58 protein-coding genes and 1 tRNA gene (2 of these 59 running past the window's edge) are annotated in these 57,671 nt (G+C 43.4%); 24 read left to right on the top strand and 35 right to left on the bottom strand.

Annotated features, from left to right (window positions below):
• From dxs to cysS, 4 genes are all read right to left on the bottom strand, one after another.
• Positions 1-1,658, bottom strand: partial view of a 1-deoxy-D-xylulose-5-phosphate synthase gene (gene dxs / locus SKC35_RS05660; RefSeq protein WP_377978451.1) — the 5' portion only. The gene continues 295 nt to the left of window position 1, outside the view; the window shows 1,658 of its 1,953 coding nt (coding positions 1-1,658); it begins with the start codon at positions 1,656-1,658; the stop codon falls past the left edge of the window.
• A 62-nt stretch (positions 1,659-1,720) separates the two neighbouring features.
• The gene (locus SKC35_RS05655) at positions 1,721-2,518 is read right to left on the bottom strand and encodes a rhomboid family intramembrane serine protease (protein WP_377978450.1); all 798 of its coding nucleotides are present in this window, start codon (positions 2,516-2,518) and stop codon (positions 1,721-1,723) included.
• Between the two features lie 58 nt (positions 2,519-2,576).
• Entirely contained in the window at positions 2,577-3,317 is a 741-nt protein-coding gene (locus SKC35_RS05650; RefSeq protein WP_377978449.1) for a rhomboid family intramembrane serine protease, read from the bottom strand.
• Positions 3,318-3,320: 3 nt separating this feature from the next.
• Complete coding sequence (gene cysS / locus SKC35_RS05645; protein ID WP_377978448.1) at positions 3,321-4,811, bottom strand: cysteine--tRNA ligase; 1,491 nt, start codon at positions 4,809-4,811, stop codon at positions 3,321-3,323.
• Between the two features lie 128 nt (positions 4,812-4,939).
• On the opposite strand from cysS, the gene SKC35_RS05640 reads away from it, so the two are divergent.
• Entirely contained in the window at positions 4,940-6,115 is a 1,176-nt protein-coding gene (locus SKC35_RS05640; RefSeq protein WP_377978447.1) for a hypothetical protein, read from the top strand.
• Between the two features lie 10 nt (positions 6,116-6,125).
• Positions 6,126-7,034: a PfkB family carbohydrate kinase gene (locus SKC35_RS05635; protein ID WP_377978446.1), complete on the top strand. Its 909-nt coding sequence runs from the start codon at positions 6,126-6,128 to the stop codon at positions 7,032-7,034.
• 3 nt (positions 7,035-7,037) lie between these two features.
• Here SKC35_RS05635 and SKC35_RS05630 read toward each other — a convergent pair whose 3' ends face one another.
• The 11 genes from SKC35_RS05630 to SKC35_RS05580 all read right to left on the bottom strand — a co-directional run bounded on the left by SKC35_RS05630 (position 7,038) and on the right by SKC35_RS05580 (position 20,157).
• On the bottom strand, positions 7,038-8,303 hold the full coding sequence (locus SKC35_RS05630; protein ID WP_377978445.1) for a M16 family metallopeptidase: 1,266 nt from the start codon (positions 8,301-8,303) through the stop codon (positions 7,038-7,040).
• 2 nt (positions 8,304-8,305) lie between these two features.
• Complete coding sequence (gene porV / locus SKC35_RS05625) at positions 8,306-9,457, bottom strand: type IX secretion system outer membrane channel protein PorV (RefSeq protein ID WP_377978444.1); 1,152 nt, start codon at positions 9,455-9,457, stop codon at positions 8,306-8,308.
• A 3-nt stretch (positions 9,458-9,460) separates the two neighbouring features.
• Positions 9,461-12,583 (bottom strand): type IX secretion system sortase PorU, encoded by a 3,123-nt coding sequence (gene porU / locus SKC35_RS05620; protein WP_377978443.1) that lies wholly within the window; start codon positions 12,581-12,583, stop codon positions 9,461-9,463.
• Positions 12,570-13,184, bottom strand: a complete 615-nt coding sequence (locus SKC35_RS05615) for a SprT-like domain-containing protein (protein WP_377978442.1) — start codon at positions 13,182-13,184, stop codon at positions 12,570-12,572. The genes porU and SKC35_RS05615 overlap by 14 nt, the downstream gene beginning before the upstream one ends.
• A 65-nt stretch (positions 13,185-13,249) precedes the next feature.
• Positions 13,250-13,390, bottom strand: coding sequence for a hypothetical protein (locus tag SKC35_RS05610; RefSeq protein WP_377978441.1), 141 nt, complete (start codon positions 13,388-13,390; stop codon positions 13,250-13,252).
• Positions 13,391-13,617: 227 nt separating this feature from the next.
• Positions 13,618-14,112 (bottom strand): GtrA family protein, encoded by a 495-nt coding sequence (locus SKC35_RS05605; protein WP_377978440.1) that lies wholly within the window; start codon positions 14,110-14,112, stop codon positions 13,618-13,620.
• Between the two features lie 9 nt (positions 14,113-14,121).
• Positions 14,122-15,519 (bottom strand): NADH-quinone oxidoreductase subunit N, encoded by a 1,398-nt coding sequence (locus SKC35_RS05600; RefSeq protein ID WP_377978439.1) that lies wholly within the window; start codon positions 15,517-15,519, stop codon positions 14,122-14,124.
• Positions 15,520-15,538: 19 nt separating this feature from the next.
• Positions 15,539-16,984 (bottom strand): complex I subunit 4 family protein, encoded by a 1,446-nt coding sequence (locus tag SKC35_RS05595; RefSeq protein ID WP_377978438.1) that lies wholly within the window; start codon positions 16,982-16,984, stop codon positions 15,539-15,541.
• A gap of 18 nt (positions 16,985-17,002) precedes the next feature.
• Positions 17,003-18,886 carry an NADH-quinone oxidoreductase subunit L gene (gene nuoL, locus SKC35_RS05590; RefSeq protein ID WP_377978437.1) on the bottom strand — a complete coding sequence of 628 codons (1,884 nt, stop codon included), beginning with the start codon at positions 18,884-18,886 and terminating at the stop codon, positions 17,003-17,005.
• Between the two features lie 26 nt (positions 18,887-18,912).
• Complete coding sequence (gene nuoK / locus SKC35_RS05585) at positions 18,913-19,242, bottom strand: NADH-quinone oxidoreductase subunit NuoK (RefSeq protein WP_130895356.1); 330 nt, start codon at positions 19,240-19,242, stop codon at positions 18,913-18,915.
• A gap of 105 nt (positions 19,243-19,347) precedes the next feature.
• Positions 19,348-20,157, bottom strand: a complete 810-nt coding sequence (locus SKC35_RS05580; RefSeq protein ID WP_377978436.1) for an exonuclease domain-containing protein — start codon at positions 20,155-20,157, stop codon at positions 19,348-19,350.
• A 53-nt stretch (positions 20,158-20,210) separates the two neighbouring features.
• Between SKC35_RS05580 and SKC35_RS05575 the strand changes: the two genes are divergently transcribed.
• Positions 20,211-20,894, top strand: a complete 684-nt coding sequence (locus tag SKC35_RS05575; protein ID WP_377978435.1) for a YjjG family noncanonical pyrimidine nucleotidase — start codon at positions 20,211-20,213, stop codon at positions 20,892-20,894.
• On the opposite strand, the gene SKC35_RS05570 is transcribed toward SKC35_RS05575, so the two are convergent.
• The 4 genes from SKC35_RS05570 to SKC35_RS05555 are packed head-to-tail and all read right to left on the bottom strand — an operon-like array spanning position 20,877 to position 22,932.
• On the bottom strand, positions 20,877-21,500 hold the full coding sequence (locus SKC35_RS05570) for a hypothetical protein (RefSeq protein ID WP_377978434.1): 624 nt from the start codon (positions 21,498-21,500) through the stop codon (positions 20,877-20,879). The two genes, SKC35_RS05575 and SKC35_RS05570, sit on opposite strands and share 18 nt — an antisense overlap.
• An 8-nt stretch (positions 21,501-21,508) precedes the next feature.
• On the bottom strand, positions 21,509-21,811 hold the full coding sequence (locus SKC35_RS05565) for a (2Fe-2S) ferredoxin domain-containing protein (protein WP_377978433.1): 303 nt from the start codon (positions 21,809-21,811) through the stop codon (positions 21,509-21,511).
• Positions 21,812-21,815: 4 nt separating this feature from the next.
• Positions 21,816-22,580, bottom strand: a complete 765-nt coding sequence (locus tag SKC35_RS05560; RefSeq protein WP_377978432.1) for an exodeoxyribonuclease III — start codon at positions 22,578-22,580, stop codon at positions 21,816-21,818.
• Positions 22,567-22,932: a hypothetical protein gene (locus SKC35_RS05555; RefSeq protein WP_223131526.1), complete on the bottom strand. Its 366-nt coding sequence runs from the start codon at positions 22,930-22,932 to the stop codon at positions 22,567-22,569. Before SKC35_RS05555 ends, SKC35_RS05560 begins: the two co-directional genes overlap by 14 nt.
• A 103-nt stretch (positions 22,933-23,035) precedes the next feature.
• Between SKC35_RS05555 and SKC35_RS05550 the strand changes: the two genes are divergently transcribed.
• Positions 23,036-24,337 (top strand): 4-hydroxy-3-methylbut-2-enyl diphosphate reductase, encoded by a 1,302-nt coding sequence (locus tag SKC35_RS05550; RefSeq protein ID WP_377978431.1) that lies wholly within the window; start codon positions 23,036-23,038, stop codon positions 24,335-24,337.
• Here SKC35_RS05550 and SKC35_RS05545 read toward each other — a convergent pair.
• The 8 genes from SKC35_RS05545 to SKC35_RS05510 form a co-directional block, all read right to left on the bottom strand.
• Positions 24,312-25,199: a fructosamine kinase family protein gene (locus SKC35_RS05545; protein ID WP_377978430.1), complete on the bottom strand. Its 888-nt coding sequence runs from the start codon at positions 25,197-25,199 to the stop codon at positions 24,312-24,314. The genes SKC35_RS05550 and SKC35_RS05545 overlap by 26 nt on opposite strands.
• 14 nt (positions 25,200-25,213) lie before the next feature.
• Positions 25,214-25,720 (bottom strand): DUF2480 family protein, encoded by a 507-nt coding sequence (locus SKC35_RS05540; RefSeq protein ID WP_377978429.1) that lies wholly within the window; start codon positions 25,718-25,720, stop codon positions 25,214-25,216.
• Position 25,721: 1 nt separating this feature from the next.
• Positions 25,722-26,396, bottom strand: a complete 675-nt coding sequence (gene tsaB, locus SKC35_RS05535; RefSeq protein ID WP_377978428.1) for a tRNA (adenosine(37)-N6)-threonylcarbamoyltransferase complex dimerization subunit type 1 TsaB — start codon at positions 26,394-26,396, stop codon at positions 25,722-25,724.
• The gene (locus SKC35_RS05530) at positions 26,393-27,970 is read right to left on the bottom strand and encodes a S41 family peptidase (protein ID WP_377978427.1); all 1,578 of its coding nucleotides are present in this window, start codon (positions 27,968-27,970) and stop codon (positions 26,393-26,395) included. The genes tsaB and SKC35_RS05530 overlap by 4 nt, the downstream gene beginning before the upstream one ends.
• On the bottom strand, positions 27,954-28,358 hold the full coding sequence (locus SKC35_RS05525; protein ID WP_377978426.1) for a ribonuclease P protein component: 405 nt from the start codon (positions 28,356-28,358) through the stop codon (positions 27,954-27,956). The genes SKC35_RS05530 and SKC35_RS05525 overlap by 17 nt, the downstream gene beginning before the upstream one ends.
• 62 nt (positions 28,359-28,420) lie before the next feature.
• Positions 28,421-28,576, bottom strand: a complete 156-nt coding sequence (rpmH, locus tag SKC35_RS05520; RefSeq protein ID WP_130895343.1) for a 50S ribosomal protein L34 — start codon at positions 28,574-28,576, stop codon at positions 28,421-28,423.
• A gap of 107 nt (positions 28,577-28,683) precedes the next feature.
• Positions 28,684-28,989, bottom strand: coding sequence for a 30S ribosomal protein S10 (gene rpsJ, locus SKC35_RS05515; RefSeq protein ID WP_130895342.1), 306 nt, complete (start codon positions 28,987-28,989; stop codon positions 28,684-28,686).
• Positions 28,990-29,094: 105 nt separating this feature from the next.
• Complete coding sequence (locus SKC35_RS05510; protein ID WP_377978425.1) at positions 29,095-31,197, bottom strand: tetratricopeptide repeat protein; 2,103 nt, start codon at positions 31,195-31,197, stop codon at positions 29,095-29,097.
• 207 nt (positions 31,198-31,404) lie between these two features.
• Between SKC35_RS05510 and atpD the strand changes: the two genes are divergently transcribed.
• From atpD to SKC35_RS05485, 5 genes are all read left to right on the top strand, one after another.
• A complete protein-coding gene (gene atpD / locus SKC35_RS05505) occupies positions 31,405-32,922 on the top strand; it encodes a F0F1 ATP synthase subunit beta (protein ID WP_130895340.1) in 1,518 nt (505 codons plus the stop codon).
• Between the two features lie 7 nt (positions 32,923-32,929).
• Entirely contained in the window at positions 32,930-33,160 is a 231-nt protein-coding gene (locus SKC35_RS05500; RefSeq protein ID WP_130895339.1) for a F0F1 ATP synthase subunit delta/epsilon, read from the top strand.
• Between the two features lie 7 nt (positions 33,161-33,167).
• Positions 33,168-33,740 carry a hypothetical protein gene (locus tag SKC35_RS05495; RefSeq protein ID WP_377978424.1) on the top strand — a complete coding sequence of 191 codons (573 nt, stop codon included), beginning with the start codon at positions 33,168-33,170 and terminating at the stop codon, positions 33,738-33,740.
• A 115-nt stretch (positions 33,741-33,855) separates the two neighbouring features.
• The gene (locus SKC35_RS05490; RefSeq protein WP_377978423.1) at positions 33,856-34,302 is read left to right on the top strand and encodes a MarR family winged helix-turn-helix transcriptional regulator; all 447 of its coding nucleotides are present in this window, start codon (positions 33,856-33,858) and stop codon (positions 34,300-34,302) included.
• Between the two features lie 75 nt (positions 34,303-34,377).
• On the top strand, positions 34,378-35,277 hold the full coding sequence (locus tag SKC35_RS05485; protein ID WP_223131514.1) for an OmpA family protein: 900 nt from the start codon (positions 34,378-34,380) through the stop codon (positions 35,275-35,277).
• Positions 35,278-35,339: 62 nt separating this feature from the next.
• Here SKC35_RS05485 and SKC35_RS05480 read toward each other — a convergent pair whose 3' ends face one another.
• Positions 35,340-35,654, bottom strand: a complete 315-nt coding sequence (locus SKC35_RS05480) for a LytR/AlgR family response regulator transcription factor (RefSeq protein WP_377978422.1) — start codon at positions 35,652-35,654, stop codon at positions 35,340-35,342.
• Positions 35,655-35,805: 151 nt separating this feature from the next.
• Positions 35,806-35,878: transfer RNA gene (locus tag SKC35_RS05475), tRNA-Met, on the bottom strand.
• Positions 35,879-35,985: 107 nt separating this feature from the next.
• Between SKC35_RS05475 and era the strand changes: the two genes are divergently transcribed.
• Entirely contained in the window at positions 35,986-36,888 is a 903-nt protein-coding gene (era, locus tag SKC35_RS05470; RefSeq protein WP_377978421.1) for a GTPase Era, read from the top strand.
• An 11-nt stretch (positions 36,889-36,899) separates the two neighbouring features.
• Positions 36,900-38,222: a ribosome biogenesis GTPase Der gene (gene der / locus SKC35_RS05465; protein ID WP_377978420.1), complete on the top strand. Its 1,323-nt coding sequence runs from the start codon at positions 36,900-36,902 to the stop codon at positions 38,220-38,222.
• On the opposite strand, the gene SKC35_RS05460 is transcribed toward der, so the two are convergent.
• Positions 38,202-39,239 carry a WD40/YVTN/BNR-like repeat-containing protein gene (locus tag SKC35_RS05460; RefSeq protein ID WP_377978419.1) on the bottom strand — a complete coding sequence of 346 codons (1,038 nt, stop codon included), beginning with the start codon at positions 39,237-39,239 and terminating at the stop codon, positions 38,202-38,204. The genes der and SKC35_RS05460 overlap by 21 nt on opposite strands.
• Before the next feature lie 94 nt (positions 39,240-39,333).
• Here SKC35_RS05460 and SKC35_RS05455 point away from each other — a divergent pair, with 94 nt between their 5' ends.
• Positions 39,334-41,004 (top strand): glutamine--tRNA ligase/YqeY domain fusion protein, encoded by a 1,671-nt coding sequence (locus SKC35_RS05455; RefSeq protein WP_377978418.1) that lies wholly within the window; start codon positions 39,334-39,336, stop codon positions 41,002-41,004.
• Here SKC35_RS05455 and ftsY read toward each other — a convergent pair whose 3' ends face one another.
• From ftsY to rpmG, 3 genes are all read right to left on the bottom strand, one after another.
• Positions 41,005-41,982, bottom strand: a complete 978-nt coding sequence (gene ftsY, locus SKC35_RS05450; protein ID WP_252622023.1) for a signal recognition particle-docking protein FtsY — start codon at positions 41,980-41,982, stop codon at positions 41,005-41,007. It lies immediately after the preceding gene.
• A gap of 99 nt (positions 41,983-42,081) precedes the next feature.
• The gene (locus SKC35_RS05445) at positions 42,082-42,234 is read right to left on the bottom strand and encodes a DUF4295 domain-containing protein (protein ID WP_109324168.1); all 153 of its coding nucleotides are present in this window, start codon (positions 42,232-42,234) and stop codon (positions 42,082-42,084) included.
• 8 nt (positions 42,235-42,242) lie between these two features.
• Positions 42,243-42,425, bottom strand: a complete 183-nt coding sequence (rpmG, locus tag SKC35_RS05440; protein WP_130895329.1) for a 50S ribosomal protein L33 — start codon at positions 42,423-42,425, stop codon at positions 42,243-42,245.
• 134 nt (positions 42,426-42,559) lie between these two features.
• On the opposite strand from rpmG, the gene SKC35_RS05435 reads away from it, so the two are divergent.
• From SKC35_RS05435 to lon, 7 genes are all read left to right on the top strand, one after another.
• Entirely contained in the window at positions 42,560-43,774 is a 1,215-nt protein-coding gene (locus SKC35_RS05435) for an NADH-quinone oxidoreductase subunit D (protein ID WP_377978417.1), read from the top strand.
• 1 nt (position 43,775) lies between these two features.
• On the top strand, positions 43,776-44,753 hold the full coding sequence (locus SKC35_RS05430; RefSeq protein ID WP_377978416.1) for a polyprenyl synthetase family protein: 978 nt from the start codon (positions 43,776-43,778) through the stop codon (positions 44,751-44,753).
• A 17-nt stretch (positions 44,754-44,770) separates the two neighbouring features.
• On the top strand, positions 44,771-45,385 hold the full coding sequence (locus SKC35_RS05425) for a rhomboid family intramembrane serine protease (RefSeq protein WP_130895326.1): 615 nt from the start codon (positions 44,771-44,773) through the stop codon (positions 45,383-45,385).
• Positions 45,382-46,542, top strand: coding sequence for a 1-deoxy-D-xylulose-5-phosphate reductoisomerase (locus SKC35_RS05420; protein WP_377978415.1), 1,161 nt, complete (start codon positions 45,382-45,384; stop codon positions 46,540-46,542). Before SKC35_RS05425 ends, SKC35_RS05420 begins: the two co-directional genes overlap by 4 nt.
• Before the next feature lie 6 nt (positions 46,543-46,548).
• A complete protein-coding gene (rseP, locus tag SKC35_RS05415; RefSeq protein ID WP_377978414.1) occupies positions 46,549-47,940 on the top strand; it encodes an RIP metalloprotease RseP in 1,392 nt (463 codons plus the stop codon).
• Positions 47,941-48,420 (top strand): DUF6702 family protein, encoded by a 480-nt coding sequence (locus tag SKC35_RS05410; protein ID WP_377978413.1) that lies wholly within the window; start codon positions 47,941-47,943, stop codon positions 48,418-48,420. It begins immediately after the preceding gene.
• Between the two features lie 79 nt (positions 48,421-48,499).
• A complete protein-coding gene (gene lon / locus SKC35_RS05405; protein WP_377978412.1) occupies positions 48,500-50,995 on the top strand; it encodes an endopeptidase La in 2,496 nt (831 codons plus the stop codon).
• Here lon and SKC35_RS05400 read toward each other — a convergent pair.
• Complete coding sequence (locus SKC35_RS05400; protein ID WP_377978411.1) at positions 50,956-52,878, bottom strand: RecQ family ATP-dependent DNA helicase; 1,923 nt, start codon at positions 52,876-52,878, stop codon at positions 50,956-50,958. The two genes, lon and SKC35_RS05400, sit on opposite strands and share 40 nt — an antisense overlap.
• 99 nt (positions 52,879-52,977) lie before the next feature.
• Here SKC35_RS05400 and SKC35_RS05395 point away from each other — a divergent pair, with 99 nt between their 5' ends.
• The 5 genes from SKC35_RS05395 to SKC35_RS05375 all read left to right on the top strand — a co-directional run bounded on the left by SKC35_RS05395 (position 52,978) and on the right by SKC35_RS05375 (position 57,451).
• Entirely contained in the window at positions 52,978-54,441 is a 1,464-nt protein-coding gene (locus SKC35_RS05395; RefSeq protein WP_377978410.1) for a DUF4301 family protein, read from the top strand.
• Between the two features lie 184 nt (positions 54,442-54,625).
• A complete protein-coding gene (uxuA, locus tag SKC35_RS05390) occupies positions 54,626-55,816 on the top strand; it encodes a mannonate dehydratase (RefSeq protein ID WP_377978409.1) in 1,191 nt (396 codons plus the stop codon).
• Between the two features lie 140 nt (positions 55,817-55,956).
• A complete protein-coding gene (gene rpsL / locus SKC35_RS05385; protein WP_127805424.1) occupies positions 55,957-56,361 on the top strand; it encodes a 30S ribosomal protein S12 in 405 nt (134 codons plus the stop codon).
• Positions 56,362-56,431: 70 nt separating this feature from the next.
• Positions 56,432-56,899 carry a 30S ribosomal protein S7 gene (gene rpsG / locus SKC35_RS05380; protein ID WP_130895318.1) on the top strand — a complete coding sequence of 156 codons (468 nt, stop codon included), beginning with the start codon at positions 56,432-56,434 and terminating at the stop codon, positions 56,897-56,899.
• A gap of 144 nt (positions 56,900-57,043) precedes the next feature.
• Positions 57,044-57,451, top strand: coding sequence for an RrF2 family transcriptional regulator (locus SKC35_RS05375; protein ID WP_130895317.1), 408 nt, complete (start codon positions 57,044-57,046; stop codon positions 57,449-57,451).
• A 10-nt stretch (positions 57,452-57,461) separates the two neighbouring features.
• Here SKC35_RS05375 and SKC35_RS05370 read toward each other — a convergent pair whose 3' ends face one another.
• Positions 57,462-57,671: the end of an RluA family pseudouridine synthase gene (locus tag SKC35_RS05370; RefSeq protein ID WP_377978408.1), read on the bottom strand. The gene runs 516 nt beyond the window's last position; 210 of the gene's 726 nt are visible here — the last part of the coding sequence; its start codon lies off the right edge, out of view; it ends in the stop codon at positions 57,462-57,464.

The following is a 57,671-nucleotide window of genomic DNA, read 5'->3' as shown; positions in this document are numbered from 1 at the left end:
TTTACAAAACGCATATCGAATAAGGCCGGTTTTAAGCCAAGTTCACGCGCCATTTCGCATGCAGCTATCGCTTCGTTTCCAATGTGACCTATCGATAAGATGGCAATTTCCTCGCCTTCTACCAATTGAACCCCTTTCCCAATTTCAATTTCTTCGAAGTTTGTTCTCCAGGCTGGCATTACACCTTCGCCACGTGGATAGCGAATGGTGATGGCTTTTTCGTGGTTTTTGAAGGTATCTAAAGAAGCCGTGAACATGATGTTTCGCAGTTCTTGTTCATTGCGAGGAGCAGCTACAATCATGTTTGGTACACAACGCATGAACGCTAAATCTAGTAATCCATGGTGTGTAGGGCCATCCGCTCCCGCTAAACCAGCGCGGTCTAAACAGAAAATGACGGGTAATTTTTGCAAGCAAACATCGTGCACGACTTGGTCATAACCGCGTTGCATGAACGAACTATAGATATTACAGAAAACGGTTAAACCTTGAGTCGCTAATCCCGCAGAGAACGTTACCGCATGTTGTTCCGCGATTCCAACGTCAAAAGCGCGATCTGGCATCGCCCGCATCATGATATTCAAGGAAGATCCTGACGGCATCGCTGGGGTAATACCCATGATTTTCGGATTCTTCTCGGCTAATTCTAATAAAGTATGGCCAAAGACCTCCTGGTATTTAGGAGGCTGAGGGTCATCGTAGGTCTTTTTGTGGATTTCTCCGGTCGTCTTATCGAATTTGCCGGGAGCGTGCCACAAGGTTTGATCTTTTTCAGCTAGCGAATATCCTTTGCCCTTTGTCGTAATGCAATGCAAAATTTTAGGGCCAGGAATATCTTTTAAGTCGTTTAGAACCGTTGTTAAGTTATCGATATCGTGACCATCGATAGGGCCAAAATACCGCAAATTTAAAGATTCAAACAGGTTACTTTGCTTTAATAAGGTCGCTTTCAGTCCATTCTCGATCTTAGAAACGATCTCTTGGGCCGTTTTGCCAAACTTGGACATCTTGCCTAACAGATTCCACACATCGTCTTTCACCTTGTTGTAGGTATGCGAAGTCGTGATATCTGTTAAGTATTCTTTTAAGGCACCCACATTCGGGTCGATCGCCATGCAGTTATCGTTCAGGATAATCAACATGTTATTCGGGATATCGCCTGCGTGGTTCATGGCTTCGAAAGCCATTCCCGCCGTCATCGATCCATCGCCGATCACCGCGATGTGTTGTCTGTGTGTTTCTTTTTTGTAACCGGAAGCTACGGCCATCCCCAGCGCTGCTGAGATGGAAGTAGAGGAGTGCCCTACGCCAAACGTGTCAAAGGGACTTTCGGAGCGTTTCGGAAAGCCCGAAATGCCGCCCATTAAGCGATTTGTGTGAAAATTTTCTCTGCGTCCGGTTAGGATTTTGTGCCCGTATGCTTGGTGTCCTACATCCCAGACTAATTGGTCATCTGGTGTATTAAACACATAATGTAAGGCAACAGTTAACTCGGTTACGCCTAAGGAAGCCCCAAAATGGCCCCCATTCACCGATACGTTATCAATGATAAATTGACGCAATTCGTCACAAACTTGAGGTAAGTCTGATTTCGGCAACTTGCGCAAATCCTCCGGTGTGATGATTTGGCTAAGTAAAGGACCGGCTTCAAATTGCATAGACGCTTGTGATGATGGATAGTGAAAGATTAACCTTACAAAGGTAAAAATGTTTTTAAGCCTTAGTCATTTTTTTGACTCGCTTTGAATAATCTTTTTTGTTCAAAGTCCGTTAGGCTATCGTAACCGGACTGTGATATTTTGTCCAAAATGGCATTCAACTCCTCCTCCGGTACGGTTTCGAGTTCTTTTCTCGGTTGTACTTTTTTGTGAACTGCCTGCGCAAATTCTTTGATTTTTATTTCAAATATCGCTTGGGGGCGGGAGGCGGCTAAGAAGTTTTTGGCAAAAATAAATCCCAATACCGCTCCGCCTAGGTGTGCAATATTTCCACCGGCATTTGCCCCAGTCGTCTCAATGAAAGACCATAGGATATAAAAAGCCGAAATGTATTTAATGCGAACCGGGCCTAATAATAACAAATGTACTTGGTAATTAGGCTTGATCGTCGCTGCCGCTACCACCACCGCAAACACGCCAGCTGAGGCGCCATTGAGGAAAGTTGGGCCTTTGGCAATGAAAAAACTCACTGTGTTCATCGCTAAAAGAAAGGCTGCCGCACCCGCCAAACCACCATAAAAGTAGAGTTGAACGAGCCGCTTATTTCCGATGAAATCCTGGATAATGATGCCGAACCAATACAGGAACATCATATTGAAGATGAGGTGGAAAACCTCAATGTGCAAGAAAAAATAGGTAATCAGGCTCCAGGGTCTTTGAATTAGTAAGTCGAGCGCTGAAGGAAGTGAAACCTGCGTAAAAAAGACATCAAATAATTCCGATTTTCCAGCAATTAATAGACCGACACGGGCCACCATTAAAGCCACGAAAATGGCTCCGTTGGCTATAATAATTTTCATCAAGCCTTGTTCAGGCTGCTGAATAATATTTTTTATATCGGTCCAAATGCTGCGCATCTTAATAGAAGCTATCGCGTTTTTGTCTCCAAATCAACAATAAAATGACCGCAAAAAGCATCCCGCCTAAATGAGCAAAGTGTGCCACATTATCGCCCTCCGCAGCCGCTTTTCCAGCCCATAATTCATAAAAGGCAAAGCCCATCACGAGGTATTTCGCTTTGACGGGAATCGGAATTGGGAAAACGAACATCTCCGAGTTAGGGAACAAATAGCCATAGGCCATCAAAATGCCAAAAACTCCACCTGAAGCTCCCACAACCGGGTTTTGGGTGGTGTAATATCGGTAATGTTCGATTGCTCCTATGGTATTCAATTTTCCTTCGTTGATCGCTGAACTGCCATCAAAGCGGTTGAAATAATCTAATAGGAAATCAGAATTGGGATTCGAAATCGCTAATTCCAAGGCCTTACGAATGCTCGCATAGTCATGGAAATATTGGATAGCTTCGTGCAACAAACCTGCTCCTACGCCACAAAACAGGAAAAAGAACAAGAAGCGCGGACCACCCCAAATACGCTCTAAGATTGATCCGAACATATAGAGCCCAAACATATTCATCAATAAGTGCATGAAATTCGCGTGCACGAACATGTAGCTGATGATTTGGAAATAATGAAATTTGCTCGATTGGAAAAAATACAAGGCGAATAAATCATCCGGAATGAAGGCTGATCCTAAGAAGATAGCGACATTCACGAAAATCAAATTTCGTACGGTGGGTGTTAAATTTCTTAGCATATCTTATTCTTCGTAACCCCAGTCAATGGAGTTTTTCATGTCTTTAATCAATAATCCAGCAGATTTGAAGGCGCCGCGAATTTCATCTACTTTGTCGTATTGTCTACTTTCCTTGAAACCCTTATACAGCTGAAGAAGTTCATCTGTCAAACCATTCATATCAGCAGGGACCTCTTCTATAATCCCCAGGACGTCCTCTAAAATGCTGATATATGAACGCTGTAAATTCGAAAATGTTTCAGCAGAAATGGATTCGAAAGCTAATCCACCCGTATAAAGTGAATTGATTTTTTTCAACAAGGTAAATAAGTGGGCAATCGCTACCGCCGTGTTCAAGTCGTCATTCATTCCGTCATAGCAGCCTTGAATGGCGTCATTGATCTCCTTTTCTTGAGCGGCATCCGGATTCGCTGTGATATCTGAAGGATAAGCTAACTTCTTAATAATGCGCAAACCGTTTGCGATCTTCTTATATCCTTTTTGAGCTGCTTTTAAGGCATCGTTCGAGAAGTCCAAAGTGCTGCGGTATTGTGACTGCAACATAAAGAAGCGCACCGTCATGGGGCTATAAGCCTGATCTAATAGCGGATGATTTCCGGCAATTAACTCTGCCGGCAGAAACGAGTTTCCTAGGGATTTACTCATTTTTTGGCCATTCACCGTTAACATATTGGTGTGCATCCAGTAACGTACCGGAGCGCGATCATAAGCCCCTTTTGCCTGTGCAATTTCACATTCGTGGTGCGGGAATTTTAAATCCATTCCACCGCCGTGAATATCAAATGTGTCGCCTAAGTATTTGTGGCTCATGCAAGTACACTCTAAGTGCCAGCCCGGGAAACCCTCTCCCCAAGGAGATGGCCAGCGCATGATATGTTCTGGTGCGGCTTTTTTCCAAAGCGCAAAATCCAATGGACTGCGCTTCTCACCCACACCATCTAAGTCACGTGTTTCGGTTAATAAGTCTTCAATCACGCGGCCAGACAGATGTCCATAATTGCCGCCATTTTTATTGTAAGCTTCAATGTCAAAATACACCGAACCATTCGATTCGTACGCTAAACCTTTTTCAATTAAGGATTTCGTGGTCTCGATTTGCTCCACGATATGTCCTGTTGCCGTAGGCTCTATGTTAGGAGGAAGCAGATTGAACTTTTCTAATACTTGGTGGAAGTCTTGGGTAAAGCGATGAACGATCTCCATCGGCTCTAATTTTTCCAATTTGGCCATCTTCCCAATCTTGTCCTCGCCCTCATCGCCGTCACCCACTAAGTGACCTACGTCCGTAATGTTACGTACATAACGCACCTTATATCCAATATGCAATAAATAGCGATTTAAGATGTCAAAAGACGTAAACGTGCGCACATTACCCAAGTGTGCATAATTGTATACCGTGGGTCCGCAGACATAAAGTCCCACGTGATTTTCGTGTATCGGGGTGAAAAGTTCTTTTTCACGACTCAGGGTATTGTATATTTTTAAGGGCTGCATGGTAAGCGGATCGTTTCTGATCGAAAGGGGATAATAAGGAATTAAAATTAATTGGATTCTTTTAATTCACCAAACCCAAACGCAATTCATTACCTTTGTATGTTTTTTCGCATTCTAACGTTATTCGCATGTTTTTGAGAGAAGTAGGAGACGACGCTCGACTAAAAAAGACCTTTTTGGAATTCCCGGTTCAGCTCTATGCCAGCGATCCTAATTGGATTCGTCCCTTAGATAACGATATTTCATCGGTATTCGATCCGCGTAAGAATCCTCATTTCAAGCAAGGGGAGGCGATCCGTTGGATTTTGTTTTCGGAATCAGGGGAAGCCATCGGTCGCGTGGCCGCTTTCTATGAGCGAAATACAAAAGAGGGGGAAGTTCCCGTAGGTGGAATGGGTTTCTTTGAGTGTATCGAAGACGAGAAAGCAGCGTTTATGTTATTTGAGGCATCTCAAAATTGGCTAGCGGAGCGAGGAATGGAGGGGATGGATGGCCCGATTAATTTTGGGGAGCGCGATAGTTTCTGGGGGTTGATGGTCAAAGGTTGGGAGTTTGAGCCTACCTATAAGATGCCTTGGACAAAGCCCTATTACATTCCGTTCTTCGAAAACTATGGTTTTCAAGACTATTTCCAACAATACGTATTCGTTTCACCCATTGCAGGAGCGAATGTGACGCAGGGAATCGAAGAAAAAGCACAACGCATTTTTGAGAATCCTGATTACGTTTTCCAACACATTGAGAAGAGTAATCTCTCGAAATATGCAGAAGATTTTCGTTTCATTTTCAATGCCGCTTGGGCGAAATTCCCTGGCGTAAAGGAGATGAGTTCGGAATCTGCCCAAAAACTCGTGAAAACCATGAAGCCCATCATCGATGAGCAATTACTCTGGTTTGCCTACACGACTGACGGAACGCCGGTAGCGTTCTTCATTGTGATCCCCGATTTGAACCAAATCGTAAAACACCTAAATGGAAAATTGAATTGGTGGGGCATGATTAAATTCCTTTTATTGAAATTAAAAGGAACGTTGACCCGTACATGTGGGGTGATTTTTGGGGTTACTCCAGATCACCAAGGTAAAGGGGTTGAATCTGCCATCGCTCTTCGTTTCCGCGAAGTCGCTCGTACAAATCCTTTCTATCCGTATTCCACCATGGACATGAACTGGGTGGGTGATTTTAATCCTAAAATGCTTCGCTTTGTCTCCCAATTAGGAGCCACAAATGATAAAACTTTTATTACATACCGTAAATTTTTCAATCCAAATCAACCCTTTAGCCGTTGTCCTAAAGTAGGTTAAATAATTAATTATGAGCTTATTATCTATTGGAACCGTTGCGTTCGACGCCTTAGAAACACCTTACGGAAAGACCGATAAAATCATCGGTGGATCTTGTACGTACATTGCCTTATCTGCGGCTTTCTTTTTGCCAAAGGTAAACGTGGTAGCCGTAGTGGGAGATGATTTTCCACAAGAATACATGGACACCTTGACGTCTCGCGGCATCAATTTGGACGGTTTACAAATCAAGAAAGGGGAGAAGTCGTTCTTTTGGGCTGGTAAATACCACAACAACATGAATTCACGTGACACTTTAGTGACGGAATTGAATGTGTTAGCTGATTTCAAGCCGGAGATCCCAGCGTCTTACCAAGATTGTGATTATTTGATGTTAGGGAACTTGACGCCCCAAGTACAAATCGAGGCGATTCAAGGTCTAAACAAACGCCCAAAATTGGTCGTAATGGATACCATGAACTTCTGGATGGATGTGGCAATGGACGATTTGAAGCGCGTGTTGACGATGGTGGATGTACTTTGCATCAATGATGAAGAGGCGCGTCAATTATCTGAGCAATACTCACTTCGCACTGCCGCTAAGATGATTATGGCGATGGGACCTAAGACCTTGATTATTAAGAAAGGGGAGCACGGTGCCTTGTTATTCCAAGGAGATCGCATGTTCTATTGCCCAGCACTTCCATTAGAAGACGTTTTCGATCCGACAGGTGCGGGCGATACCTTCGTAGGAGGATTCATTGGTTACCTAGCAAAGACGGATGATATCTCGTTTGAAAACATGCGTCGCGCGATCGTTCACGGATCTGCGATGGCTTCTTTCTGTGTGGAGAAATTCGGTACAGAGCGCTTATTCGAAATCACGGAAGCTGATTTAGCGAGCCGTGTGAATGAATTCAGGGAGTTAGCTTCGTTCTAATTCTTACCCCACGATCACCTCGTGCATCAAATCCAGGTTCAGGTATTTAGCAGCCATGTCTCTAATATCCTGGGCCTGGATTTTTAGTACCTGGTCCTGGAATTGATCGTAAAAATCAGGCGCTAATCCGTTTAATTGTATCACGCGTACTTTTTCAGCGATATCAAAAGCCTGCGTCAGTTCTCCTGTGAAGCTGCCCATCAGGTAATTTTGGACGATTTCGAGTTCTTCCTGTGGTATCAATTCAGTTTGAAGAATGGTGATTTCCTTTTTAATTTCTGCCAAAGTCGCATCCACATTCTCCCCATTCACATCCGTACCTACCACCCAATACCCACCGCGTGGATAAGGTGCAAGGCTAGACGAAATGCCATAGGTGAAACCTTTATCTTCTCGAATATTTTTCTGTAATCTTGAACCGAAATATCCGCCCAAGACCGTATTCATTAAGCTAAACTTAAAATAATCAGGATGCGTTCTGGAAATCGCAGGCAAACCAAATCGAATAGAGCTTTGCACGGATCCTTCTTTTTCTTCCCGAATTTTGATGGGATTCAAAGCGATTGAAAGTGCTGGAATTATTAGTTCTGAGCTAGTGTAGTTTATTTTTCCTAGGGTTTGATCTAAATAAGCGATTTGCTCTTCGGAGATCTTTCCGGAAAGGAAAATAACTGGTTTTTGAGATGCCCACGTAGTTGCATACTGCTGGATAAGTGCTGCACGGTCTAATTTGTCAAAATCCTCCGCTACCGTAAAGCGGCCATAAGGGTCGTTAGGAAATACCTGAGCGCGAAATTTCTGGCTAGCCGAATAGGAGGTTTTCTCCCAGTTCAGTTTCGTTTTTTGACGTTCGATCTCGATCTCTTTTTCGACTTCCTCCGCTGGGAAAGTCGCTTCTTGTAGGATTTCAGAAACGAGCGGAATTAAGGAATGAAAGTGCTTCGATAATCCATACACCGTAAATGTGCCGTGATCAAGACTCGCTTGGATATCCCAAAAGGCTCCGAAAAAATCAAAATCCTGGTGAATTTCCTGCGCTGTGCGAGTACTAGTTCCGCGCTTCATTAAAGACGCTGTCATTCCAGCTAATCCCGCCAAAGAACTATGAATCGCCCCCGCTTTCGTACTTAATTCAAATTTAAAAACTTCTTGTTCTCCCGCTGAAACCACCCATACTTCAATGCCATTGGCTAATGTATACTGGAGGGGTTTGGGAAATAAAACTTTCTCCACCGGAAAGGCGGCTGGTGCGACGCTGCGATCTAACATAATTATTTTACTGGCTGATTAATGCCCGCAATGAGCGTTAAACGTAAGGTGTTCGCTAAGGGACTTCCTTGTCCACTTGGAACGAGGTAGGCGAAGTCCAAGCCGTATTTTTGATCCATCTTAAACCCTAAACCAAAGGTAAAGTACTTCCGATTTCCCTTCATTTCACTCTCGTGAAAATAACCCGTTCGTAGCGCGAAGGCATTATTGAACAAATATTCCGCGCCCACAGAGGTAGTCACCTCTTTGATTTCTTCACTGATTCCATCAGGGGCATCCGCTAAGGATCCAAAAATACCGCCGATCGCCGAAACCGTCGCAGGATCCGTTCCTACCATTTTTCCATTCACGTAAGCAGGAGGCGTAGGGACCATTAATTTGTTTAAATCAACCGTAAAGGTCAATTTGTTCAGGTCATCGATTTCATGCGTCGCCGCCATTCCGATACGTAAATTCGTAGGAATGAAGTTTTTCTCCGTTCCGCCGTAGGTCACTTTACCTGAGATATTCGAAAGAGTCAAGCCATAGCTGTATTTCCAAGGAGCCGTCGTCGGTTTCGAATAAAACACCGAAATGTCCGCGGCCACCGTTTCTGCAGGTTTCAACGCATTGTTTAATCCACCGCTCCCCTGGTAATTTCCCAGTAAGTTCGAGTTGATGTATTTCAAATTCATTCCGAGGGAAAGCGCTGGAGATAATTTTCTCGCGTGAGAGATGCCTAAAGCGAATTCTTTGGAATTAAAATTACCTGCGCTTGTTCCATTATCCAAAGTGGCTTGGAACATCCCTTGATCAAAATAATCAACCGAGAACCCAAACACCAAATTCTTCTTCGTCACCGTATAACCCGCCACATTGTATAGCGCCATATCGTTTACCAGGTTGCGCAACCAAGGAGTGTAGGAGAGCGAAAAACCCATTTTCTTTTCCGTAGTGGCTAATTTCGCTGTATTCCAGTGAATCGCATTTGCATCCACCGATAAAGCGACCCCTGCATCACCCATTGCCGCCGAACGAGCATCAGGAGCAACGTTTAAGAATAAAAGGGTGGGAGTAGGAATGCGGCCGGCATTGATTTGGCCAGAAACTAAGGTTGTTTGTGCGTAGGACGTGAATCCAAAAGCAATAAATAAAAGGGTTAGGACTCTTTTCATGGGTTATTTTATATATCCAATACGACCGCTGAAGTTTTTGAACGTAGTTCCGTCGTCGTAGCTTATTTCTAATTGGTAATAGTTGATGAAATCTAATTGGCTCTTTTCTGCCGTACTCCAATCGATCGAGAAAGTCTGATTCACCGAATCGCTTCCCGGAATCATTCCCGTCCTCTCGAGCGTTTGTTTCCCTAAGTTACTATAAATTTTTAGCTTGTAGCGATAGCTCGTCCAGCGTTTCTCTTGTAAAAAGGAAAAGCTCGTTCTCTCAGTCATCGGATTCGGGTAAATTCGGAGCGAACCTTGCTCTTTTGTATCTGCCGAAACCCGGAATTCAAACGAACAATTCCCCTGATTCGTATGCACATCAAAACAATTTGCTTTGATTTTATAGAGTCCCGGAGCTAGTGATTCAAAGGGGAAGGTAACAGTGCCTTGTTTATTATTTCCTGGCTCGGGAGTAAATACATCAGAGAAGGGAATTTCCAAGGTATCGTTGATGGAGATCACCGCTTTTTCGCCCTTAGGTCCCACAAGTCGTAAAGAACTCGCGTCGCTGATTTTAATTTGTAAGATCGGATTAGCGGAGCTAGCTAGCGGGTCAGACTCATTTAATAGGCTCGCTGTTAGTATAGGGGCGTTCACTTCTTTTTCCTCTGAGGTAGATTTCACCACGCTCTTCATTCCTCCGCCATACGTTTCCGTCGTTGTTCGCGCGGTCCATTTTAATCTCGCGGCTGGTAAGTTCGCCACAGTGAATTTGCCTTTTTCGACCTTAGCGCTGTTGATGGCCTCTAAATCACCGGATTTTACATAGCTGAATTTATCTGTTTTTGTTCCCAAAGTCTGCATAGGCTTGTCTTCTCCAAAATAATACAAACGAATTTCTCCATCAATACTGGGAGTCGTTTGTCCTTGAATGATTCCGGAAGTCAAGGTATCTAGTCGAATTGTAAGAGCCTGTTGATTCCAAGGTAACGCTAAGGTTGGGTCGCCTAGCAGGGTGATGTTGCGATTAATCACTCCAGATTGGCTATCATTCTTCGCGTCTTTAAACAAATCACCAAGTCGGTAATTTTTATCTGTTAGATGATTAGCTAACTGTCTATAAAATGCTTGACCAAACAAGTAATTACTACTTTGGAACACGGGTCGCGTCGTCGAGATGAGACCCATGGCACCGCCCTGGTTGGATAAAAGGCTTATTTCTGCTCCAGACAATTGGTTAGGGTCATCAAAGCGACCAAATTGGCAAGTCGCTGTTAACAAAAGGGGAAGATGTCGGCTGTTTTTGAGCGTTTGAATCTCGTTATTCGTGATGACTTTTTCATCTGTCCAGGCGGATTCAGATCCGTGGCCTAAGAAATGGATAAAGTCGGCATCGCGGTTAAATAGTTCTAAACTCGCTTTTTTGCCTGCTACCGAGGTATAAAATCCGTTATTCACTTCCTGGGGAAACTGGTCGATATAGGTTTTTTGGACTTGATAAGCTTCTGGGATCAAGCGCGCAAAGTCTTCCGCATCTTGTACGTGAATGTTAGCATCGCCGTCATCGGCTAGCCAGGCAAAGCGATAGGGTTGCAGCTGAGCGCGCGTCTCGTAACTGATTAATTTATTGACTACTGTATTCGCCTCTTCAAATGACTTAGCTGGAATTCGTCCGATAGCTACTTCTAAGGGCTCGTTCACCGCCTCACTGCCTTCGAGCCATTCGCCTTGGTTGTCTGCAATTAACCCAAAATAATCATCCGAAACATAGGTCTGCAAGGGTTGCAAAGACTCGCGACTTTCATAGCTCGGTACATAATTCTGTCTTTCAATGGCGGTGGCGACTTTGTTTATTCCTTTGTAATCTACTGTCGCATCGCCTAAGAATAACACATAGCGAGGTTTTTTAAGGCGGATGAAATCGCGAATCGCCGTCACATCTTGTTTTCCAGCGGAGAATTCGTTGTAGATTTCTTTGGTAGAATAGGCCTTTGCTGCTATCCCCTTCGCATTTTTATAGGACGCTAGCAGTTTTGCGGCGGGAAGAATCGATGGGCTGGAAAGGATCAGTAAGTCGACGGAGGCATCAGCTCGGATGTTTTGGTTTGCTATGACTTCTCCCGTTTTCGGGTCCACCGCTTTTGCCGGATCAAAAATCAACAGTTCAGCACCTGGAGCGACCTTGTTAAATACGAGGGAATTTACATTTTGCCAGCTCTTGCCTGTGAACTTGACCCAAACGAGGTGATTCGCCTGCCTGTTTTGAATGTTGATGCTGAAGGTTGAATCGGTTTTGTTGGGTAAAAAATAATGCGGATTCTCGTTCGTCGCATTGAATTTTCGGGGGTAATGAAGGTCGATGTAATCGATGTAACCGGAGCCGATGGTATTACCATAGGCTACATTCCAGGTCCAGCTTTGGTCCTTAATCTCTGGATTTATAGAGGCGGAGAAGGTCTGTAAATAGGCTTTTTGGTCATAGCGACCGCCTGTTGTCGCCGGAAAGCTAAGAGGTGCAATGGTGTTCCCCGGAATATTGAATGTGAAAGTGCCTGGTGCGACAGAAGAAGAGGCTAATCTGCCCGAAAGTAGGCTCGGAATCCCCGTTTTGTAGTCTGCTAGAGGATATTGAATCGTTCGGTTTACATTGCCAAAAAATCCATCACCCAGCCATTCCCTGCCTGATTGCAAGAGATTGTACGTTTCCGGCTCATAGTGAAAACGACTATAGCCGTACTCCAAAGCCGTTGTACTAGCATTAGCTGACGGAAGATCAGTCATGACTTTAGGCGCCGGATCATCTAAGCGGATGAAATAGAAAGTAGTATCGCTGTAGTGGTGGGTAAATTTCTCTCCATAAAACAAGATTTTATCTCCTTGTTTCAGGAAGGGAATCGGCTGTAAATCGATGGGTCTAGTTGCGGAGTTGGCCTGGGGCAATTCGCCTATTTCGTGTCCATAGACTCCTATTGAACTTGCTTTTAACCTGAGTGAGGAAAGCCAGGATGGGGTGATTTGGTATATGCCAGATTGGGTGATGCCTACTTTTAGCCATTGGCCACTGGATAAGACAGAATTTTGGGCAAGCGCAGCTGAAGCCACCGTAAGTAACCAAAATACAATGCTAAGAAATCTCAATCGGTAACACGTATGCATTCTTTGCCACCAGGTAGTTTCTGCCTGAATTTAATTCTTTGCAAATGTAACGGGTTCGGCGAAGTTTACCTTTGATAAAGCGCAGGTTTTTTAAGGCAAAGTGTGCGCCTTCGGCTAATTCGATGAGCGGAGTTCCCGCAGGCGGTTCTGCGTCGAAGCTTTTGAGGATGTCGACTAAGGGTTGGTATCCATTAGAGGAGGCTGCCGGATTCTTTAAATAGGCTCTGAGCACCTTGACTAAATCAGCAGGGAGTAAGTCCTCATCCAAGATGGGCTCGAATAAAGTATAGAATTCCGTCTTCCATTCCTGTCCATGCGGAAGCACTTTGTTTTTGTGAGCCAGATAAGTGGTTAAGTGAGCAACTTCGTGGATGTAGGTCACGAGGAATGCGTAGGGATTCAAATTATGGTTAACCGTCACTTGGTGCCCTTTTGCTGGGCTAAATCGGTAATCACCTAATTTTGAATCGCGGGATTTGCTGACGATAAAGTCAAAAGAATAATCATGCCAAAGTTGAAAGCAATATTCCGCTACTTTGGGAGGGAAGTGATCAAAAAAGGAATCAATCTTTTTATTCTTCATCCGATTTTAGACATAAAAAAAGTCCTTCGCATGCGAAGGACTTTTTTCTGATCGTTGTGCTAAAATTATTTAGCAGCAGCAGTGTCAGCAGCAGCAGTGTCAGCAGCAGCAGAATCAGCTGGAGCAGCAGCAGCAGCAGAATCAACAGCAACAGTGTCAGCAGAAGCTTCTGCTTTCTTCTCACCACAAGATGCTAAAGTTACCATTGCAGCAACGAAAGCTAGAGCGAATACTTTTTTCATTTCTTATTTTGTTTAAGGTTTGAGCTACAAATCTACGGCATTATTTTATAAGTACAAATAAATGCAAATAAATTTTTAAGAATTTTTTAAGGAATGGCTGCTATTTTTTGAAAAATGGCTCCAGGAGGCTTTAATCGGCTTAGGAATTCTTAAGAATTACAACCTTAGAAAAGGTCTAAATTAGATAAGTCCTATTTTAATAGGTCCTTAAAGCGATCGTAAAAGCCGCTTGATTTGAAGGTAAAGGTCTTGTGCAAGATGTAATTCGACACAAAACTATAGCCCATTCCGTGAAGGGTCGTAGCTATCTGGGTGATATTTAACTTTTTCACCGAATAAGGAATGGCAAAAAAGATATCCGGGTGATGCGCGTGAATGAAGTCGTAAGGAATCGTACTGAACAGCCAGGTAATGATGCCTGAAAAGCTGGCAACCAGGACATACTTGAACATCTCGCGTCTAGTTTGCTGACTTTGGCGCGCATTGAAGGCAAATAATTTCGTCAGGAAAAATCCCACCACTAAGGCGATGAAATAAGCAGGAAGAATGGAATCCTCGTAGGAAACGCGGAACCAATCCTTAATTAATCCACCAGCGAGTAATTGAACACAAGCCCCTAATCCAGCCACCACGAAGTAGGCGAATAAGTCTTTTTGATTAAAGAGGGGGGCTTTCTTGTCGGTCAAAGGCCTGGATTAAAAGAGGTTTTTAACGATGCTTGGATAAATGCCTAACAACAGAGTGCCTAGCGTACAAGCCCACATCGCGAACTTTACTAAACCTGGTAATTCTATGCGTTCGATATCTCCTTCTTTAAAGTAGATCGCAATAATTCCTTTGAAATAGTAATAAACCCCTACTGCAGACATCACAATGGCTAAAATCACTGGATAGTAAACGTGGCGATTAAAGATGTCAGAGAAGACGAAGAATTTACCCCAAAAACCAGCCGTCAACGGAATCCCCGCTAAAGACAATAAGGCGATTGTAAAGCAGAAGGCTAAACCTGGATTTTGTTTGGCTAAACCTTCAAACGAACTGAAGTTCTCTGGTTTCTCGGTACGCCCTGTTTGGTATTCCGCGACTAACATTACCACACCGAAGGCCACGATGGTCGCTAAGGTGTAGGATAATGAATAATACAAGATGGTAGATGGCGTGCTTACTTGATTCGCGCTCACCGTTAATAACATATAACCCGCGTGTGAAATACTCGAATAGGCTAACATACGTTTCGCTGATTGTTGGTACACCGCTGTGATGTTTCCGACTAAAAGCGTCAACATACTGATGTAGTAAATAGGGTATACCCACGTTCCGTACATCGTTCCAAACGGCCCAGAAAGCAATTGGTACAAGGCCGCAAAACTGGCTGCTTTTACTACTGTCGACATAAACATCGTAAAGATCGTAGGAGCTCCTTCGTACACATCTGGAGTCCAGAAGTGGAAAGGTGCTGCTGAAATCTTAAATAAGAACCCTACCAAAATCAATAATACCCCGATTGATAAAAACACTGGTGTTGATTCTGGTGGTGTATTCGCGATGGCTTGAGCGATATTAACCAGGTAGAATGAGCGCGTTGCACCGTATACTAAGGTAATTCCGAACAGTAAAATACCTGTTGCGAAAGAACCCATCAAGAAGTATTTCAAGGCCGCCTCGTTCGAACGCAAATTACGCTTGTCTGAACCTGTTAACACATACATCGCAACGGAAAGGATTTCTAAACCCACGAAGAACATAATCAAGTGGTCGAATGAAACCATTAAAATAGCCCCCACAACCGAGAACAATAGAATCGCGTAGTATTCTGCTGGATGCGTATGCTCTTCATCGATGCCAAAGCCTTTGGAAAAACTAACCACCATAAAGGCTGCTAATTGAATGATTAAGCTGAAGCTGATGGAAGTATTCGTGGTGTGGAACATATGTCCATACCATAACATTTCGTGGTTCCAATCCATAGCCGTCAAAGCCATACTGCCTGCTAAGAAAAGTAGCGTCGCTGCTTGAATCGATTTTCTGGAAAGCCAAAAGCCCAAGAATAAATTTAAAATACCTAGAAGTGATAATGCAATGATAGCCGTCATAATGCTTTTTAATACTATTTTATTTGAACCATTGGATTAATTGCTGAACCGCTGGCTCACTAAAACCTAAAACTGTCGATGGGAAAATTCCGCCTAGAATAACCAAGGCGCTCAACGGAATTAACACCGCTTTCTCTGCAAACGTTAAGTCTGCAAAATCAGCCGTGATGCGTGAAACATTTCCGAACATCGATTTCTGAATCAAACGCAACGTATACACCGCACCTAAGATGATGGTGATCCCAGCAATGATGCCTAGAACTAGATTTTGGTCGAATACACTTTTCAATAACAAGAATTCCCCGATGAAACCATTCGTTAATGGTAACGCCACCGAACCTAAACTCAAGATCACAAAAGTGACCGTCAAAGGATACGAGAATTGCGTGATACCGCCTAACTGAGCGATTTCTCTTGACTTCGTTCTGCGCTCAATAATCTCAATCACAAAGAATAAACCGATGATGTTGATACCGTGCGATAACATTTGGTACAAGGCGCCTTGAATACCTTCGATGCTTCCGGATAAGATACCTGCAGACATCAAGCCCACGTGCGCAAAGGAAGAATAGGCTAATAAGCGTTTCGCGTCTTTTTGTTGGATGGCGATAATCGAACCGTAAATCACGCCGATCACCGATAAAATCGATGCCGTCAAGCCCCATGTCGCTACACCTAAAGGGAACATAGGTAAGACTAAACGAATCACTCCGTAGGTACCCATCTTCAACATAATACCCGATAATAACATTGTTCCTTGTGCTGGAGCCACGGTATAGGTATCTGGTTGCCATGTGTGGAACGGGAAAACCGGCATCTTGATGGCGAATGCCAAAAAGAAGGCCGCAAATAAATACCCTTGTTGGTCAGCGCTTAAGCCTTTTGCGGTTTGATACAATACCTCAATATCCGCTGAGTGAAACTCGCCAGGTGTTTGTAAATACACATACACTAAAGCGATTAAGAAGAATAAAGACCCAAACAAGGTATATACAAAGAACTTAAACGTAATCGCATTCTTGTTCTCGCCGCCATAAATCGCTGCTAAGAAGTAAATCGGTAATAAGGACGCTTCGAAGAAGAAATAAAACAAGAACGCATCTTTCGCTAAGAACGCTCCCATTAAGGCCGTTTGCATGGCTAACATCAAACCCTGGAATTGAGCGTTGTTTGCGCGATCTGTATTTGCCGTAGTCGCTACGATGAACGGAACTAACAAGGCACAAAGTCCGATTAAAACGCCGCTGATTCCATCCACATACAGGGAAAAGGATAAACCCGCTTCCGCTACCCAAGGAGCAGAAAAGGAAACAGGGTTAAGGCTAGCTTCTTGTAGAACAAAGGCGGTGGCCGCTAATTCAATAATGGAGGCCGCTAGAGAAATAGCGAACGCGTTCTTTGGCTTGAAGATCAACAAAGCTGACCCAATCAAAAGCGGAAATAAAAGTATAAATAGTAGATACATAGCTATGTTGCGATCGGATTATTGAAGGATCGTACTTTTTAAACTAACAAATAAGATGACAACGATGGCCGCGACCATGCAGAATAGGTAGATGCCTACATTTCCTGTTTGGGCTCTGCGGAACTCGCTCGAAGCATATTTTACAAAACGACCTAAGCCCTCTACGAACAAGTCGATCACTAAAAAGTCGATCACTTGGAAGAAGAAGTTCGATAAGAAAGCGATAGGCTTAACAAACAGCATATCGTATAATTCGTCGATGTAGAATTTGTGGTAAATCACTTTTTGGATACCTGAGATTTCTGCGTCTTCAGATGGTACTGATTTCTGCATGCCAAAAACGTAGATGGCTAAGAAGGCTGGCAAGAATGCCGCTAAAAGTGGTGCGCCACCTTCTAAACTCAAGAAGTTAACTTCTCCAGCTTCACCGGCTTCTGGCAATAAGGGTGCTAACCAATGCGCTAAGAATTCATTTCCTCCCGCGAAGTGAGGTAAGTTGATTAAACCGCCACCCACAGAGAATACCGCCAAGATAATCAACGGTAATGTCATCGTGATGGGCGATTCGTGTAAATGATGCGCTTGCTTTTCCGTTCCTCTGAACTCTCCGTAGAAAGTCAAAATGAATACACGGAACATATAGAAAGAGGTTAAAGCAGATCCCAAAATCGCTAAACCCCACATAATAGGATCGTGGTGGTAAAGGCTCGCTAGGATCTCATCTTTCGAGAAGAAACCCGCGAAAGGAGGAATACCCGCAATCGCAATCGTTCCTAACATAAAAGTAATGAACGTGATGGGCATCTTCGATTTCAACCCGCCCATACGGCGAATATCTTGTTCGTCTGACATCGCGTGAATCACAGAACCAGCGCCTAAGAAAAGTAGGGCCTTAAAGAACGCGTGCGTCATCACGTGGAAGAACGACGCCGTATACGCTGAAGCGCCTAAGCCCATAAACATGTAGCCTAACTGGGACACCGTAGAATAAGCAAGGACTTTTTTGATATCGTTTTGGAAAAGACCAATCGCAGCGCCTAACAAGGCTGTAGCTAAACCAATCCAACCTACAAAATGCAATACTTCTGGGCTTAATTCAAACAAGGCATTCGCACGAATCACCATGTAAATACCCGCCGTCACCATCGTCGCCGCGTGAATCAAAGCCGAAACTGGCGTAGGACCCGCCATCGCATCTGGAAGCCAAGTAAACAAAGGAATTTGTGCTGATTTACCCATCGCACCGATGAATAAACAGAAAGCGATGATGCTTAAATCAGTCGTATAATCGCCACTTTGAATGGCAGTGAAAATCGTCTGGTAGTCGGTTGTTCCGAAATCCTGGATCAATAAAAAGATCCCTACTAAGAAACCTAAATCACCGATACGGTTCATGATGAAGGCCTTGCGGGCTGCATCTCCGTAAGAATTCTTTTGGTTCCAAAACCCAATCAATAGATAAGAACATAAACCTACGCCTTCCCATCCGATGAATAAAACCGTAAAGTTAGCCCCTAAAACGAGGATTAACATAAAGAACACGAACAGGTTCAAGAAGGCAAAAAACTTACCAAAACCCGCATCGTGGGACATATACCCAATCGAATACACGTGAATCAAGGTGCCCACTCCCGTGATGACGAGGAGCATTAAGATCGATAATTGATCGATTTGGAAGGCAAATGGGATCTCTAAAGAACCTACCTTAATCCAATCCGCGATGGGAAGAATCTGTGCCTGACCGTCAAAATTCAAGAATAACTGAAGTGATAAAGCGAAGGCAACCAAAGGAGGAATGGTTCCAATGATGCCCGCAATTTGCTTCGGTAATTTCGGGTACGCTAACCCATTAATAGCAAAGCCTACTAAGGGTAATAGTGGAATGAGGAATAGTAAAGACATATTAATTGGGCGGAATTTGCGCTTAATTAGTTTTTCAATTTGTTAAGAACACCGATGTCGATGCTTTGAATATTTCGGTAAATCATCACGATAATCGCTAAACCAACAGCCACTTCTGCTGCGGCCACAGCCATAATGAAGAATACGAAAATTTGACCGGCTGGGTCAGAATAGTAGGAAGAAAAGGCAGCTAACAATAAGTTAACGGCATTTAACATTAATTCGATCGCCATAAATACGATGATCGCGTTTCTACGTGTTAATACGCCCAAGATACCAATGCAAAACAAAGCTGAGCTCAGCATAATGTAATGGGTTAATGGAATCGTACGGATAATTTCTGGTATTGATTGCATAGTCTTAAATAATAACAAAGGCTTCAGGCAAAAGCCTGTCCAAAAAATGCATTTATGCGAGGCAAAAATACGAAAATATCTGATAGCCTCGACATCAAAAATGCCTTAACGCTGAAAACCTTGCAATTTTATTTCGGTCAGTTTGCGCTTGGTGTCCATCGGGAAATCACCCTTCATCATCCAGTCGTAATAGGACGGGTCAGACTTCAAAACGTCGAGCACAGGTCTACCGATGTGTTTGCCAAAATTAAAGCAAGCCACTCGGTCTTTATTGTAGGCCATGCGGTTAGCGTAGTCAATTGAATTAGAGGCACTTAGTTCGTGCAACTTGTCCATATCGTTTTGAATAGGGAAAACTTCCTTGCCATCCGCATCCTTAATCGCCTTGTTCGCATAGTGTTTCACTTGCGCGTTCAACACTTCTAAAGTGGCTAACACATCCGCCTCAGCTCCGTGTGCTCCGATTAATTCTTTGCCACAGTAAAATTGGTAGGCAGCGGTTAAATTACGCGGTTCCATTAAATGGAAAATGCGTTGCGCATCCACTAATTTTCTGTTTTTCATATCGAAATCCACCTCAGCGCGTAGCATTTCCTCTACCAGCATAGGCACATCGAAACGATTGGAGTTAAAGCCAGCGAGGTCACAGCCGTCTAAAAAAGTAGATAGGGAGCGAGCCACCATTCGAAAAGTTGGTTCGTCTTTCACATCTTCATCATAGATGCCGTGTACTAAAGAAGCCTCTAAAGGAATCGGAATACCTGGATTCACGCGACGCGTTTTTACCTCCACGGTTCCGTCTAGATTCGCTTTGGCAATGGAAATTTCCACAATGCGATCGCGGTTAATCTGTATCCCCGTCGTCTCTAAATCGAAAAATGCGAGAGGTCTCTTTAGCTGTAATTGATGTTCCATAGGATATTTTAAAATGGGCTAAAGCAAAGGTAAGTTATTATTACCTTTGTTACATGAATTTTAGCCCGAAAGCACTTTTTTTTGACTGGGATCACACGCTGTGGGATCACGACTTAAATGCCAAAGAAGTTTTACTGGATTTAGCCGCTGAATACTCACTAGCCATAGAACCCTTAAGCTACTGGGCGACCTTTGAAAAAATCAATACTAGTTTGTGGGACCAATACGCAGCAGGCGAAATATCGCAGGCGGAACTAAGGGAAACGCGCTTTGTGCGCTTTTTTCAAGAATTGGGTGTTGAAGGCCCATCTTCAGAATTTGGCGATAAATACCTCGAGCGTGCACCTCGAAAGACGAATTTGATGCCAGGCGCATTTGAAATCATTCAAGATTTAGCGGCTCATTTCCCTTTGTACATTTTGACGAATGGTTTCGACGATATTCAATACGTGAAGATTGAAGGGGCAGGGATGCGCTCCTTTTTCAAAGAGATTATTACATCGCAGCAAGTAGGGACGAAGAAGCCGAATCCGTTATTTTATGAATATGCTTTAGAACGCGCAGGTATTCAGCCTGGAGAGGCGCTGATGATCGGCGATCACATAGAGGCTGATGTCAGGGGAGCATTGAACGCGGGAATTCCAGCGATTCATTATAATCCCTTTTCGGTAGCAACGGATTTACCTCACGAAATCCAGCATTTAGACGAATTGAGGAGCTTACTCGAAAATCGATAATTGGTTATCGCTCGATTTACGGTCAAAAATCTTCTTGTCTCTAATGAATTTCTTGTTCTCTTCTAAGAACAAGATGAATTTTTCGATCTGGTCGTATTGGAAACTGAAATCGATATTTTTTACATCGTAAGATTCCACATACACCTGTTTGAAGTCCGTAATAACGTAGTCTAGGCGCTCAATACCGTATTTCTGTAGACCTAATAAATATAGGTTTTGGTGGTTAGTCAAAAAGCGATTCGGCTCGTAATAGGCTGTGCTTTTTAGGTCAAATGCCACCGTGTCTCCCACACCATCAATGTAGCCGTAAATCTGCGCGTTTTTATAGCGCGATTCTACGTAAAATTGGGTTTTGTATTTGGCAGGCAATAATTCACGCGCTTGATCGATGATACCTTCTGCAAAAGCCTCTTCATTTTCGCCCAAAGTCACTGCTCGTTCAAAATCAATCCCTTTTTGCTGTGCATTCGTCGTCGGTTTACGCACGCGGTTGATGCGATCGATTAGCTCGATTTCATCCACGATGATTTTGCCATTTCCATCACGGGATTGGCTCACATAGAGGTTAAAGGAATTTAAAAGCGTGGGATATAAGCGGTAAATCATGGCGTAATTTATTGAATTTGGAGGCGAGTCACAATTTCGTCTTCGATTAAATGCGATTTTGTGATCTCTGCCACATCTTCCACCTGCACATTGCCGTAGAAAACGCCTTCTGGATACACGACCATCGTAGGTCCTTTTCCACAGAAATCAAGGCATCCTGATTTCTGGACGCGGATTTTAGCCGTTCCACCTTGGGCTGCATAGCTCGCGCGGAAAGCGTCTACTAATTCCATTCCGTGACTAGAACCGCAACATTTTTTAGGGGCATCTTTGTCGTTAGCGCAGATAAATACGTGTTTTTCGAAGTGCATATTATTAGCTATTAAGAATTAAAACGATGGGGCAATGATCGGAATGTTTCACATCCGGTAGGATAGAGGCGTGTTGGATTTTTTCTGCCAAAGCCTCAGATACCATCTGATAATCAATTCGCCAGCCCAAGTTTTTGCCACGAGCTCCCGCGCGGTAGGACCACCAGCTATAGTGGTGAGGTTCTGCATTGATTGCTCTAAAGGAGTCCACAAACCCGCGGCTCACGAATCCATCCATCCATTCGCGTTCTTCCGGCAAGAAACCAGAACTGTTTGCGTTGCCTTTCGGGTTATGAATGTCGATGGCTTTGTGGCAAATATTGTAATCGCCGGCAATGACTAAATTCGGAAATTCAATCTTGAGGGCGTTAATGTAGTTTTGAAAATCGCCTAACCAGTCCATTTTGAAGGCTTGTCTTTCATCACCGCTGGAGCCGGATGGCATGTAAACGCTCATCACCGAAAATCCGTCGTAATCAGCACGTATAACGCGACCTTCGGCATCGTATTTATCGATACCGCAACCCACTGATACGTTATTTGGCCTGATTTTACTAAAAATGGCTACACCAGAATAACCTTTTTTCTGAGCCGAATGCCAATAAACCTCATAGCCCAAAGCGAAAATTTCGCTTAAGTCCACTTGTTCCACTTCCGCTTTCAATTCTTGAATGCAGATGATATCTGGGTTTTCTTCTTGAAGCCAAGAAACGAAACCTTTGGTCATGGCGGCACGAATGCCGTTTACGTTATAACTAATGATCTTCATTCGGGAATACCTCGGTTTTGAAATAATGAATGATGTGTGCTTTTAAGAGGATTTCTTGCTCTTTTAATGGCAGCGATGGAATTCCTTGTACATTCTCCCAATGCGGCCAACCTTCCTCATCCAAGCCATCCAAACGGTAAAAATCACTATAGCTCAATACCTTACAGGTGGCGATGTGGAGGAGATCTTGCTTTTGTTCTTTGGTAAAATGCGCGTGACCTTGACCTAATTCCTGTACCCCGATCATCAACAAGATCGGTTCCATTTCAGTGGGACGCTTGCCAAACGAGTTTTCGAAAAAATCGAGAATCATCTCCCATTCTTCTTTTACTACTATCGGCTCGAATTCCATAAAGGGGTTGAATTTAATGAGATGCAAATTAGCCACAAAAAATGATTAATTGCCGTAGATGTCGTAATTTTGAAAACCAATAACCAAAAAATCAGTTTATAAAATGCATTCAATTGCACAGAAGCGTACATTTACTACTCAACCTCCCCACAAACGAACCTTTAAAAAAATGAAATCCTTTTCCATCCCCTCTTTATTTAAGAGTAATTTGATCGGTCGGATTAAAGAGGCTCGTCGAGTACAAGATAAATTAAAGAAAGATTTTACGCCTACACACTTGGATTTTGGCCCAGTGGAGGTGTTGCTGTCCCGTCATTTTGGATTCTGCTATGGAGTTGAAAATGCGGTGGAAACAGCCTATCAGATTATCGATGAAAATCCGGATAAACGTATTTTCTTATTGTCAGAAATGATTCACAATCCTGCCGTAAATGCGGACTTATTGGATCGTGGGGTACGTTTTATTCAAGACACACACGGAAATCAAATTGTGGACTGGTCAGAGTTAAGCTCGAATGATGTGGTGATTGTACCTGCATTTGGAACAACTTTAGAGACGCAAGCCATCTTGCAATCCCGTGGAATTGATCCTTATGCGTTTGATACCACCTGCCCTTTTGTAGAAAAAGTGTGGAATCGGGCGGATGCGATAGGAAAGAAGGATTACACCGTGATTGTGCACGGAAAACCTAGTCACGAGGAGACGAAGGCAACGTTTTCTCATTCTCAATCCGTGACACCGACCTTGATTATCAAAGATATCAAGCAGGCGATTGCTTTAGCGGCTTATATTAAAGAAGAAAAAACACCGGAAGAGTTTTTTGTAGAATTTGATGGACAATATTCAGCTGGATTTAATCCGGCGAAAGATTTAAAACGCATTGGAGTGGTCAATCAGACAACGATGTTGGCAACGGATACACAAGAAATTGTGGATTACTTACGTCAAATCATCCGCTTGCACTTCCAATTATCGCCTGAAAACATCAAGGATTATTTTGCAGATACACGCGATACGCTCTGTTACGCCACGAATGATAACCAGAGTGCTACCTATGGTTTATTAGCCGAGGAGGCAGATTTCGCCATTGTCGCAGGTGGTTATAATTCTTCGAATACAGCTCATTTAGTCGATTTGTGTGTCGAGAAATTGCCGACCTATTTTATCAAGAACGCTGAAAAATTGATTTCTGCAGATCAAGTATTGCATTTTGATAATGTGGCCAAAGAAGAGCGTGTTTCGACTTCCTTCATTCCTACGAAAGAGAAAACGCGTGTTTTGTTAACCTGCGGAGCTTCTTGCCCAGACGCGGTGATGGAAGAAATCTTGCGCAAGCTAGTTTCCTTTTTCCCGGGAGCTGAGGACGTGGATGAAGTGGTTAATACGAATCTACAATCTTCTTAACGGCAGGCAAGTAACCTTCTCCGAACAGATTGACGTGTACCAATAGTGGGTACAGATTGTACAAAGGTATGCGTTCATGGAATCCTTTTTCAATCGGAAAATTCGCATTGTATGCCTCATAAAACGACTCGTCAAACCCTCCAAACATGGTAGTAAAGGCTAATTCTGCCTCCCTGAAACCATAATAGCAGGCCGGATCCACTAGCGTAATTAATCCCTGCGGATTTGTCATGGCATTTCCAGACCAAAGGTCCCCGTGGATTAAGGCTGACTTTTCGTTCGGAAGAAGGGAGGGTAATTTTTCAAACAAGGTTTCAAATTTGGCCTCTAATTCAGCATCGATTTTACGATCATAAATCGCTCTGGCTAATTGATTGCGCAAGCGATGTTCGATGAAAAAGGCAATCCCATTCTGATTCCAAGTATTGATTTGCGGCGCCGCTCCGATATAGTTCGTGTAATCGAGTCCGTGTCCGTTTTCAGCTGTATTTTTGTGCAATCGAGCCAGTTTCTCCCCAAAATCCACCCAGTAATTTGCTGCTTTTTCTCCCGATGGAATACATTCCATCATCAAGTATTCTTTTTCCTCCATCGTTCCCGTACCCATAACGCTCGGCACCGAAATGGAGGAAGTTTTTCCGATTAAATCTAGGTTTTTCGCTTCAGCATCAAACAGGCCTTGGTGATCACCTTGGTTCCATTTGATGAAGTATTCGTCCGCATTTTTCAATTGCACACGCACTGCCAAGTTAAAATTTCCCCCGTAGAAAAATTCTAGGTCCTTCACTTCGGTGTTCTCCCCTAAATGATGCTGGATAATTTTATCAATAAACTGGTATTGTGCTTGCGTTTCCGTGGACATAGGACAAAATTACCTTATTTTCTTTTAAAAAGCGGAACCGTACTGCAAGGTTCTCCAAAAAATAGGCTCTTCGCCACCGGTTGTAATAATTGCGTGATTTTCAAATAGGCCTCGGTAGGAACGGATTCTTTCGAGCAACCTTTGATAACGATTTTGGCATCCTGAAAATCTTCCGGCTTTATTTTCACCAAAGCCTGCTCAAACAAAGTCTTTTCCAAATCGGCTAGATTCCCGAAAACGAGTGTTTTCGCATATGGAGTCAACTGTACGCCCAATAACATATAGGCCCAAGTAGGAATAATCGCATCCTCACTACAACCCACCGCCACGTGTTTTCCTGCATAGCTTGACCAATCGTGGCCACTGATAAATTCTCTGAAATCCTTCTCGCGCAAGGCGACGCCTTGGAACAATTGATCCTTGATGTCGATGAAAACACGCTCACCCGGAACGCGTAAATCTTCTAGGTCGATTTGCGTCAGTCCACTTTGGTTAACTCGGTTGATGATTTCCTCTGCCATCTTACAAGGATTTAAGTTTTGGTTTAGTGCCCATATATTCCTTTAAATAGTCGGGCTCTTTGGTAACGAGGTTCTCGAATGTTTGGTTCAAAAATGCCTCGTGGGCTAATTTCCCCATATATTGAGCCTCAGGTAATAAAGGCCCATCGAGAAATGTGATAGAGGAATGCGTGCAGCTTTCTTGCCATTTCGCGGACCCATTCCCAAAAGCTACAACAGGCGCAAAAGTTTGAAATGACTCCTGGTTTAGAATATGCGCTTCTTGTGGAGACACTTCTTCTAGTGCTGGTGTATAAACGGCTGCATACACTTCCATTCTGCGCGCATCTAACATGGGTAAAAGTAGCGATCCGGCGGGTGCATCGACTGCGGAGGCCAAGATTCGTAAAGTGGGCAAACAGATCAAAGGCTTGTCCAAAGCGAAGCAAATTCCTTTCGCCGTCGCTAAACCGATGCGTAAGCCAGTATAAGATCCGGGTCCGTTTGAAACGGCCACGGCGGATAGTTCAGCTAGCGCGCGACCCGCTGTCTTCATCACTTTTTCAATCAAAAGGGTCAGCGATTTAGAATGAGAACCCTCCTCATCCACTAATTCCTGCGTGATCAATTGCCCGTTTTCGTGGAGGGCAACGGAACAGTTTTGGGTCGATGTATCTAGACTTAGGATAAGACTCATTTCAAATTGGTAATTAATTCCACACCTTTCAAAAGGCTAGGATCGTGTTCAAAAGACCATTCATTAATCCCTTTTTTCAGGTAATAATGGTGCACTATTTCTTGTTCTAATAACGCCGAAATTACTTTTTTGTTTGCCTGTAGCTCTTTCGCGATCGAAGAATCCCATTCCGGCTTAATTTTCTCCAGAGTCGCCGTCAAGTTCGCATACAAAGGATCTTTTTGTGTTTCCTTCAATACATCGCGCATCTGTTTCTCTAACGGACTCTCGTATTTGAATTTACTCGCTTTTGCCCATTGCACGAATTCCTCAAATTCAGCTTCCGTTAAATGGAAGTTAGCTGCCGCCGCGATCGAAGCGTGCTTTAATTTAAATAGGCGTGCATATTGAAAGAAGATTTTCTCTTTCAATAATTGCTGCGTCAAACTGTTCGCCTGCGGACGCCCCACTAACACATCCGGTTCAATTCCTCCCCCCGCATTGACTTTTCTGCCGTTGCGTGTTTTAAATTCCTGTTTGGTGGTGTCTTTGTTTCCAGAATAATCGATGGCTTGAATGCAGCGACCGCTTGGGATGTAATATTTTGCCGTTGTAATCTTGATTTTTGCCCGATAAGGTAAATCGCGCGTTACTTGAACGAGACCTTTCCCAAAACTCCGTTGTCCCACAATCGTCGCCCGGTCATAATCTTGCAAAACACCCGCCACAATTTCGGCTGCGGAAGCGGAGTTTTGATTGATTAAAACAATGATAGGCATCGACGTATCCCAGCTGGGATTCAAGGCCTTATAGGTGGCATTCCACTCTTGTAATTTGCCCTTCGTACTCACGATGGGTGTTTCTTTGTCTATGAAGAGATTGCAAATATCTACTGCCTGCGTCAATAAGCCACCCGGGTTATTGCGCAAATCCAATATCAATTTCTTCATTCCCTCTTTCTTTAATTGAACGAGGGCCGCTTTCATTTCTTTGGTAGCCGATTGATTGAATTCTTCTAATTCGATGTACCCGATGCCTGGACGGATGATGCCCGCATAGCCTACATTCTTGATTTGAACGGTGGACCGGTTGACACTCAACGTCAGCTGCGTATCTCCGCGTTTTATTTCTGCGACTAATTTACTGTCTTTCGGACCTTTGATTAGTAGACCGGGGTCGGACTCTTCGGTGATCTGATTCCCATTGATGGAAAGGAGTTGATCGCCTATTTGCAATCCAGCTTGCAAGGCAGGGCTAGCTTCGTCTACATACGTAATGTAATAGCCTTTGTCGACCCAAGAGGCGCGAATGCCGATTCCTTCGTATTTTCCGGTGGTGAGAGTGGTGAATTCGTCCAAATCTTCTTCTGGATAATAGACCGTGTATGGGTCTAATTGATCCAGCATTCCGTCGATGGAGTTTTGTACGACCTTGTTTGGGTCGATGGGGTCCACGTAGAATTGGTTGAGTTCTTTGATGACGCTGGCGTATATGTCCAGGTTTTTGGCCAGGTCAAATAATTGGTCCGCCCGGCTAAATGCCCACAAGCCCATACCCAAAAACACGAAAAGGCTTATTTTAACTAGCTGCTTCATTCGGTTGGGTGAATTTTTCTAAAATGGCGGCCATTTTCTTATGGATTTTATCTGAGGGTTCAATCGTAGAACCAATATAGACAAAAGCCAATACATCTGGAAGTTTTGCTTTTCCTTCTACTTGAAAATGGGGTTTATTCAGGCGGTAGGCCTCGCGGATGCGACGCTTGAGGGTATTTCGATCTACGGCTTTCGAAAATCGACGCTTTGGCACCGAAATTAAAATCTGTGGATTCGCCTGATCTGCTTCAAAAGGATTCTGGCGGATGTATAAAACACGAAAAGGATAGACAAATCGTTCTTCAACAATTCGACTATCCTTCTCGAATAAGGAATCAATAATTTTAATGTGCGTTAGACGCTCCGATTTAGAAAATGTAAATTTCAAAGCAGGAATACTAAGTGAACAACAATAGCAAACCAGAAATCTTCTTTTCTAAGATCTATGGCTTATTTGCCTCTTTTTTCGTCTGAAACAGTCAACTTGTGACGTCCTTTAGCACGACGGTTTGTCAATACGCGACGACCGTTTGCCGTAGACATACGCTCACGGAATCCGTGTTTGTTTTTTCTCTTACGTACAGAGGGTTGAAAAGTTCTTTTCATTTCTTTATTTGTTAAAGCAGCCCATCATTTCGATTGGGGCTTGCAAAGGTAAAACAAAATATTTATTCATCATGGATTCAGCTGGTAAGCCTTCACCTGACAGGTCCTTAAACCTTGATTTCTACGTCTACTCCTGAAGGCAATTCTAATTTCATCAAAGCATCTACTGTTTTAGCAGAAGAAGAGAAGATGTCGATTAGACGCTTGTAAGTACATAATTGGAATTGCTCACGTGCTTTCTTGTTAACGTGTGGTGAACGTAAAACAGTGAATTTCTCAATTTTTGTTGGAAGTGGGATAGGGCCAGAAACAACTGCTCCTGTAGCTTTTACCGCTTTAACGATTTTCTCTGCTGATTTGTCTACCAATGAGTGGTCAAATGACTTCAGCTTAATGCGAATTTTTTGATTCATATAAGATGGTTCTTTAAATGATTAAGCAGCGAAAGAACCATTTACTCCGCTACTTAAATTAATTAGGACTGCAAAAGTACAGAATGTCACTTAATTATACAAGCCCTAAAACTTAGTTTTTTGTAGAGCGCGTTGTTTTTCAGCTAAATAGCTTGCCTGCGAAGCTTGGTAAAGGGCGGAATTGAGGGTTCTTAATTTTTCCATCGCCTCATCCGCATAGTTTATTTCGCCCATTTTGAGTGCTTGCGTAGCGTAAATTGGATAAAAAGCCGGATTCTGTTCATTCCATTGTAATGCGGCCAGCGCGGCCTCATACCCTTTTTTCGCGGGTACTAGTGGAATCGCCTGTTGCAAAACCGGAATTTGAAAAGGGTATTTTTCTAACATCGCAAGTGCATTCGCTCGTGAAATCGGAGGTGTTTTCACCGGATAGGCTGTTGCATATTTCCAAAAAGCTAAAATCCCCGTCATTCCCGAACCCTGCGTCGTGTCCGCCGCGATGGATACATTCAATTGATTTAAAGCGACTAAAGGTTTCGCGTGGTAAAAGGACTGCCAAGACTTCAAAAGTTCTAATTCAGGGAACATTTCGCCTAGTGATCTTTGCCAGCCTGCCAGGTCATACAGGGGTGCTTTCCCTTTCCAAAACATCATTCCATTATATAGGTATACCAAATCGCGCAAATCCGCACTCGGAACAAAAGATGGATTCATCGGTGCCGTAGGAATTCCTGCAGCTACTAAATTTGCTTGGATGGCTAAGTCTTCTGATGGGTTGAATTCTGGCTTTCGTTTTAAATACGTGGACTCCGCGTATAGTTTGTTTGCTATGTAGAGTGGATTTTCTGGTTCTAAAGAAAAAGCGCGATCGTAAAAATAAACCGCTGAATCAGGAATAGCCAGTCTTTCATATTGCAAGGCGAGTTGCGTAGCGATGCGTGGATCAGCAGAATCACTTTTCTGCAAGGTAAATAAAGCATCAAAAGGACGGTTTTCTGTGGCGAATACATTCGCAAGCGCTACAGAAAGAGCGGGATCACGATTGATACTTTGGCTGGCTGCCACATAATAAGCAAATGTCTCCGTGTCACCCGCTTGCTGCGCGAGGGCGGCAAGGCTTAAGTTACTTTTGGTATTTAAACGGCTGTGCAACGTGGCGTTTTTGTAATGTATTTCCGCCATTTGTGTGTCGCCCACGAAAACAGACACATCACCCGCATAATTTTCTTTCGCCGCCATTCCTTGATGGTAGGCGCCTGAATTAAACGCAAATACGGCGCCCACACTTAAAATAAGCACTCCGATTTGAATCAAGTGCAGTGGAAGTAAAGCGGCTTTGTGAATGACTTTGTGAATGGGAAGGTTTTGGGCTAGCAGAGGGCCAAAATTTCGGTAAATAAATAGCGGAAAAAGTAGCCCCATCACTACCTGGTTAATTAAATTCCAGCTTTCAATCGCCTGAATGCCTGGCGTGTTTGCGTGCCATAAAAGTGGAATCAGTGAAGAAAGCCCGAGAAGACTTATTCCCAATAGAGCTTTGTTGTCCTTGTTTTGGTATACATAGAGACCTACTGCCAAAATCATCCAAATAAAAGCGGGAATCGCCGTCCGTACTCCTAAGTCAAAGCGCTGATTGCTAAAGGTTAAAAGCAAATTGATTCCCCAGACCAAGCCTAAAATGCTGCGATTTTTTTTCGAACTGGCCACATTCGAACCGTGCGATAAACCGATTAAAAAGGAAGGAATAGCCGCGGCGCTCAAAACGGATAGGCCGGCAAGAGCTACAAGGCTCAAGCTGAAAAGCTGTCCACTGATAATCTGCGATAAAGCGGGAAAAGAGGCGTCAGACAACGTGAAAGCGACTATTCCGAGCCACAGTGTGGCACCCAAAACGGCCTGCCAAACGGGTAAAAACGAAAAAAGCGCCACCCCTAGGCCTAACAAGGCAAGGGCGAATCCACTAATTTCCGGAGTCGCATTCAGGGTTACAGCCTGTATTTGGAAGTTTTGACGAATGAAATAGACGTTCGTATGCAAATCCTGGCCGGCTTGCGTGTCCACGACCTTGTTTAAGGGAATCATTTCAGAGACTTCGATCCACGTAAAAGTCGCCATACCTCCTGCTATCCACAGCCCGCCAATCGCCACGAACACCACGGCAATCGCGTAAAAAAGGCTTTTTGAAAAAGAGGGGCGAGTCAAGCGCATATTTTGGTCCAAAAATTGAATTCCTAAATTTCACACAAACTACGATTCATTCAAAGAAATTGCCTGATTTTGGCAAAAAATAGTTGAAAAATACTAATTTCAGTTTTGGTAAATTCGAATTATCAGGCTAATTTTGCAGTCCGAATGTATTAGCATTCGTGAACTAATACAAAATCGTAGTTTTTTAGCTAACAAATTAAAATTCAAATGGCAAACGCAGTTAACAAAGGAAAAGTTGCGCAAGTAATTGGACCCGTTGTCGATGTGAGCTTCGAAGGAGAAGGATCACATTTACCAGCGATCTTGAATGCTCTTTCAGTAACGAAATCAAATGGTCAAACGCTTGTTCTTGAGGTGCAGCAGCACTTAGGAGAAGATCGCGTAAGAACGATTGCGATGGAAGGAACGGAAGGTCTTCAACGTGGACAAGAGGTAATCGATAAAGGTACGCCTATGACGATGCCGACAGGTGAGGGAATTAAAGGTCGTTTGTTCAACGTAGTAGGGGATGCCATCGATGGTATCGCTCAACCTAAGTCTGACAAAGGATTGCCGATTCACCGTTCTGCGCCTAAATTTGATGAATTAGCGACAACAACTGAGGTTTTATTCACAGGAATTAAAGTAATCGACTTATTAGCACCTTATGTAAAGGGTGGTAAAATTGGTTTATTTGGTGGTGCCGGTGTAGGTAAAACTGTATTGATCATGGAGTTGATTAATAATATTGCCAAAGCATACGAAGGTCTTTCGGTATTCGCAGGTGTAGGTGAGCGTACTCGTGAGGGTAACGACTTATTACGTGAGATGATCGAGTCAGGCGTTATCAAGTATGGTGAGGAATTTAAGCACGCGATGGAAGCGGGTGAGTGGGATCTATCTAAAGTAGATCAAACAGAACTAGCGAAATCTCAAGCAACTTTAGTGTTCGGTCAAATGAACGAGCCTCCAGGAGCCCGTGCTCGTGTAGCCTTATCAGGATTAACAGTTGCGGAACACTTCCGTGATGGCGATGGCGAAGGTCAAGGTCGTGATATCCTATTCTTTATCGATAACATCTTCCGTTTTACACAAGCGGGCTCTGAGGTATCTGCCCTGTTAGGTCGTATGCCATCTGCGGTAGGTTACCAACCAACATTGGCGACTGAGATGGGAGCGATGCAAGAGCGTATCACTTCGACAAAGCGTGGTTCGATTACTTCGGTACAAGCGGTTTACGTACCTGCCGATGACTTAACGGATCCAGCTCCGGCAACAACGTTTGCCCACTTAGATGCAACTACGGTATTATCTCGTAAGATTGCTGAATTAGGTATCTACCCAGCGGTGGATCCATTGGATTCCTCTTCACGTATTTTATCTGCGGAAGTATTAGGTGATTCTCACTACAATACGGCGCAACGTGTGAAGGAAATCTTACAACGTTATAAGGAATTACAAGATATCATCGCGATTTTAGGTCTAGATGAATTATCGGAAGAAGATAAATTAGTCGTTTCTCGCGCTCGCCGTGTACAACGTTTCTTGTCACAACCTTTCTTCGTGGCAGAACAATTTACAGGCTTAAAAGGCGTTTTAGTAGACATCAACGATACGATCAAAGGTTTCAATGCGATCATCGATGGTGGATACGATCACCTTCCAGAAGCTGCTTTCAACTTAGTAGGTACTATTGAGGACGCAGTGGTAAAAGGAGAGAAATTATTAGCTGAGGCTGCTAAATAAAAAAATTATGTTTGTAGAAATTATTACACCGGATCGTAAAGTTTTCTCTGCAGAAGCATCTGTAGTGACTTTGCCTGGCGTTAATGGTTCCTTCCAAATTTTAAATGACCACGCAGCCATTGTTTCTACCCTTGCAAAAGGAGAATTAACAGCGGATAAAGAGGTCTTCCAAATCGAAGGAGGAGTTGTTGAAGTTTTGAATAATCGAGTTCTTGTTTTAGCCGAAGGCGTTAACTAACATTCTCATGAAAAAACTTGCCATTTTAGTATTTGCTACGGTCTTATTTAGTTCTTGTTCAGAGAAGGCCTTTTTAACAGGGTCTATTCTAGCAACGGTAAAGGAAAGTAATATTCCTTTGAATAAGATTCAGTTCTACAATGACAATGGCTTGATTTTAGAAAGAGAGATGAGTTCAACGGACGCGAACGTGAAAGCGGGCGCGTTGGTTTTCAAAAACGGCAAGTCGATTAACCGCGTGAGTTTAGAGAAACAAACTCCGGGTGCTTTATTGAAGGAAGAAGGAGATAAATTATATGTTTCTTTTGACAATCCTGCGAAAGAGTCGAATAGTTTGATTTTTGCACCTATTGTAGGGGAACGCGGAGAGTATTTCTATCAGCTAGTGGATGAAACAGGAAATTCTACTATTTCTCGCTTGAATTTCGAAGGTAGCAAGTATTTAGTCTACAATGAGAAATACGAAGGTTTGACGAAGTCGGTGACGAAAACGCCTCGCGTACGTCTGATGATCATGAAGTCTTCCTTGAGTGGCTTGAAAGTGAATTCGAAAAGAATGAAGGGTAATCGAGTTCAATAATCGATTGCTTTTATCGGAATTTGAAAATAGGATGCTTGCATCCTATTTTTTTTTAGTTCATTTTTGTCCAAAGGTATGACAGCATACCTTATTCGCATCCAAATGTAGGATTCCTATGAAAGCAGAAGAAACGATTGATTTTCACATAAAGACCGGTTGGTACGCCATCAGCCGCATGTACAATACCTATTCTGCTCAGTTTGATATGACCATGGCCATCGGATATGTTTTATTGCATATCGACAAAGATGGAACGCCTGCGACGAAGATTGCACCGGCGCTAGGCTTGGAGGCTAGGTCTTTGACCCGTATGTTAAAAACCCTAGAGGATAAGAAGTGGATTGAACGTTCTGCGAATTATGAAGATAAGCGGGTGGTGAAGATTTTTTTGACGGATATCGGAAAGAAGAAACGCGACCAGGCTCGAAAGGGTGTTATAGCCTTTAATAAATTAATCTACGATCGTGTCGAGCCGGAAAAATTAGCCGTATTTTTTGAGGTGATGTCATCGGTTAATCAGGTTTTAGAGGAGGACGCCGGAGAAATTTTAAAAACAATCTAGAAAAAAACGTATTTCCGGATACGTTTATTAAAGGAGATCCTTATTTTTGCTCGATAATTAAACAAAAACTGCGTTATGAAAAAACTACTTTTGGTATTCGCGATGATGCCTTTCTTATTTACCTCTTGTGTAGGAAAGAAGAAATTAGCGGATTTGGAATCACAATTAACTCAATTACAGGCATCTAGTAGTTCAGCTTTATCTAAATCAAAAGCGGACTTATCTGATTGCCAATCTTTAACAGCTAGCCTTCAAGGTGAATTGAAAAAGAGAGATACAGATTTAGAAGCAAAAAATGGTCAATTGAAAGCTTTACAAGAGCAATTAGATTACTTCAAAAAGACAAATACAAACTTATTAGATCGTTTATCTGATCTTTCGGTAATCAACAAATCAGGTGCTGAAAGTATTCGTAAGTCCTTAGATGCCTTGAACGAGCAAGGAAAATACATCAAAGACTTGAACTCATCTATTCAACGTAAAGATTCAATGAATTTATCATTAGTAATGAACTTGAAGCGTTCATTAGCTGATGTGAATGATGAAGATGTAACGGTAGAGGTGAAGAAAGGGGTTGTTTATATCTCGATCTCTGATAACTTGATGTTTGCTTCAGGTAGTGCAGTTGTTAACGCGAAAGCGGTAGCTGTGTTAGCGAAAGTAGCGAAAGTGTTAAACGATCACAAAGAGCTTGATGTATTAGTAGAAGGTCACACAGATACGGTGCCTATTTCTACTGATTGTATTCAAGATAACTGGGATTTATCTGCTAAGCGTGCTACTTCTGTGGTTCGTGTATTGCAAACTAAATTTGATGTGGATCCAGAGCGTTTAACAGCTGGAGGACGTGGTGAGTACGAGCCAGCATCAGCTAATAAAACATCTAAAGGACGTAAGCAAAATCGCCGTACGGAGATTATTGTAACGCCTAAATTAGATCAGTTCTTTAGTTTAATGGCGCCACAAGCGAAATAAGCTTTTTGATTGTAAAGAAAAAGGGCCTCGATGAAAATCGAGGCCCTTTTTTATGGGATTCTTTAGGCTAATTGCCCGCGGACTAGATCTAGTTTTCTTCTGGAAACGGGGAGGGATTGATTAAGTACTGTTTTGACCGTCTTCGATTCATTTAAGTCGTGACTAAGCACATTCACCTTATTAACAAGATAGGACTTGTGGATGCGAAGAAAGGTGCCTAGGCGCAATTGTGACTCAAACTTCTTGAGTGTCTTGGCCATTAAAATGGTTTGGCCATTCTTCAAAAAAATGGTGGTATAATTCCCTTTGCCTTCAATGCTCACAATGTCATCTACAGGACATTGATCGATTCCGGGAATTTTCAGGTGTTTTCTCATTAGCACGTATTTACTAAATGTAAACCTAGTGTATTTGAACTAAACCTATGGTAAAGAATTATTTAGCGGTTACTGTATTTATTTAGCGGTAGAATTGTGCTACTGTAAAGGGCATAAAAAAAGAGGTCTTTTGCAAGACCTCTTTTCAATGTAGCGGGGGCCAGACTCGAACTGACGACCTTTGGGTTATGAGCCCAACGAGCTACCAACTGCTCCACCCCGCGATATAATTGGGAGTGCAAAGATGCACGTTTCTTTCAGAAAAAACAAGTATCTTTGTAGAAATTATTCTTGCCGATCCTTTTTTAGGCAGATTTTACGTTACATTTCTATGACCCCAGAACACAAAGCAGGCTTTATCAGTATTATCGGAAAACCCAACGTGGGTAAGAGTACGCTGATGAATGCATTAGTGGGGGAGCGACTTTCGATTGTGAGCTCGAAGGCGCAGACGACGCGTCACCGGATTTTGGGGATGCTGAACGGAGAGCATAAGGGTACTGAATACCAGATTGTTTACTCAGACACACCTGGGGTTTTATTACCTAAATACGAATTACATAAGTCCATGATGTCTTTCGTTAAAAGCTCTATAGAGGATGCGGATGTGGTGTTGTATGTGACGGATGTGTTTGATGAGTTTGAAGATTTGGACTTTTTGACCAATTGGAAAGATTTCACAAACACGCCAATTCTTGTTTTATTAAACAAGATCGATTTAGTCTCCATGGAGAAATTAGAGGAGAAGGTCGCGTATTGGCAGGGAATTTTTCCTGGCAAGCCGATTATCCCTATTTCGGCGTTGGAATCGGTTCATTTGGACCAAATCTTTAGCCACCTCATGGAGCATTTGCCCGTTCATCCGCCCTTTTTTGATAAGGAGGAGCTGACGGATAAACCAGAAAAGTTCTTTGCCTCTGAGATTGTTCGGGAGAAGATTTTCTTGAATTATAAAAAAGAAATTCCTTATTCGTGTGAGGTAGTGGTGACTTCTTTTAAAGAAGAGCCCACCATTTTACGTATTGCTACGGAGATTTATGTCGAAAGGGTATCGCAACGCGCGATCATCATTGGGCATAAAGGGGAAAATATCAAGAAAGTGGGTATCCAAGCGAGAGAGGATTTAGAGAAGTTTTTTGGTAAAAAAGTATTTTTAGAGCAGTTTGTCAAAGTGGAGCCTGATTGGCGTGCGAAGACGGACAAGCTGCGTTCATTCGGGTATTCACTCGATTAATTTAACATAGAATGTCAAATATTATTGCAATTGTGGGGCGTCCCAATGTAGGGAAATCTACTTTGTTCAATCGCTTGATCGAACAAAAGAAGGCTATCATGGACAACATGTCCGGGGTGACGCGCGACCGCCATTATGGTTACGGTCAATGGACAGGACGTTTCTTCACCGTGATTGATACGGGAGGATACGTGCATGGATCCGAAGATAAATTTGAAGGAGCAATACGCGAGCAGGTAGAATTAGCCATTGAAGAATCGGCGGTATTATTGTTCGTGGTAGATTGTTCTACGGGTTTAACGGATTTAGATAAGGATTTTGCGAACGTTTTACGTCGTTCTAAGAAACCCGTTATTTTGATCGCGAACAAAGCCGATACACACGAGAAGGCTTATGCTGCAGCGGAATTTTATGAATTAGGTTTAGGCGATCCCTATGCGATTGCCGCTGAAAGTGGAAGTGGTACAGGTGATATGCTCGATGCGATGGTTTCTCATTTTAAGGATGAGGGAATCGAAAATCCAGAATTAGGCATTCCACGCGTGGCGATCTTAGGTCGTCCTAACGTAGGCAAATCCTCTTTCTTAAATGCGATTTTAGGAAAGGATCGTTCCATCGTGACTGATGAGGCGGGAACTACGCGTGATGCGATTCAAAATCACTATACGATGTTTGGGAAGGATTTCATCATCACGGACACGGCCGGTATTCGCCGAAAAGCGCGTATCGACGATAACATCGAGTATTACTCGGTTTTGCGTTCGATGAAGGCTTTGGAGGAATGCGATGTGGCGATTATCATTATCGATGCGACGACAATCGATCCATTAACCGGATTAGAGGCGCAGGATATGAATATTGTCAGCATGGCGGACAAGGCGAAGAAAGGAATTGTATTGATGATTAATAAGTGGGATTTAGTGGCGAAAGACACGAATACCGCGATTCAATTAGAGAAGGCAATCAAGGAGCGTATGGCGCCATTGAATTATATGCCTGTGATCTTTACTTCGGTCATGGAGAAGAAGCGTATCTTCCAAGCTTTAGAATTAATGCTTAAAGTATACGAAAACCGTACACAGAAGATTTCAACATCGAAATTAAATGATGTGATGTTAGATGTGATCGCGAGTTATCCGCCACCAGCCTGGAAAGGTAAATATATCAAGATTAAATATTGTACGCAGGTTTCGACACCGTATCCTACGTTCATTTTCTTCTGCAATTTACCACAGTACATTAAGGAAAGTTATGAGCGTTACCTAGAGAATCAGATGCGGAAAGCCTTTGATTTATCAGGAACACCTATTTCTTTATTCTTTAGAAAGAAATAATTGCTGTATTTGGGAGAGGCTGATGAAACCGATTTGGCCTCTTCCACCTACACCATAAATCCGATCTCCCAACTGACAGATGTTGTGGTAGGGACTTTTGCCTAAGCTAATCCAACGCTTAGTCACTGGGTCAAAAGCCGAGCTTTCGGCTGGCCCTGATAATATCCAATACGGCGCTGCCCATAAAATTTTCTCCACGTAGTACGCGGGTGCTCCCACAATAGGTGACCAAGTTGCCCCGCCATCTTTGCTTTCTAATAAGGGCACTGGCCCCTCTTTAATACGGGCATAATTTCCGCCAGCGATCCATAAGTTCTTCGGATTGCGAACGCCTAGACTGAAAAATCCGGTTCCTTCTCCGCCGGGAATTTCGGCAAAAATGCTTTCCCAATGTAGCGCATCTTTACCGTGCAAAACCCGCGCCTTTTCGCCGCCTCCGGTCACGATATAATAGCCCTGTTTTGTCTTCTGCAAACTAGATCCACTAGCTGCGAAAGCGGCTTCCCCTTTTTGTAAAGTGGGATGGTTCGTTGGGGTCAATAATTCGTAGGAACGTCCTTTATCGCTGATGCGAATCAAGCCATAGAATGGGCCCGCAGGGTCAGATAAAACTAATCCTTGTTTGCCCTCCCAAAGAATGGCATCAAAGAAATAGCCCTTCTCCTTGATTTGGAAGGCTAATTCCCAGCTTTTTCCTCCATTCTCTGTGCGAAAAATTTTGGCTGCCCCATTCTCTGCCGGGCCTGCGCTCATCAATAAGACCGTATTTTCGTCAAGTATCGCCAGATCTCGGAAGTCCAAGGAATCAGCTCCTGGAATCTGTGAAACAGTGAAGTGTTCGCCTTTATCGCTTGAGTGAATGACGGTTCCGCGCGTTCCGCCTATCCAGATGTGTGAACCGAGGGATCGAATGGCTCTAAAGGAGGCTTTGGTATCTAGTGAGATGGAATTCCATTGGCTGAAGCTTTGGAAAGCGCCTAAAAACAGGAGGGCGAAGAGTAGGATGTGTTTTCTCATAGGTATATCGGTCTGCAAATTACGGATTTTGGCAAATAATGTTTATTTTTGAACCTTACAGCTCAAATTTATTCGTCGACTCGAAAAAGTATACATGGAAGAATTAAAACCCAAATCCCTTAATTTCTTAGAAGAAATCGTTCAGGAAGGCATCGCGTCTGGAAAATACCCACAAGGTATTTTGACACGTTTTCCACCTGAGCCGAATGGCTACTTGCACATCGGTCACGCGAAGAGTATTTGCTTGAATTTTGGGTTGGCTCAGCGTTTTGGCGGAGGGACGAATCTGCGTTTTGACGATACAAATCCGGTGACGGAGGAGACAGAATATGTGGAGTCGATTAAGAAGGATGTTTCGTGGCTTGGATTTACTTGGGCAAATGAATTATACACTTCCGACTATTTCGAAGATTTATACCAATTCGCGGAGAAGTTAATCACGCTTTCCTTTGCCTACGTAGATGATTCGACGGCAGCAGAGATCGCAGCTCAAAAAGGAACGCCTACCACACCTGGTACGCACAGTCCTTTTAGAAACCGCAGTGTAGAGGAGAATTTGACCTTATTCCGTGACATGCGTGCGGGAAAATATGCGGATGGCGAGAAAGTATTACGTGCTAAAATTGACATGGCACATCCGAACATGCATATGCGTGATCCGTTGATGTACCGTATTCGTCATGTGAAACACCACCGTTCAGGAGACAAATGGTGCATCTACCCGATGTACGATTTTGCACACGGACAAAGTGATTCCATCGAAGAAATCACCCATTCTATTTGTACACTTGAATTCGACGTTCACCGTCCCTTATACGATTGGTTCTTAGACAAATTAGGGATTTTCCCTTCTCATCAATATGAATTCGCACGTTTGAACTTGTCCCACACGGTGATGAGTAAGCGAAAATTATTGCAATTAGTGAATGAAAAAGTGGTGAATGGCTGGGATGATCCCCGCATGCCTACGATTTCAGGTTTACGTAGACGTGGTTTCACACCTGCATCGATTCGCAATTTCTGCGAGCGTATCGGGGTAGCGAAGCGTGATAATTTGATCGATTTAAGCTTGTTGGAATTCTGTATTCGCGAGGATTTGAATAAGTCCGCGGACCGCGTGATGGCAGTTTTGGATCCCATTAAATTAGTGATCACGAACTATCCAGCCGATAAAACGGAAGATTTACAAATTGAAAATAATCCAGAAGCGGAGCTAATCACGAAGCGTTCGGTTCCTTTCTCTAACGAGTTATATATTGAACGTGATGATTTCATGATCGATCCACCTAAGAAGTTCTTCCGCTTAGGCGTAGGACTACAGGTGCGTTTAAAAGGGGCGTACATCGTAACGTGTACAGACTTTAAAACGGATGCGGAAGGCAATGTGACGGAAGTGCACGCGGAATATATCCCAGAAAGCAAGTCAGGTCAAGATACGAGTGGTGTTTCTGTGAAAGGAACGATTCACTGGGTTTCTGTCGCTCACGCAGTAGAAGCGGAAGTTCGTAACTTCGATCGCTTACTGATTGTGGAAGATGCATCTGAATTAGGCGACGACTTCTTGAAATTTATCAATCCGGAATCACTTCAAATTGTACCTAAGGTCTATGTGGAGCCAGGTTTGAAAGAGGCGAAAGAGGGTCAAGCATTACAGTTTATCCGCAAAGGCTATTACAGCTTAGATGCAGATTCTACCTCAGATAAGCTCGTATTTAACCGCACGGTTACCTTGAAAGATACCTGGGCCAAAGAAAAGGCTAAATAATTATTTCTTCGCGAAAAGCGAATCCACGAACGTGGTCTTGTTGAATACTTGGAGATCGGAGATTTTTTCTCCCACTCCAATGTATTTGACTGGAATCTTGAACTGATCTGAGATTCCAATTACTACACCCCCTTTAGCTGTGCCGTCTAGCTTTGTAATCGCTAAAGAGGTGATCTCTGTCACTTTCGTAAACTCTTGGGCTTGGATGAAGGCATTTTGACCGGTTGATCCGTCCAATACTAACATCACTTCGTGTGGCGCTTCTGGGATGAACTTTTGAATCACGCGCTTGATTTTACCAAGCTCGGTCATTAGGTTGACTTTCGTATGTAAACGTCCTGCGGTATCGATTATCACGATGTCTGCATTCATCTCCACCGCTTGCTTTACGGCATCATAGGCCACCGCTGCTGGATCCGTGTTCATTCCGTGATCAATCACCGGAATGCCTACGCGTTCTCCCCATAGCTTCAATTGATCCACCGCTGCCGCACGGAAAGTATCCGCCGCGCCTAATACGACCTTCAAGCCATTTTGATGAAACTGAGAGGCTAACTTTCCGATGGTCGTAGTTTTACCTACGCCATTCACGCCCACGACCATAATGACGTAGGGCTTTTGTTTCGGTTCAGCGAAAGCATTCTCTAAAGATGACGATTGGTTTTCCTCTAAAAGGGCCGCCACTTCCTCGCGTAGAACGATGTCTAGCTCTTCTGTGGAAACGTATTTGTCACGTTCGATGCGTTGCTCGATGCGTTGAATAATCTTCAACGTAGTCGCTACGCCCACGTCTGAAGTCAATAAAATTTCCTCTAATTCATCTAAAACCTCCTCGTCTACCTTCGATTTTCCCACGACCGCACGGCCGATTTTAGAGAAAAAACCAGTGGATGTTTTCTCTAAACCTTGCTCTAACGCTTGAATTTCTTCTTGCTGTTGTGGTTCTGGTTTCTTTTTTAAAAAATCGAATAATCCCATGGGAGTGTTAAAATACGATACGAAGGTAATGAAAATAAAAAAAGTCCCTTCAAGAAGGGACTTCAATTTTTTTAAGATAGGTAAACGGGTATTGAAAAATTAGTTTTTCAATGCAGCGTTAACTTCATCTTGAAGGATGATTTCTTCTTTGAAGGTATAAGCTCCTGTGGTAGGATTCTTAACCGCCTTAATGATCTTAGCGTACTTAACGCCGCCTTCTTTCTTCAGAGTTGCAACTACTTTCTTAGCCATGGGTCAACCTATTTAATTTCTTTATGTAAAGTAACTTTTTTCAAAACAGGGTTGTATTTTCTTAACTCAATACGTGCTGTTGTGTTTTTACGATTTTTCGTAGTGATGTAACGAGACATGCCTGGTAAACCAGTTTCTTTGTGCTCAGTGCATTCTAAGATTACTTGAATGCGATTTCCTTTCTTTGCCATAATAGATAAATCTTTTATCCGCCTCTGCTCGAAACGGAATGCAAAGGTAGAAGAATTTCTTTTTTTCCCAAAGCCTTTGCTAAAAATAGATAGAAAAATTTATTTTTACCCATTAGATTTCTCATTTTTGCTTAATGAATCCCATCCAGTACCAATTTCTTCCAGAAAATTTCGAGAACTCAGACCCTAATAAATTTCGGGTAGAGGATCTGAAATCGGAGGAAATGATTATTTCGTTGGGACCTCAACATCCTTCTACCCACGGGGTCCTTCGCTTAGAGGTGATTTCAGATGGGGAATGGATCAAGGAAGTCGTTCCGCATTTAGGGTATTTACACCGTTGTTTTGAGAAGCATGCTGAGGCTTTGCCTTTTAACCAAATCATCCCCTACGTGGATCGTTTGGACTATATGGCGGCCATGAATTCGGAACATGCCTATGTGATGGCGGTGGAGAAGATGCTGGATTTGACAGGAAAATTGCCTAAACGCATTGAATACATTCGTGTCCTGGTAGCAGAATTAAACCGAATTGCCTCGCACTTTGTGGCGATTGGGACCTATGGTCTGGATATCGGTGCGTATACCCCTTTTTTGTGGTTAATGAGAGATCGCGAAGACATTCAACGAATGTTAGAATGGCTTTCGGGTGCAAGGATGTTGTATAATTATGTGTGGGTGGGTGGATTGTTCTATGATTTGCCTTTGGGTTTTGAAGAAAAGGTACAAGAATTAGTGCCGGTCATCAAGAACACGATTAAAGAAGTAAAACAATTAGTAGAAGATAATAGTATATTCATCAAGAGAACCGCGAATGTGGGTGTTTTGCCCCTGAATGCGGCCATTAATTATGGATGTACCGGTCCAGTACTACGGGGTTCTGGCTTGCCTTTTGACCTACGTCGCATCGATGCTTATTCGGTGTATCCGGAATTAGATTTCGAAATTCCGGTAGGAGAAGGTGCGATGGGCGCGGTGGGCGATTGTTGGGATCGAAATCACGTCAGGATTCGCGAATGCGAGGAATCACTGCGGATTATTGAACAATGTATCGTGGCCTTGCTAGGAGATGAGAAAAGGACGCGGGAGTTTGATCCTCAGGCTTTGGTCCCTAAAAAGATTCGTCCTAAAGCAATGGATGCTTATGTGAGAGCCGAAAATCCGAAAGGCGAACTCGGTTTCTATATTCGCACGGATGGTCGCTCGGATATTCCACAACGCTTGAAAGTGCGCGCTTGCTCTTTCCACCACCTTTCGGTGTTGCCTTATTTGGCCAAAGGAACATATTTAGCAGATTTAGTAGCCATTATTGGATCCTTGGATTTAGTGATGGGCGAAGTAGATAGATAAAATGAACAAAGCATTTTTAACAGCCCTCGAAGAGGAAATAAGTCGTTTAGATATAGGCCAAAACCCTAACGAACTTTACGACCCCATCCATTACCTCCTGAATTTAGGAGGCAAGCGGATTCGTCCTGTCCTTTGTTTATTGACCTATTCCTTGTTCAAATCCGACTGGGAAAAACAAGTTCCTGCGGCTTTGTCGGTCGAAATTTTCCACAATTTCACGCTGATGCACGACGACATTATGGACAAAGCGCCTATACGTCGTGGCAAGCAAACGGTCCACGAAAAATGGAATGACAACATCGCCATTTTATCCGGCGACGTGATGTTAGTGAATGCATACCAATACTTGAATAAGGTCAAAGGATTAAGCCTGGAGGCTTTTCAACACTTGTTGGGGCGTCTTTCGCGTATCGCTGCAGAAGTGTGCGAGGGACAGCAATTCGATATGAATTTTGAAAGCCGTGACGATGTGGCGGTGGAAGAATATATCGAAATGATTCGCTTGAAAACGTCGGTTTTGATCGGATTCTCGATGGAAATGGGTGGTTTACTCGCTTCTGCACCTGCTGAGGTTTCTGATTCCTTATACCGTATTGGAGAAACCATCGGTCTGGGATTTCAATTGAAGGACGATTTATTAGACGTGTATGGCGACCCGGAGAAATTTGGGAAGCAACCGGGCGGAGATATTTTAGCTAATAAAAAAACCTATTTACTGATAAAAGCGTTCGAAAGAGCAACGGGTTCTACACTCGCTTCGCTGGAAAAATGGGTGGATGCCACCGACTATGATGCTGCAGAAAAAGTACAAGCGGTAACCGCGATCTATGATTCCTTGGGTCTAAAAGCAGAAACGGAAGCGGTCATCGCCTCTTATTTCGATACGGCCTTTATGGAAATTCAATCTCTGGCCATTTCCGAAGAGCAAAAATCAGCCTTGGTAAAGTTTATGAGCGGGTTGGTTGATCGGGAAGTTTAACGTAGTTTTGTTCTTATATGGTCTCGATTGTACTTATCGCTGTGACGATTATTATTTCCCTGGTGGCTTGGCAAAAGCCAGACTTGATGGGGAAAATGCTCATGAACCCGTACCGGATTCAACACAGAAACGAATATTGGCGTTTTGTTAGCTCGGGATTTATCCACGCGGACTTCACGCATCTGTTTTTTAACTTGTTTTCCTTTTTCTTTTTTGGGGTTCAATTAGAACAGATTTTTAATCAATTATTTCCGTCGATCGCATCGGAATTGTACATTCTCTTTTATGTGTTAGCGATTGTGGTGGCAGATTTGCCCACCTTTTTCAAACAGAAAAACAATCCTAATTATAATTCCTTAGGCGCCTCAGGAGCGGTTTCTGCCGTGATTTTTGCGGGAATTTTATTCTTCCCTACGGAAAAAATTTACTTGTTTGGCTTCTTCGGAATTCCCGGTTTTATCTATGCCGGTTTGTTTACCTGGTATTCCGTGGAAATGGATAAACGCAGTCGCGATTTCGTGAATCACAGCGCGCATTTATACGGAGCCTTGTTTGGAATCGTGGCCATGACCTTGTTGTATCCCCAAGTGTGGATCAGTTTTGTGGAACAAATAACGGCGATGCTGCGATGAAAAGAATAGCCATTTTAGGTAGCACGGGTTCCATTGGGACACAAGCCTTGGACGTGATTGCGGAGCATCCGTCCGAGTTTTCTGTTGAGGTCTTAACCGCCCAAAACCAAGCCGATCTGCTCATTACCCAAGCCTTAGCCTGGAAACCGGCTCACGTGGTGATCGGTAATGAGGCGAAATATGCGGAGGTGAAAGCGGCTTTAGCAGGAACTGAAATTCAAGTGCATTCAGGGGCCAAAGCCCTAGAAGAAGTGGTTACCCTCGATTCTGTCGACATCGTGTTAACAGCATTAGTGGGTTACGCTGGCCTACTACCTACCGTGAAAGCAATCAAGGCAGGCAAGCCAATCGCCTTAGCGAACAAAGAAACGTTAGTCGTGGCAGGAGCCCTGATTATGCCCTTAGCGCGGGAGATGGGTGTACCCATTTTACCAGTAGATTCAGAACATTCGGCGATTTTTCAATGCTTGGTGGGAGAATCTCACAACCCGATCGAGAAGGTGATATTGACAGCTTCGGGTGGACCTTTTAGAGGTTTTAGCCGAGAGCAATTAGCCCAAGTAACGCGGGCACAAGCCTTGAAACACCCGAATTGGTCGATGGGCGCGAAGATTACGATCGACTCGGCTAGTTTGATGAACAAAGGTTTAGAGGTGATCGAGGCGGCTTGGTTATTTGACGTGAAACCCTCAGAAATTGAAGTGGTTGTGCATCCCCAATCGATTGTGCACTCGTTAGTACAGTTCGAAGATGGATCCATCAAGGCGCAACTCGGTTTGCCGGATATGAAATTGCCGATTCAGTTTGCCTTAGGGTATCCGAATCGGATGAAGGCGAGTTTCCCTCGTTTTGATTTTAGACAGTATCCGTCCTTGACTTTTGAGCAGGCAGATACACAGACTTTCCGTAATTTAGGGCTTGCTTTTCAGGCTTTGGAAAAAGGAGGAAATCAGGCGTGTTTATTGAATGCGGCGAACGAAGTGGCGGTAGCAGCCTTTTTGGAAGATGAGATTGGATTTTTAGCGATGTCTGATTTGAACGAATATTGTATGAAGCAGGGAACTTTTATCGCGAATCCATCATTAGAGGATTATATCGAAAGCGATAAATTAAGTAGAATTATGGCCCAAGAATGGGTTGATAAAAATAGAAAATAGCGAATTATGGAAGGTTTAGTGATGGCAGGGCAATTGATTTTAGGATTGTCAATTTTAGTAACATTGCACGAGTTTGGGCACTTTATTACCGCCAAATGGTTTAAGATGCGCGTCGAAAAGTTCTACCTTTTCTTCGACTTCATGTTTCCTATTCCGACGCTTTTAAACTTCGCTTTGTTTAAAAAGAAAGTAGGAGACACCGAATACGGTTTAGGCTGGTTCCCCTTAGGAGGTTACGTTTCCATCGCGGGAATGATTGATGAAACACAAGATGCGGCGACCTTAGCGAAAGAGCCTGAGCCTTGGGAATTCCGCGCAAAACCCGCTTGGCAGCGTCTGATCGTGATGTTGGGTGGCGTAATCGTCAACATTATTACCGGCGTGGTGATTTTCGTTTGCTTGACTTATTCGAACGGGAACAACTTTATTTCCAAAGAAGAATTAAACAAGAACGGGATTGTGGCCTTAGATTTAGGCAAACAAATTGGACTTAAAACAGGGGATAAAATCATTCGCGTAAACGGCGCTGATTACAAGCAATTGTCTGATTTACGCGCTTCAGATGTCTTATTAGGGGAGAATTCTTCTTATACGGTGCAACGTGGCGACCAGACTTTGGAAATTAAAATACCTTCGAATTTCATCGAAAAATTAAGCGATAAGAAAGCAGGTTTCATTGAGCCAATTGCTCCATTTAAAGTAGCAGAAGTAGCTGCTCCAGAAGAGCCAGGTTTCTTTGACAAATTCTCGGCTTCTAAGCCTGCGGAATTATTGCCAGCCTATGCGGCGGGATTGAAAAAGGGCGATGTGATCACTTCGGTGAATGCAAATCCAGTTCATTTCTATCACGAGGTAAAAGAATTAATCACGAAGGAAGCGGGTAAGCCTATTCGCCTAGGTATTTTACGCGGAGGCGTGGCGGATACCTTGTCTATGGAGGTGACGGCTTCCGGCCAAATCGGATTTATTCCGGAGATGTTGATTCAAGTTTCGCACGAAGATTATTCGTTTGCGGAGGCAGCGAGCATCGGTACGGGCCGTGCCTTCTCGGTGATTTCGGATAACATCAAAGGGTTCAAGAAAATTGCTTCGGGTGATGTTTCGGCATCGAAAGCCTTGAGTGGACCTATTGGCATCGCCCAAATGTTCGGTGGTGTATGGGATTGGAATCGTTTCTGGATGCTGACGGGTTTATTATCAATGGCTTTGGCCTTTATGAATATCTTACCTATTCCAGCTTTAGATGGCGGACACGCAATTTTCTTGATTTATGAGATGATTACGGGTAAGCCGGCATCCGAAAAGGTCTTGGAAAAAGCGCAGCAGGTAGGTATGCTCATCTTGCTTGCTTTGATGGCTTACACATTTGGTAACGATATTTTCAAAGCCTTTTTCTAGTTGAAACTGCTGGTTCTATTTTTTGGTCTGTTTTTCCCTGATCTGCACCCATTTCATAGTTCGGTGACGGAGATGAGTTATAATGTGAAAGACCAAAGCTGGGAAATCAGCATTCGCCTGTTTCAAGATGACTTGGAGCAAACGTTAAGCTCAGCGACTGGAAAGAAATTTCGAATGATTCCGGGAGATGAGGCATCTGAAAAAGGGTTAGAGTCCTATGTCCGTAAACATTTCGGTTTTCGTGCTGGTAAGCAATTTTCAACTCCCTATCGGTGGTTAGGAACAGAGCAACAGCAAGACGCGATTTGGGTGTATCTAGAAATTCCTACCACCGCTGACTTAGGGGGATCTTACTTAGAGAACTCACTGTTTTTAGACGAATTTGACGACCAAACGAATCTCGTTTCCTGGTCTTTTCAAGGCGAAAAAAAATCCTACCTTTTTCGGAAAAGCCAAGAGGTACAACAATTATCAAGATAATCATACTGCCATCTTGACGTTTGGCATAAAAATTGATTAATATCGTCCGCTCAAGTGGAGCAGAATTTAAAAATGTGGTATGAATAATCCAAATGACCTTTTTAAGCATTTACAGCTTTCAGAGATGTCTGATTTTGAAAATATAGAATTGATCCCAATCGGGTCAGAAGGGATGGACAATGATGACAAAATGGGCGTTTTGTCAGACCAATTGCCTATCCTTCCCATTCGAAATATCGTTTTGTTTCCGGGTATGGTGATTCCAATCACGGTATCTCGCCAAAAATCTGTTCGCCTTGTGAAGAAAGCCTACAAAGGCGATCGCACGATTGGTGTTTTAGTACAAGCTAATAATTCTAAAGACGAGCCTACGCCAGATGATTTGTACAAAATCGGAACGGTTGCGCACATTGTGAAGATGTTTGTTCTGCCAGGAGGAAACACGACCATCATCGTGCAAGGCCGCAAACGTTTTGAAGTAAACGAATACATCAAAACGGAGCCGAATCTGTTAGCGCGTGTTTCCTATATCGAGGACACGTTCCCTAAAAAATTAAATAAGGAAAATAAAGCACTCGTTTCTACGCTGAAAGAGTGTGCTTTGAAGATATTAAACCTGAATCCAGAGATTCCTCGGGAGGCGCAAATCGCCTTGGATAACATCGAATCCTCTGCGTTTTTAGTGCATTTCCTTTCTTCGAATATTAATGCGGAATTAAAGGAAAAGCAGGCTTTGTTAGAGACCTTGGATGGGATTGAGCAGGCGACGCATTTGCTGGAGCACATGTTGAAAGACATCCAGCACTTAGAGTTGAAGCGCGAGATTCAGAGTAAAGCTTCGAGTGATATTGACCAGCAACAGCGTGACTATTACATTCGCCAGCAGATTAAAGTCTTGCAGGAGGAATTAGGAGTGGAAAGTCCCGAGCAAGAATTGGACGGTCTGCGTGCGAAAGGGGCAAAGAAGAAATGGTCGAAAGAAGTAAATGATTTCTTCCAAAAAGAACTTTCGAAATTACAACGCACAAACTCGATGTCAGGGGAATATCCGATGTTGATGAATTACGTGGAATTGATTGCGGATTTGCCTTGGGGTGAATTCACAAAAGATAATTTCGATCTGGTGAAGGCGAAGAAGGTGTTGGATGCGGATCATTTTGGCTTAGAAAAAGTCAAAGAACGCATCATCGAATACCTAGCGGTATTGAAGATGAAAGGAGACATGAAAGCGCCTATCTTGTGCCTTTATGGTCCTCCGGGTGTGGGTAAGACGTCTTTGGGTCGTTCGATTGCCAAAGCTTTGGGAAGAAAATACGTACGTATGGCCTTAGGTGGTCTGCGTGACGAGGCCGAAATCAGAGGTCATAGAAAAACGTATGTAGGCGCCATGCCAGGCAAGGTGATTCAAAGCATTAAAAAAGCAGGGTCTTCTAATCCCGTTTTCATTTTAGATGAGATTGATAAAGTAGGTTCGGACCACCGTGGCGATCCGTCGTCTGCTTTGTTAGAGGTATTAGACCCGGAACAAAACAGCAGCTTTATGGATAATTACCTCGAGTGTGATTACGATCTATCTCGGGTGATGTTCATCGCTACCGCAAATAATTTAGATACGATTCATCCTGCTTTGCGCGACCGAATGGAAATCATCGAAGTAAGTGGCTATACGATGGAGGAGAAAGTCCAAATCGCGAAAAAACACTTATTGCCTAAGCAGAAGAAAGAGCACGGTTTAGAGAAAGCGGAATTTGCGATGAATGATGGAGCAATCCAAAAGGTCATCGAAGGATATACCCGCGAATCAGGTGTTCGTAAATTAGAACAAGAAATCGGTCGCGTGGTGCGCAAGATCACAAAATCCATTGCAATGGATCAAGACTATCCACACAAAATCACGGCGACAGATGTCGTGAAATTATTGGGTCAAGAGCACTTCGATAAGGATACCTACGAGAACAACGAATATGCTGGAGTCGTAACAGGTCTAGCGTGGACACCAGTAGGTGGAGATATCTTATTTATCGAAACCTTATTGAACCGCGGAAAAGGCGTCTTGACACTTTCGGGCCAATTAGGCGATGTGATGAAGGAATCCGCTATGGCGGCATTAAGTTTCTTAAAGGCACATTCGGATGAATACGGCATTGATTACCGTATTTTTGACCAATACAATTTACATATTCACGTTCCAGCTGGGGCGGTGCCTAAGGATGGTCCATCCGCGGGTATTACGATGTTAACGGCGATTGCTTCGGCTTTAACGCAGCGCAAGGTGAAATCGAAATTGGCGATGACCGGCGAGATTACGCTTCGCGGTAAAGTTTTGCCGGTGGGTGGAATCAAGGAGAAAATTTTAGCGGCGAAAAGAGCGGGAATAAAAGAGATCATTATGTGCTCGAAGAACCGCAAAGATGTGGAAGAAATCGAGGCGCATTATATTTCGGATTTGAGCTTCCACTACGTAGACGACGCGAAAGAAGTATTAACCTTAGCGCTATTAAAAGAGCAGGTGAAGAATCCGGTGAAATTTGTTTTTCAGGCAGAACCTATAGCTAGCTCCTCTGCGGCATTATAATGAATTTTGCCTAATTCAAGACTGAATTGGATGACGCGAAGCGCCTCAGCAGAAGCCAAAGGGCGAAGGCAATCCACTAGATCTTGAACGGATAAAGGTCCGTTTTTCAAATATGTCAGAATCAATTTGCGTTCTGCTTCGAGGCCTTCGGGGATATTTTTCCCGGAGGCTTCTTTTTTGCGCTGCAAACAGTTGTCGCAGATTCCACAAGAGGTCTTTAACGATTCCCCAAAATACGAGGTGATCAAAAGTGTTCTGCAAGCCTCCGGATGTTTCACATAGTGAATCATCGCATCAATCTTTTTCTTAGACCGTTCTTTCTTCTTAAGGTATTCAGCCCAGATGATGGGTAGGTTTTCGATGTTCGCCCGAGGCGTCAAAAAGACCAATTTAGGCAGGCCATTTTGTTTGTCATATTCGATTAATTCGAACTTCTCTAACAAAGCTAAATTACGTTCCACCTCTGCAGGTGGTATCTTTATCTGGTGAGCGAAGTCCGCCTCAGAGATGCTGACGAATTGAGTATATAAATTACCCCCATAAATACGAAGCAGTCCTTTTAGGAAAGATTCGAATTTCTCGTTTCTAATTTGAAAGTCGTATAGTTCGGTGGAGGTGACGATGAAGCGAATTTTGGAGGGATTTTGGAAGGCCTCGTTTAATAAAAGTAATCCTTCTGCTTCTAATGTCTTTAAGGCAAAATAGGTCTGAGAGCTAGGCAAGTTAAAGCGCTTGCACAAGTCCATCCAATCAAAATCGTAACTCTGTAATTCGCCACTTCCTTCGGCAACCTGTAAATAATTAGAAACGGCTTGGTAAGTGCGTTTGATAGTTTCCGCCGTCGGAAATGATTTTTCCCATTGAGCTGTTAAATCCAACACATCTTTTTCTTCGTATAAAATGGCCGCATAGGCCTTTTTCTCGTCTCGACCCGCTCGGCCTGCTTCTTGGTAATAGGCCTCGATGGTATCGGGTAAGTCGAGGTGTACCACTAGTCTTACGTCTGGTTTATCGATTCCCATCCCGAAAGCATTGGTCGCCACGATGCAATCGATTTTTCCCTCGATCCAGTCTTTTTGACGAGCGCTTCTGACCTCGCCCGGAAGACCGGCATGGTAAAAAGTGCTGGATAAACCGGCTTTAGATAACAGATCTGAAATCTCTTGGGTTCGTCTGCGATTCCGCACATAGACAATGGAAGAACCTAGAACCCGCTGCAGCATGGTGCATAGCTTCTTTTCTTTGTCCGCTTCATAGAGGACGGAATAGGAGAGGTTCGCCCGGCTGAAACTTTTCTGAAATACGGCTGCGTTCTTGAATTGCAGCTTTTCTTGAATTTCTTGTTTCACTTCCTCGTTCGCGGAGGCCGTCAAAGCAATACAAGGAACGCTCGGAATCAACGCGCGAAAGGCAGCAATCTCTAAATAAGGCGGTCTAAAATCGTGGCCCCATTGCGAAATACAGTGGGCCTCATCGATGACCAAGAGACTAATGTTCATCTGCTTCGCTCGCTCGATGAACAAATCCGTTTTTAGGCGTTCTGGAGAAACATAGAGGAATTTCGTGTTGCCGTAAATGCAATTGTCTAATAAGATGTCGATTTGGCGTTTGCGGAGGCCAGAAAAAAGGGCTGTCGCGGGAATACCTCGGCGGTTTAATTGCGCTACCTGGTCTTGCATCAAGGCAATTAGAGGTGTGATGACAATGCAAATCCCTGGCAAAGCGAGGGCAGGCACTTGGAAACAAATCGACTTGCCGCCACCGGTGGGCAGTAAAGCGAGGGTATCCTTGCCATCCAGCACCGAGTGAATGATTTCCTCCTGCAGGGGCCTGAAAGCCGAATGCCCCCAGTATTTTTGCAATATGTCCTGAATGTCTGCCATCGTCTAAACAAATCTACCAAAAAAGAATGAACTCCTCCACTGGATTTTTAGGAATTCCTGCGAAGAAATGCTAATTTTTAGACACAAAAGAAAGTGCATATGTTATCAGAGAAGGATTTAGCTCAATTATCGAAACGTGGAATTACGCCTGCGGAAATGAATCAACAAGTTGATTTTTTTAAATCCGGCTTTCCTTGGATGAATTTGGAAAAATCGGCATCCATCGGGAATGGGATTTTTCAGTTTTCAGAAGAGCAATTACAAGAATTTATCGCTCGCTTCGATCAGCAAAAATCAGCGCTTTCCATTTTGAAGATGGTTCCTGCCTCAGGTGCAGCCACTCGGATGTTTAAATCACTGTTCGAATGCTTGTCGACCGGCGAGGAAAACAAAGAATGCGCGAAGTTTTTTGATGAGTTGGATCACTTTGCTTTTTACCCAGAGCTGAAGGAACTGCTGGAAGCGAATGATGACTCAGCCGAAATACTTAAAAAATTACTCGGTTCAGCGGGAATGAATTATGGTCAAAAACCGAAAGGTCTTCTCGCTTTCCACTCCTATACAGATGGAGCACGTACTCCATTAGAGGAACACATCGTGGAGGCAGCGGCTTATGCTTCGAATGGCCAAAAAGCCCGCTTGCATTTCACCGTCTCCCCAGAACACCGCAGCGGTTTCGAGGATTTAGTGAAGAATCTCGTTCCCAAATGGGAGACGAAAACCGGCATCCAATTCGAGATCACTTTCTCGGAACAAAAGCCTGCCACAGATACCATTGCCGTAAATCCGGACAATACCCTGTTCCGCGAAGCCGATGGATCCTTGCTCTTTAGACCAGCAGGCCATGGAGCGCTATTAGAGAATTTGAATGACTTAAAAGCCGATGTGATCTTTATCAAAAATATAGATAACGTCGTTCCAGATATATTAAAGCAGCCGACCATTGAATACAAGAAGGCCCTGGGAGGATTGTTGTTGTGGATTTTGGAAGGCATAGAACACCTGGATAAGCAATTGCAAGAGAATCCGTCAGAGTCTACGATCAATGAGGCATTAGAAGAGATGGCTACTTATTTAGGTTTTGTGCCGGCGGCAGATTTCGCGTCTTCACCCCTAACAGGTAAAGTAGCAATGATTCGCACCATTTTAGCCCGTCCTACACGCGTTTGTGGGGTGGTGAAAAATACGGGAGAACCAGGTGGAGGTCCATTCTGGTGCCAAGATGCCAAAGGAAATTTCACCCTACAGCTCGTAGAGTCAGCTCAGATTAATATGAAAGAGGAGGCTCAAAAAGCCAAATTCCACCAAGCCTCCCACTTCAATCCAGTGGATTTAGTGTGCGCTACGCGTGGTTTGAACTTATTGAACTATAGAGATATGAATACGGGTTTTATTACAGATAAGACCAAAGACGGAAAAGAATTAAAGGCGATGGAGTTGCCGGGACTTTGGAACGGAGCGATGTCAGATTGGAACACCCTTTTTGTGGAAGTGCCTTTAGAAACATTCAATCCGGTGAAAACGGTGACTGATTTAGTGAGGCCCGCACATCAAAACGGCTAGGCTATTTTTTGTTTGTAAAAAACTCCCTATTTTTGTCGCCCCTGAGAAAGAGATTTTAAAGGAAGTATATAAATGCTTGATTACAAAAACCTTGCCCGGTTTCCAGGCAAGGTTTTTTATTTGGCCTTACAATAGGTAAAATGGAGGGTGTAAAGCCTTTAATTAGGTAGTAAACAAAAAAACTATGGCTTTAGAACAAACGTGGAGGTGGTTTGGCCCCAATGATCCTGTAAAATTATCTGACGTACGCCAAGCAGGCGCAACGGGTATTGTGAGTGCTCTACACCAAATTCCAAATGGGAAAGTGTGGGAATTGCCCGATATTTTAGAGCGTAAAGCCATTATCGAGGCGGCTGGATTGAGCTGGTCCGTGATCGAAAGTATTCCGGTGCACGAGGATATCAAAACGCGCTCGGGTAATTACAAGCAATACATCGAAAACTACAAAACGTCTTTGCGTAATGTAGGCGAGGCGGGTTTAGACCTGGTTTGTTATAATTTTATGCCTATTTTGGATTGGACACGAACCGATTTAGATTTTCGTTTTCCAGACGGAAGTACGGGCTTGCGCTTCGATGCAGCTGAATTCTGTGCCTTTGAATTGTTCTTATTAAAGCGTCCAGGAGCAGAGCAGCATTACACAGCCGAGCAAATCGCCAGAGCTCAAAAATGGTTCGATGCATCCACTCAAGCACAACAAGAGAAATTAATCCGCAATATTATCGCCGGCTTACCCGGTTCTGAAGAGAGCTTCACGTTGAAGTCTTTCCAAGAAGCTTTAGATACTTATTCCGAAGTAGGGGAGAAGGAATTGCGAGAAAATCTATACGATTTTATACGAGAGATCACGCCAGCAGCCGAGGAGGCAGGGGTTAATTTATCGATTCACCCAGATGACCCTCCGTATCCGATTTTGGGCTTACCTCGCGTGGTGAGCACAGAAAGCGATGCGGTTCAATTATTAAATGCCTACGAAAGCAACGTGAATGGATTGTGTTTCTGCACCGGAAGTTACGGCGTTAGAGAGGACAACGATTTAGTGGGTATGGTAGAGCGCCTGGGTCATCGTATCAATTTCATTCACTTGCGGGCTACGCGCCGCGATCAATACGGAAATTTCCATGAAGCAGACCATTTAGATGGGGATGTGGATATGTTCGGGGTAATGAAAGGCTTAGTGAATGAGCAGGACAAGCGCATTGCGTCTGGTCGCCGAGATTTTCGCTTGCCATTCCGCCCAGATCACGGGCATCGGATGCTGGATGATTTACAAGAAGGAAAGAAGACGAATCCAGGCTACACGGCCATCGGTCGTTTACGCGGTTTAGCGGAGTTACGTGGTTTGGAAATGGGAATCCGCGGGTTTTTGAAATAATTTTCATTTTCCCCTTTTGATTTCTATATCTTATTGCTAACTTTGCACCCCCATTAGTGTGGGATAACTCTATCTTATTGAGTTTAACGCGCTTGCAGGGATTAAAAGAATTTTAAAATTTAAACGGTAATTATTCCAAAATGCCAACTATTCAGCAATTAGTGCGCAAGGGACGTGAGCAAATGACTTGGAAATCTAAGTCACCAGCTTTGGATTCTTGTCCACAAAGAAGAGGGGTTTGTACTCGTGTATACACGACTACTCCTAAAAAACCAAACTCAGCGATGCGTAAAGTAGCTCGTGTTCGCTTAACAAACCAAAAAGAGGTGAATGCCTACATTCCAGGTGAAGGTCACAACTTACAAGAGCACTCGATCGTATTGATCCGTGGTGGTCGTGTAAAAGACTTACCAGGTGTACGTTATCACATCATTCGTGGAGCTTTAGATACAGCCGGTGTTTCTGGTCGTTTACAATCTCGCTCGAAGTATGGTGCTAAACGTCCTAAACCAGGTCAAGCAGCTCCAACAGGTAAGAAGAAATAATTTATTAACAGAAAGATCCAGTATGCTTCGTTAAAGCAGAAGGTTGGGTCGATTTTAAAAAACTAACAACATGAGAAAGGCGAAACCAAAAAAGCGCTACGTATTGCCAGATCCTAAATTTAAGGATGTATTAGTAACTAAGTTTGTAAACAACTTAATGTACGATGGAAAGAAATCTACAGCATTTACCATCTTTTATGATGCGTTAGATAAAGTAGAGGAGCGTACAAAAGAAAACGGTTTAGAAACTTGGAAAAAAGCATTGAATAATGTGATGCCATCAGTGGAGGTTAAGAGCCGTCGCGTGGGTGGAGCAAACTTCCAAGTACCAACAGAAGTACGAGCTGAACGTAAAGTTTCATTGGGAATGAAGTGGTTAATCGGTTACGCGCGTAAGCGTGGTGACAAAACAATGATGGATCGCTTAGCGAACGAAATCATTGCAGCATCGAAAGGTGAGGGAGCAGCAGTGAAGAAGAAAGATGATACACACAGAATGGCAGAAGCGAACAAAGCGTTCTCTCACTTCCGTTTCTAATTCATTTGAATTACGTAAAAAGGCTAGCTCTCGAGTTAGCCTTTTTTTTTGCCCAAAAACTTGTCCTGAAACTAGTACTTAATCGAGCGGACTAATGGAGTATTCCTGAATTTTGTTTAGCTTTGATTCACAATCAACAACACTATGATTTCGAAGAAGGCAAAATATGCTTTAAAGGCTTTAAAAGTATTGGCGCAATCCTATGAGAAAGGCCCCTTATTGATTTCGCATATTGCGGAATCGGAGAAGATACCGAAGAAATTCCTCGAAGCGATTTTATTAGAGTTACGTAATCACGGAATTTTACAGTCCCAAAAAGGGAAAGGCGGCGGTTACTACCTACGCATTCCTCCTGCGGAAGTTACTTTTGCAAAAATCATTCGAATTGTAGATGGTCCCATTGCGCCAGCTTTGTGTGTCTCACTTCATTTTTACGGGAAATGTGATGACTGTGCTGACGAGGAAACCTGTCAGCTGAGAACGGTCTTGACAAAATGGAGGGACGCGAACTTATCCGTTTTAGAAAATACGACACTAGAGGAGCTTATGTAAGCTCCTTTTTTTATTCGTACAAGTGATCCAAGTTTTTCATCTTGAACTCATCGTTATCTAATTCCAAAAACTCTTCCCAGAAAGGATTCTCTGGAACCGACGCTTTGCAGATAATGGGTGTTTTCTTAATGGGATGGATGAAATACAAACGGCGTGCGTGTAAATTGATGCTCGCATCCACGTTTGGTTTATCGTAACCATATTTGATGTCGCCGCGAAT

Source organism: Aquirufa originis (assembly GCF_042714495.1).
Lineage (GTDB): Bacteria > Bacteroidota > Bacteroidia > Cytophagales > Spirosomataceae > Aquirufa > Aquirufa originis.
The sequence above is the reverse complement of the archived record's forward strand: the minus strand, read 5'-3'. Positions and strand labels throughout refer to the sequence as shown.

Coding starts and splice junctions, on each gene's coding strand:
- SKC35_RS05655 (WP_377978450.1), bottom strand. CDS start 2,518: ATGAAAATTATTATAGCCAACGGAGCCATTTTCGTGGCTTTAATGGTG.
- SKC35_RS05650 (WP_377978449.1), bottom strand. CDS start 3,317: ATGCTAAGAAATTTAACACCCACCGTACGAAATTTGATTTTCGTGAAT.
- cysS (WP_377978448.1), bottom strand. CDS start 4,811: ATGCAGCCCTTAAAAATATACAATACCCTGAGTCGTGAAAAAGAACTT.
- SKC35_RS05640 (WP_377978447.1), top strand. CDS start 4,940: ATGTTTTTGAGAGAAGTAGGAGACGACGCTCGACTAAAAAAGACCTTT.
- SKC35_RS05635 (WP_377978446.1), top strand. CDS start 6,126: ATGAGCTTATTATCTATTGGAACCGTTGCGTTCGACGCCTTAGAAACA.
- SKC35_RS05630 (WP_377978445.1), bottom strand. CDS start 8,303: ATGTTAGATCGCAGCGTCGCACCAGCCGCCTTTCCGGTGGAGAAAGTT.
- porV (WP_377978444.1), bottom strand. CDS start 9,457: ATGAAAAGAGTCCTAACCCTTTTATTTATTGCTTTTGGATTCACGTCC.
- SKC35_RS05615 (WP_377978442.1), bottom strand. CDS start 13,184: ATGAAGAATAAAAAGATTGATTCCTTTTTTGATCACTTCCCTCCCAAA.
- SKC35_RS05610 (WP_377978441.1), bottom strand. CDS start 13,390: ATGGTAACTTTAGCATCTTGTGGTGAGAAGAAAGCAGAAGCTTCTGCT.
- SKC35_RS05600 (WP_377978439.1), bottom strand. CDS start 15,519: ATGACGGCTATCATTGCATTATCACTTCTAGGTATTTTAAATTTATTC.
- SKC35_RS05595 (WP_377978438.1), bottom strand. CDS start 16,984: ATGTATCTACTATTTATACTTTTATTTCCGCTTTTGATTGGGTCAGCT.
- nuoL (WP_377978437.1), bottom strand. CDS start 18,886: ATGTCTTTACTATTCCTCATTCCACTATTACCCTTAGTAGGCTTTGCT.
- nuoK (WP_130895356.1), bottom strand. CDS start 19,242: ATGCAATCAATACCAGAAATTATCCGTACGATTCCATTAACCCATTAC.
- SKC35_RS05580 (WP_377978436.1), bottom strand. CDS start 20,157: ATGGAACATCAATTACAGCTAAAGAGACCTCTCGCATTTTTCGATTTA.
- SKC35_RS05575 (WP_377978435.1), top strand. CDS start 20,211: ATGAATTTTAGCCCGAAAGCACTTTTTTTTGACTGGGATCACACGCTG.
- SKC35_RS05570 (WP_377978434.1), bottom strand. CDS start 21,500: ATGATTTACCGCTTATATCCCACGCTTTTAAATTCCTTTAACCTCTAT.
- SKC35_RS05565 (WP_377978433.1), bottom strand. CDS start 21,811: ATGCACTTCGAAAAACACGTATTTATCTGCGCTAACGACAAAGATGCC.
- SKC35_RS05560 (WP_377978432.1), bottom strand. CDS start 22,580: ATGAAGATCATTAGTTATAACGTAAACGGCATTCGTGCCGCCATGACC.
- SKC35_RS05555 (WP_223131526.1), bottom strand. CDS start 22,932: ATGGAATTCGAGCCGATAGTAGTAAAAGAAGAATGGGAGATGATTCTC.
- SKC35_RS05550 (WP_377978431.1), top strand. CDS start 23,036: ATGCATTCAATTGCACAGAAGCGTACATTTACTACTCAACCTCCCCAC.
- SKC35_RS05545 (WP_377978430.1), bottom strand. CDS start 25,199: ATGTCCACGGAAACGCAAGCACAATACCAGTTTATTGATAAAATTATC.
- SKC35_RS05540 (WP_377978429.1), bottom strand. CDS start 25,720: ATGGCAGAGGAAATCATCAACCGAGTTAACCAAAGTGGACTGACGCAA.
- tsaB (WP_377978428.1), bottom strand. CDS start 26,396: ATGAGTCTTATCCTAAGTCTAGATACATCGACCCAAAACTGTTCCGTT.
- SKC35_RS05530 (WP_377978427.1), bottom strand. CDS start 27,970: ATGAAGCAGCTAGTTAAAATAAGCCTTTTCGTGTTTTTGGGTATGGGC.
- rpmH (WP_130895343.1), bottom strand. CDS start 28,576: ATGAAAAGAACTTTTCAACCCTCTGTACGTAAGAGAAAAAACAAACAC.
- rpsJ (WP_130895342.1), bottom strand. CDS start 28,989: ATGAATCAAAAAATTCGCATTAAGCTGAAGTCATTTGACCACTCATTG.
- SKC35_RS05510 (WP_377978425.1), bottom strand. CDS start 31,197: ATGCGCTTGACTCGCCCCTCTTTTTCAAAAAGCCTTTTTTACGCGATT.
- atpD (WP_130895340.1), top strand. CDS start 31,405: ATGGCAAACGCAGTTAACAAAGGAAAAGTTGCGCAAGTAATTGGACCC.
- SKC35_RS05500 (WP_130895339.1), top strand. CDS start 32,930: ATGTTTGTAGAAATTATTACACCGGATCGTAAAGTTTTCTCTGCAGAA.
- SKC35_RS05495 (WP_377978424.1), top strand. CDS start 33,168: ATGAAAAAACTTGCCATTTTAGTATTTGCTACGGTCTTATTTAGTTCT.
- SKC35_RS05490 (WP_377978423.1), top strand. CDS start 33,856: ATGAAAGCAGAAGAAACGATTGATTTTCACATAAAGACCGGTTGGTAC.
- SKC35_RS05485 (WP_223131514.1), top strand. CDS start 34,378: ATGAAAAAACTACTTTTGGTATTCGCGATGATGCCTTTCTTATTTACC.
- SKC35_RS05480 (WP_377978422.1), bottom strand. CDS start 35,654: ATGAGAAAACACCTGAAAATTCCCGGAATCGATCAATGTCCTGTAGAT.
- era (WP_377978421.1), top strand. CDS start 35,986: ATGACCCCAGAACACAAAGCAGGCTTTATCAGTATTATCGGAAAACCC.
- der (WP_377978420.1), top strand. CDS start 36,900: ATGTCAAATATTATTGCAATTGTGGGGCGTCCCAATGTAGGGAAATCT.
- SKC35_RS05460 (WP_377978419.1), bottom strand. CDS start 39,239: ATGAGAAAACACATCCTACTCTTCGCCCTCCTGTTTTTAGGCGCTTTC.
- SKC35_RS05455 (WP_377978418.1), top strand. CDS start 39,334: ATGGAAGAATTAAAACCCAAATCCCTTAATTTCTTAGAAGAAATCGTT.
- ftsY (WP_252622023.1), bottom strand. CDS start 41,982: ATGGGATTATTCGATTTTTTAAAAAAGAAACCAGAACCACAACAGCAA.
- SKC35_RS05445 (WP_109324168.1), bottom strand. CDS start 42,234: ATGGCTAAGAAAGTAGTTGCAACTCTGAAGAAAGAAGGCGGCGTTAAG.
- rpmG (WP_130895329.1), bottom strand. CDS start 42,425: ATGGCAAAGAAAGGAAATCGCATTCAAGTAATCTTAGAATGCACTGAG.
- SKC35_RS05435 (WP_377978417.1), top strand. CDS start 42,560: ATGAATCCCATCCAGTACCAATTTCTTCCAGAAAATTTCGAGAACTCA.
- SKC35_RS05430 (WP_377978416.1), top strand. CDS start 43,776: ATGAACAAAGCATTTTTAACAGCCCTCGAAGAGGAAATAAGTCGTTTA.
- SKC35_RS05425 (WP_130895326.1), top strand. CDS start 44,771: ATGGTCTCGATTGTACTTATCGCTGTGACGATTATTATTTCCCTGGTG.
- SKC35_RS05420 (WP_377978415.1), top strand. CDS start 45,382: ATGAAAAGAATAGCCATTTTAGGTAGCACGGGTTCCATTGGGACACAA.
- rseP (WP_377978414.1), top strand. CDS start 46,549: ATGGAAGGTTTAGTGATGGCAGGGCAATTGATTTTAGGATTGTCAATT.
- lon (WP_377978412.1), top strand. CDS start 48,500: ATGAATAATCCAAATGACCTTTTTAAGCATTTACAGCTTTCAGAGATG.
- SKC35_RS05400 (WP_377978411.1), bottom strand. CDS start 52,878: ATGGCAGACATTCAGGACATATTGCAAAAATACTGGGGGCATTCGGCT.
- SKC35_RS05395 (WP_377978410.1), top strand. CDS start 52,978: ATGTTATCAGAGAAGGATTTAGCTCAATTATCGAAACGTGGAATTACG.
- uxuA (WP_377978409.1), top strand. CDS start 54,626: ATGGCTTTAGAACAAACGTGGAGGTGGTTTGGCCCCAATGATCCTGTA.
- rpsL (WP_127805424.1), top strand. CDS start 55,957: ATGCCAACTATTCAGCAATTAGTGCGCAAGGGACGTGAGCAAATGACT.
- rpsG (WP_130895318.1), top strand. CDS start 56,432: ATGAGAAAGGCGAAACCAAAAAAGCGCTACGTATTGCCAGATCCTAAA.
- SKC35_RS05375 (WP_130895317.1), top strand. CDS start 57,044: ATGATTTCGAAGAAGGCAAAATATGCTTTAAAGGCTTTAAAAGTATTG.